The 57,671-nt window shown below is 67.4% G+C and carries 51 protein-coding genes, 3 tRNA genes and 3 pseudogenes; 29 read left to right on the plus strand and 28 right to left on the minus strand.

The window, feature by feature from the left end; all coding sequences use genetic code 11:
* Positions 1-245 precede the first annotated feature (245 nt).
* The 7 genes and pseudogenes from GOAMI_RS15290 to GOAMI_RS15320 form a co-directional block, all read right to left on the minus strand.
* Positions 246-1,151 (minus strand): alpha/beta hydrolase family protein, encoded by a 906-nt coding sequence (locus tag GOAMI_RS15290; RefSeq protein WP_051995430.1) that lies wholly within the window; start codon positions 1,149-1,151, stop codon positions 246-248.
* A gap of 263 nt (positions 1,152-1,414) precedes the next feature.
* Positions 1,415-2,986: a hypothetical protein gene (locus tag GOAMI_RS15295; RefSeq protein WP_006437450.1), complete on the minus strand. Its 1,572-nt coding sequence runs from the start codon at positions 2,984-2,986 to the stop codon at positions 1,415-1,417.
* Between the two features lie 100 nt (positions 2,987-3,086).
* Positions 3,087-3,921, minus strand: a pseudogene (locus tag GOAMI_RS23815) (HpcH/HpaI aldolase/citrate lyase family protein).
* Positions 3,918-5,081: an acyl-CoA dehydrogenase family protein gene (locus GOAMI_RS15305; protein ID WP_006437452.1), complete on the minus strand. Its 1,164-nt coding sequence runs from the start codon at positions 5,079-5,081 to the stop codon at positions 3,918-3,920. Before GOAMI_RS15305 ends, GOAMI_RS23815 begins: the two are co-directional and overlap by 4 nt.
* A 70-nt stretch (positions 5,082-5,151) precedes the next feature.
* Positions 5,152-6,531 (minus strand): MmgE/PrpD family protein, encoded by a 1,380-nt coding sequence (locus tag GOAMI_RS15310; RefSeq protein WP_006437453.1) that lies wholly within the window; start codon positions 6,529-6,531, stop codon positions 5,152-5,154.
* Positions 6,528-7,739, minus strand: a complete 1,212-nt coding sequence (locus tag GOAMI_RS15315) for a CaiB/BaiF CoA transferase family protein (RefSeq protein ID WP_006437454.1) — start codon at positions 7,737-7,739, stop codon at positions 6,528-6,530. The genes GOAMI_RS15310 and GOAMI_RS15315 overlap by 4 nt, the downstream gene beginning before the upstream one ends.
* A complete protein-coding gene (locus tag GOAMI_RS15320) occupies positions 7,736-8,296 on the minus strand; it encodes a MaoC family dehydratase (protein WP_006437455.1) in 561 nt (186 codons plus the stop codon). Before GOAMI_RS15320 ends, GOAMI_RS15315 begins: the two co-directional genes overlap by 4 nt.
* Positions 8,297-8,552: 256 nt before the next feature.
* Here GOAMI_RS15320 and GOAMI_RS23535 point away from each other — a divergent pair, with 256 nt between their 5' ends.
* The 6 genes and pseudogenes from GOAMI_RS23535 (at position 8,553) to GOAMI_RS15335 (ending at position 13,606) form a co-directional block, all read left to right on the plus strand.
* A complete protein-coding gene (locus GOAMI_RS23535) occupies positions 8,553-8,798 on the plus strand; it encodes a hydantoinase/oxoprolinase N-terminal domain-containing protein (RefSeq protein WP_255219198.1) in 246 nt (81 codons plus the stop codon).
* On the plus strand, positions 8,729-10,192 hold the full coding sequence (locus tag GOAMI_RS15325; RefSeq protein WP_255219199.1) for a hydantoinase/oxoprolinase family protein: 1,464 nt from the start codon (positions 8,729-8,731) through the stop codon (positions 10,190-10,192). The genes GOAMI_RS23535 and GOAMI_RS15325 overlap by 70 nt, the downstream gene beginning before the upstream one ends.
* On the plus strand, positions 10,126-10,479 hold the full coding sequence (locus GOAMI_RS23540) for a hypothetical protein (protein WP_006437457.1): 354 nt from the start codon (positions 10,126-10,128) through the stop codon (positions 10,477-10,479). The genes GOAMI_RS15325 and GOAMI_RS23540 overlap by 67 nt, the downstream gene beginning before the upstream one ends.
* 133 nt (positions 10,480-10,612) lie before the next feature.
* Positions 10,613-12,192, plus strand: a pseudogene (locus tag GOAMI_RS15330) (hydantoinase B/oxoprolinase family protein).
* Entirely contained in the window at positions 12,162-12,299 is a 138-nt protein-coding gene (locus GOAMI_RS23545) for a hypothetical protein (RefSeq protein WP_247603155.1), read from the plus strand. The pseudogene GOAMI_RS15330 and the gene GOAMI_RS23545 overlap by 31 nt, the downstream one beginning before the upstream one ends.
* 92 nt (positions 12,300-12,391) lie before the next feature.
* Positions 12,392-13,606 (plus strand): amidase, encoded by a 1,215-nt coding sequence (locus GOAMI_RS15335; RefSeq protein ID WP_040004896.1) that lies wholly within the window; start codon positions 12,392-12,394, stop codon positions 13,604-13,606.
* Here the strand turns inward: GOAMI_RS15335 and GOAMI_RS15340 are convergent.
* Entirely contained in the window at positions 13,590-14,315 is a 726-nt protein-coding gene (locus GOAMI_RS15340; protein WP_006437462.1) for a FadR/GntR family transcriptional regulator, read from the minus strand. The two genes, GOAMI_RS15335 and GOAMI_RS15340, sit on opposite strands and share 17 nt — an antisense overlap.
* A gap of 349 nt (positions 14,316-14,664) precedes the next feature.
* Between GOAMI_RS15340 and GOAMI_RS15345 the strand changes: the two genes are divergently transcribed.
* Positions 14,665-15,099: a CBS domain-containing protein gene (locus GOAMI_RS15345; RefSeq protein WP_006437463.1), complete on the plus strand. Its 435-nt coding sequence runs from the start codon at positions 14,665-14,667 to the stop codon at positions 15,097-15,099.
* Positions 15,100-15,264: 165 nt separating this feature from the next.
* Positions 15,265-15,678 (plus strand): phenylalanine--tRNA ligase subunit alpha, encoded by a 414-nt coding sequence (locus GOAMI_RS15350; RefSeq protein ID WP_006437464.1) that lies wholly within the window; start codon positions 15,265-15,267, stop codon positions 15,676-15,678.
* Positions 15,679-15,777: 99 nt separating this feature from the next.
* Here the strand turns inward: GOAMI_RS15350 and GOAMI_RS15355 are convergent, their stop codons facing one another.
* Positions 15,778-16,338, minus strand: a complete 561-nt coding sequence (locus GOAMI_RS15355; protein ID WP_006437465.1) for an Rv1733c family protein — start codon at positions 16,336-16,338, stop codon at positions 15,778-15,780.
* A gap of 398 nt (positions 16,339-16,736) precedes the next feature.
* Here GOAMI_RS15355 and GOAMI_RS15360 point away from each other — a divergent pair, with 398 nt between their 5' ends.
* Entirely contained in the window at positions 16,737-18,092 is a 1,356-nt protein-coding gene (locus GOAMI_RS15360) for an FAD/NAD(P)-binding protein (RefSeq protein ID WP_006437466.1), read from the plus strand.
* A 37-nt stretch (positions 18,093-18,129) separates the two neighbouring features.
* On the opposite strand, the gene GOAMI_RS15365 is transcribed toward GOAMI_RS15360, so the two are convergent.
* From GOAMI_RS15365 to GOAMI_RS15380, 4 genes are all read right to left on the minus strand, one after another.
* Complete coding sequence (locus GOAMI_RS15365) at positions 18,130-18,564, minus strand: hypothetical protein (RefSeq protein ID WP_006437467.1); 435 nt, start codon at positions 18,562-18,564, stop codon at positions 18,130-18,132.
* Positions 18,561-19,745 (minus strand): globin domain-containing protein, encoded by a 1,185-nt coding sequence (locus GOAMI_RS15370; RefSeq protein ID WP_006437468.1) that lies wholly within the window; start codon positions 19,743-19,745, stop codon positions 18,561-18,563. The genes GOAMI_RS15365 and GOAMI_RS15370 overlap by 4 nt, the downstream gene beginning before the upstream one ends.
* Before the next feature lie 14 nt (positions 19,746-19,759).
* On the minus strand, positions 19,760-20,266 hold the full coding sequence (locus GOAMI_RS15375; protein ID WP_006437469.1) for an RrF2 family transcriptional regulator: 507 nt from the start codon (positions 20,264-20,266) through the stop codon (positions 19,760-19,762).
* A 66-nt stretch (positions 20,267-20,332) separates the two neighbouring features.
* Positions 20,333-21,088 (minus strand): DUF72 domain-containing protein, encoded by a 756-nt coding sequence (locus GOAMI_RS15380; protein WP_006437470.1) that lies wholly within the window; start codon positions 21,086-21,088, stop codon positions 20,333-20,335.
* A gap of 368 nt (positions 21,089-21,456) precedes the next feature.
* Between GOAMI_RS15380 and GOAMI_RS15385 the strand changes: the two genes are divergently transcribed.
* Entirely contained in the window at positions 21,457-21,951 is a 495-nt protein-coding gene (locus GOAMI_RS15385) for an FBP domain-containing protein (protein ID WP_006437471.1), read from the plus strand.
* 38 nt (positions 21,952-21,989) lie between these two features.
* On the opposite strand, the gene GOAMI_RS15390 is transcribed toward GOAMI_RS15385, so the two are convergent.
* Positions 21,990-23,339 carry a lipase family protein gene (locus GOAMI_RS15390; protein ID WP_006437472.1) on the minus strand — a complete coding sequence of 450 codons (1,350 nt, stop codon included), beginning with the start codon at positions 23,337-23,339 and terminating at the stop codon, positions 21,990-21,992.
* Positions 23,340-23,483: 144 nt separating this feature from the next.
* Between GOAMI_RS15390 and GOAMI_RS15395 the strand changes: the two genes are divergently transcribed.
* Positions 23,484-25,148 carry a RecQ family ATP-dependent DNA helicase gene (locus tag GOAMI_RS15395; protein ID WP_006437473.1) on the plus strand — a complete coding sequence of 555 codons (1,665 nt, stop codon included), beginning with the start codon at positions 23,484-23,486 and terminating at the stop codon, positions 25,146-25,148.
* A gap of 89 nt (positions 25,149-25,237) precedes the next feature.
* Here the strand turns inward: GOAMI_RS15395 and GOAMI_RS15400 are convergent.
* Positions 25,238-25,323 (minus strand) — tRNA-Leu (locus GOAMI_RS15400).
* 276 nt (positions 25,324-25,599) lie between these two features.
* Here GOAMI_RS15400 and GOAMI_RS15405 point away from each other — a divergent pair.
* From GOAMI_RS15405 to pknB, 7 genes are all read left to right on the plus strand, one after another.
* Complete coding sequence (locus GOAMI_RS15405; RefSeq protein WP_006437474.1) at positions 25,600-26,964, plus strand: FHA domain-containing protein; 1,365 nt, start codon at positions 25,600-25,602, stop codon at positions 26,962-26,964.
* A gap of 251 nt (positions 26,965-27,215) precedes the next feature.
* Entirely contained in the window at positions 27,216-27,680 is a 465-nt protein-coding gene (locus GOAMI_RS15410; RefSeq protein ID WP_006437475.1) for an FHA domain-containing protein FhaB/FipA, read from the plus strand.
* On the plus strand, positions 27,677-29,173 hold the full coding sequence (locus GOAMI_RS15415; protein ID WP_006437476.1) for a PP2C family protein-serine/threonine phosphatase: 1,497 nt from the start codon (positions 27,677-27,679) through the stop codon (positions 29,171-29,173). Before GOAMI_RS15410 ends, GOAMI_RS15415 begins: the two co-directional genes overlap by 4 nt.
* Positions 29,170-30,603, plus strand: a complete 1,434-nt coding sequence (locus GOAMI_RS15420) for an FtsW/RodA/SpoVE family cell cycle protein (protein ID WP_006437477.1) — start codon at positions 29,170-29,172, stop codon at positions 30,601-30,603. Before GOAMI_RS15415 ends, GOAMI_RS15420 begins: the two co-directional genes overlap by 4 nt.
* A complete protein-coding gene (locus GOAMI_RS15425) occupies positions 30,600-32,099 on the plus strand; it encodes a peptidoglycan D,D-transpeptidase FtsI family protein (protein WP_006437478.1) in 1,500 nt (499 codons plus the stop codon). Before GOAMI_RS15420 ends, GOAMI_RS15425 begins: the two co-directional genes overlap by 4 nt.
* The gene (locus GOAMI_RS15430; protein ID WP_006437479.1) at positions 32,096-33,457 is read left to right on the plus strand and encodes a protein kinase domain-containing protein; all 1,362 of its coding nucleotides are present in this window, start codon (positions 32,096-32,098) and stop codon (positions 33,455-33,457) included. The genes GOAMI_RS15425 and GOAMI_RS15430 overlap by 4 nt, the downstream gene beginning before the upstream one ends.
* A 71-nt stretch (positions 33,458-33,528) precedes the next feature.
* Positions 33,529-35,478: a Stk1 family PASTA domain-containing Ser/Thr kinase gene (pknB, locus tag GOAMI_RS15435; RefSeq protein ID WP_006437480.1), complete on the plus strand. Its 1,950-nt coding sequence runs from the start codon at positions 33,529-33,531 to the stop codon at positions 35,476-35,478.
* A 35-nt stretch (positions 35,479-35,513) separates the two neighbouring features.
* Here the strand turns inward: pknB and GOAMI_RS15440 are convergent, their stop codons facing one another.
* The gene (locus tag GOAMI_RS15440; RefSeq protein WP_024497917.1) at positions 35,514-36,173 is read right to left on the minus strand and encodes an aminodeoxychorismate/anthranilate synthase component II; all 660 of its coding nucleotides are present in this window, start codon (positions 36,171-36,173) and stop codon (positions 35,514-35,516) included.
* A 161-nt stretch (positions 36,174-36,334) separates the two neighbouring features.
* Between GOAMI_RS15440 and crgA the strand changes: the two genes are divergently transcribed.
* Both crgA and GOAMI_RS15450 read left to right on the plus strand, forming a co-directional pair.
* On the plus strand, positions 36,335-36,625 hold the full coding sequence (gene crgA / locus GOAMI_RS15445; RefSeq protein ID WP_006437482.1) for a cell division protein CrgA: 291 nt from the start codon (positions 36,335-36,337) through the stop codon (positions 36,623-36,625).
* A gap of 118 nt (positions 36,626-36,743) precedes the next feature.
* Complete coding sequence (locus GOAMI_RS15450) at positions 36,744-37,256, plus strand: PH domain-containing protein (RefSeq protein ID WP_006437483.1); 513 nt, start codon at positions 36,744-36,746, stop codon at positions 37,254-37,256.
* Positions 37,257-37,266: 10 nt separating this feature from the next.
* Here the strand turns inward: GOAMI_RS15450 and GOAMI_RS15455 are convergent, their stop codons facing one another.
* Together GOAMI_RS15455 and GOAMI_RS15460 are read right to left on the minus strand one after the other, a co-directional pair.
* Positions 37,267-37,980: a rhomboid family intramembrane serine protease gene (locus GOAMI_RS15455; RefSeq protein WP_024497918.1), complete on the minus strand. Its 714-nt coding sequence runs from the start codon at positions 37,978-37,980 to the stop codon at positions 37,267-37,269.
* A 203-nt stretch (positions 37,981-38,183) separates the two neighbouring features.
* Positions 38,184-38,705, minus strand: a complete 522-nt coding sequence (locus tag GOAMI_RS15460) for a peptidylprolyl isomerase (protein ID WP_006437485.1) — start codon at positions 38,703-38,705, stop codon at positions 38,184-38,186.
* Between the two features lie 147 nt (positions 38,706-38,852).
* Between GOAMI_RS15460 and GOAMI_RS15465 the strand changes: the two genes are divergently transcribed.
* From GOAMI_RS15465 to GOAMI_RS15475, 3 genes are all read left to right on the plus strand, one after another.
* Positions 38,853-39,032: a hypothetical protein gene (locus GOAMI_RS15465; RefSeq protein ID WP_006437486.1), complete on the plus strand. Its 180-nt coding sequence runs from the start codon at positions 38,853-38,855 to the stop codon at positions 39,030-39,032.
* 843 nt (positions 39,033-39,875) lie between these two features.
* A complete protein-coding gene (locus tag GOAMI_RS15470; protein WP_006437488.1) occupies positions 39,876-40,172 on the plus strand; it encodes a DUF4190 domain-containing protein in 297 nt (98 codons plus the stop codon).
* Positions 40,173-40,467: 295 nt separating this feature from the next.
* A complete protein-coding gene (locus GOAMI_RS15475; protein WP_006437489.1) occupies positions 40,468-45,966 on the plus strand; it encodes an ATP-binding protein in 5,499 nt (1,832 codons plus the stop codon).
* Here GOAMI_RS15475 and rpsR read toward each other — a convergent pair.
* From rpsR to rpmB, 4 genes are read right to left on the minus strand one after another with little or no spacing between them, the layout of a single operon-like run.
* Positions 45,951-46,205 carry a 30S ribosomal protein S18 gene (gene rpsR, locus GOAMI_RS15480; RefSeq protein WP_006437490.1) on the minus strand — a complete coding sequence of 85 codons (255 nt, stop codon included), beginning with the start codon at positions 46,203-46,205 and terminating at the stop codon, positions 45,951-45,953. The two genes, GOAMI_RS15475 and rpsR, sit on opposite strands and share 16 nt — an antisense overlap.
* 22 nt (positions 46,206-46,227) lie before the next feature.
* Positions 46,228-46,533, minus strand: a complete 306-nt coding sequence (gene rpsN / locus GOAMI_RS15485) for a 30S ribosomal protein S14 (RefSeq protein ID WP_006437491.1) — start codon at positions 46,531-46,533, stop codon at positions 46,228-46,230.
* A complete protein-coding gene (rpmG, locus tag GOAMI_RS15490; protein ID WP_004020951.1) occupies positions 46,533-46,697 on the minus strand; it encodes a 50S ribosomal protein L33 in 165 nt (54 codons plus the stop codon). Before rpmG ends, rpsN begins: the two co-directional genes overlap by 1 nt.
* The gene (gene rpmB / locus GOAMI_RS15495; protein WP_006437492.1) at positions 46,697-46,933 is read right to left on the minus strand and encodes a 50S ribosomal protein L28; all 237 of its coding nucleotides are present in this window, start codon (positions 46,931-46,933) and stop codon (positions 46,697-46,699) included. Before rpmB ends, rpmG begins: the two co-directional genes overlap by 1 nt.
* Positions 46,934-47,063: 130 nt before the next feature.
* On the opposite strand from rpmB, the gene mrf reads away from it, so the two are divergent.
* Genes mrf through GOAMI_RS15520 form a run of 5 tightly spaced genes read left to right on the plus strand, consistent with a single transcriptional unit; the run spans position 47,064 to position 50,550 of the window.
* Positions 47,064-48,395 carry a ribosome hibernation factor-recruiting GTPase MRF gene (mrf, locus tag GOAMI_RS15500; protein ID WP_040004898.1) on the plus strand — a complete coding sequence of 444 codons (1,332 nt, stop codon included), beginning with the start codon at positions 47,064-47,066 and terminating at the stop codon, positions 48,393-48,395.
* A 53-nt stretch (positions 48,396-48,448) separates the two neighbouring features.
* On the plus strand, positions 48,449-48,700 hold the full coding sequence (locus GOAMI_RS15505) for a type B 50S ribosomal protein L31 (protein WP_006437494.1): 252 nt from the start codon (positions 48,449-48,451) through the stop codon (positions 48,698-48,700).
* Positions 48,701-48,731: 31 nt separating this feature from the next.
* Entirely contained in the window at positions 48,732-48,971 is a 240-nt protein-coding gene (locus tag GOAMI_RS15510; RefSeq protein ID WP_006437495.1) for a hypothetical protein, read from the plus strand.
* Positions 48,961-49,794, plus strand: coding sequence for an SDR family NAD(P)-dependent oxidoreductase (locus GOAMI_RS15515; protein ID WP_006437496.1), 834 nt, complete (start codon positions 48,961-48,963; stop codon positions 49,792-49,794). The genes GOAMI_RS15510 and GOAMI_RS15515 overlap by 11 nt, the downstream gene beginning before the upstream one ends.
* A 36-nt stretch (positions 49,795-49,830) precedes the next feature.
* Entirely contained in the window at positions 49,831-50,550 is a 720-nt protein-coding gene (locus tag GOAMI_RS15520; protein ID WP_006437497.1) for a type 1 glutamine amidotransferase domain-containing protein, read from the plus strand.
* A 6-nt stretch (positions 50,551-50,556) separates the two neighbouring features.
* Here the strand turns inward: GOAMI_RS15520 and GOAMI_RS15525 are convergent, their stop codons facing one another.
* Positions 50,557-51,126, minus strand: a complete 570-nt coding sequence (locus GOAMI_RS15525; RefSeq protein ID WP_006437498.1) for a TetR/AcrR family transcriptional regulator — start codon at positions 51,124-51,126, stop codon at positions 50,557-50,559.
* A gap of 75 nt (positions 51,127-51,201) precedes the next feature.
* Between GOAMI_RS15525 and GOAMI_RS15530 the strand changes: the two are divergent.
* Positions 51,202-51,516: pseudogene (locus GOAMI_RS15530) on the plus strand (dihydrofolate reductase family protein); the annotation flags it as partial.
* 129 nt (positions 51,517-51,645) lie between these two features.
* Here the strand turns inward: GOAMI_RS15530 and GOAMI_RS15535 are convergent.
* From GOAMI_RS15535 to gyrB, 5 genes are all read right to left on the minus strand, one after another.
* Positions 51,646-51,721 (minus strand) — tRNA-Ala (locus tag GOAMI_RS15535).
* Positions 51,722-51,782: 61 nt separating this feature from the next.
* Positions 51,783-51,856: transfer RNA gene (locus GOAMI_RS15540), tRNA-Ile, on the minus strand.
* Positions 51,857-51,923: 67 nt separating this feature from the next.
* The gene (locus tag GOAMI_RS15545; protein WP_006437500.1) at positions 51,924-52,865 is read right to left on the minus strand and encodes a DUF3566 domain-containing protein; all 942 of its coding nucleotides are present in this window, start codon (positions 52,863-52,865) and stop codon (positions 51,924-51,926) included.
* A gap of 103 nt (positions 52,866-52,968) precedes the next feature.
* Entirely contained in the window at positions 52,969-55,458 is a 2,490-nt protein-coding gene (gene gyrA / locus GOAMI_RS15550; protein WP_006437501.1) for a DNA gyrase subunit A, read from the minus strand.
* A gap of 44 nt (positions 55,459-55,502) precedes the next feature.
* On the minus strand, positions 55,503-57,566 hold the full coding sequence (gyrB, locus tag GOAMI_RS15555) for a DNA topoisomerase (ATP-hydrolyzing) subunit B (protein WP_006437502.1): 2,064 nt from the start codon (positions 57,564-57,566) through the stop codon (positions 55,503-55,505).
* Positions 57,567-57,671: the final 105 nt, after the last annotated feature.

A 57,671-nucleotide genomic window follows, 5' to 3' on the forward strand; every position in this document is an offset into this window, starting at 1 on the left:
CCTCCCTGGTCATTACAGCTAACGCTCCTCACACCTCAGGGAGCAAGTGGGCACTCACCGCTAACGCTCCTCACACCTCAGGGAGCAAGTGGGCACTCACCGCTAACGCTCCTCACACCTCAAGAGAGCAGATGGGCACTCACCGCCAACACTCCTCACACCTCAGAGAGCTAGGGTGGGCACCTCATAGAGCGAAAGTTCGTGCAACCGAGCCGAAGTCGAATCAGAGGTCCGTGGCCGCTGCATCAGTCGATCACGTCATCGACGTCATCGAGGTCGGCGTATGAGACTCCGGTGATGATGTCGAGAACCTGCGGGTATTCGGGCGCGGTCGAGGTCACCACCGAGCCGTGGTCACCGCCCGGGATCAGCACCGCCTCGGCCTGACCACCCTGCCTCACGACGGCGTCGACGTAGCGGCTCGAGTTGACCGGCGAGACCATGCGGTCCTTGGTGCCGTGTACGGCCACCACCGGTGTCGTCGGATCGATGTTCTGGATCGGGTCGACCATGGTGTAGCGCTTCGGCACCTGACGAGGCGAGCCGCCCAGGGCGGTCACGATCCGATCGTCGCCATGTGTTGCGGCATAGACCATGTCGAGAGGTCCGGCGAGCGACACCACCCGGGTCGGGCGGAACACCGGCCGCGCACCGACCTCGTCGTCCTCCAGCTTGTGCCGGGTGCCACCCCACACCGCGAGTTGTGCGCCGGCACTGTGTCCGACGACGAGTTCGTCATCCGTGGTGATCTGCGGGAACTGCTTGTCCACCACCGACACGTGGTCGAGCGCACTCGCCACGTCGCGGAAGGTCGTCGGCCAGCCGCCGCCCGAACCCACCCGCCGGTACTCGACGTTGTAGACCGCCATGCCGCGCTCGGCGAGATCACGAGCCAGCGGATCGAAGATGTCCGCGCCCAACGCACTCTGCCAGGCACCGCCGTGGATCAGGACGACGAGCGGGATCGAGTCGACCCGCTGCTCGCCCTTCGGGAGGTAAAACTCGGCCCAGTTCTGATCGCTGTCCGCCTCGCCGGGTGTCGGGTACTCGATCCGGTGGATGGTGACGTCGTCGAGGTACTGCACCTCCTCGGTCGCCTGGGTGTCGACCGGACCCGAGACCGCCGGGTCGTCGGCACTGCACGCCGTCAGTCCCAGTCCCGCGGCGAGTGCGACGCCCAGAAGTCGAAGTGGGACAGGCGACCAGCGGGATCGCCGGGAGTCGCTCAGGGTCAACGAAGGCAACAATTCAGTGCCTGCCTTTCCGGCCACGAGGCCATCACGCATTCTGTCGCAACCGGTCCCGAGTATCGGCACCACAATGTCGCCGGCTTCGCCGCCACCGCGCACGCGATCGACGTCGAATGCCCGGACGGATCTGTTCCTTCACTTCGCCGGCATCACTGCCGACGGGATCACTTCACCGACAGGGGCACGGCGGTGGTCGACCCACCGGCGTGGACCGTTGCGGTCAGCGGGGTCCACCCTGTCCAGAGGTCCACCGGCACATCGAGCTTCGCACCCGGCCGGAGTGTGACCGGAGTCTGTGTGACCGCGCTCTGGTCGGCGATGGTATCGCTGCGTTCGACCGCGACCCGGAATTTCTGCGCACGACCCTCGGTCTGCACGGTCACGCCGACGGGCGACGTGGCCCCCACCGAGACCGACGAACCCGGACCGATGGCGAGCTGCGAGGTCTGGGTCGAGACCGAACGCAGCGAATCCTCGGTCGCAACTTCGAACCGGGCTGTCGTCGGTGCCGACGAACTCACCCGGATCGCGTGACGAACGGGATCGACATCGAGCGCGGACGTCGCGCCGGCGGGAACCTCGAGATCCCCGACCGCCACCGCACCGCCGCTGCTCAAAACCGTCGTGCTGATGTCGGCGGTACGCCCGGCCTCGACACCGTCGACGACGACGCGGAAACGCTTGCCCGCGGGGACGATGAACCGCGCGGTGTTGTCGTTGTTGAACAGGATCTTCTGCTCCACACCGGGAATCGGCTTGCCGGACAGATCGGTGACACGGACGTCCCAGTCGACGTCACCGACGCCCTTGGCCGTTCCGTTGGTGTCGGTCACCGCGACGACGGTGTCGTCGGTGCGGAGGTCCGGGTCCTGATGACGCGCCAGGACCGTGGCCAGCGGGACCAGCATCATCTTGTTCTTCTGCGAGCCCTGGAACAGCATCGTCGGCTCGGACGGATTGGTCGCCGTCGAGTAGTACCAGGTGTCGGCGGCCGGATCCACGACCACCATCTTCTCCACACCCGGGAAGTTGTTGTCGTAGACCACGATACCGCGCTTGCCGTCGCCGAGATCCCGAATCGCCACCGGGTTGATCGCGTGTCCGGCCGTCTGCTCGTCGTCGGTGTAGATGGCGAGGATGTAATTGTCGTTGCGCGACCAGGCGTTCCGGAGCTTGGTCAGTGCCTGCGACACCGAGACCTCGGACATGGCGAGATCCGTGGGCGGGAAGCCCTGGGTGATGAACATCCGGGCGATCAGCTCGTCGAGAGGAGCCGACGCAGGCATGCTGTAGACCGTCTGCCAGGGCATCGCCAGCGGGAACGGGCTCAGGCGCTTCGTGTTGTACAGACCTGCCAGCGCCGCCATTCCGTAGCAGTGGCCTCCGGTCATCGACTCGTTGAACTCTTTCTGCACGAGTTCGGCGACGGTGGTCGGTGAGCAGACGCCGAGCACGATCCGGGCACATACCTCGTCGCCGAAGACCGCACGCATGCCGTCGATGGTGAGACCGCGCCGGTGCAGTGCGTCATCGTCTCCCCAGTTCTCGAAGGAGAAGCCGTCGCGTTTGACGTCGAATCCGGAGTGCGCGACCACCTTCCCGGCCTGAGGATTCACGACGGGTGCCGCCTCTGAGGCGCCGATCCCCACCACCGAGATCGTCGCCGAGACTGACACCGCGAGCGCCGCAACCAGCGGACGCGTCGACCATCGGGAATGGCCCTGACCTTTGCGCATTGCTAAACATTAGCGGACAAATCAGGCTCCCTGAGCACATCCTGAGAGGAATCAAGGCCCCTGTCGATGATCTGTCACGAAATCGTCGTCCGCGGGTGTGTCAGGCCCGGCGAGCGAGGGTCCTACGCGCGATCCGGGCGACCGCCTCGTCGATGAGCCGGCCCGCGCTGTCGGTCGCCGCCCCGTGCCCGGCGGCGTCGAAGGCCGCCAGCACGTCGACCGCGGTGTCGACTTCGGACGCGGTCGGTGCGAGACCGGCACGCGCGGGCCCGATCTGGCGCGGGTGGATGCACGCACGACCGAAGAAGCCGAGCCCGGTGAGCCGCCGAGTCTCCGTCTCGAATGACTCGGCATCGTCGATGACCGGCGATGCCGCCGCGAGGGGTGGCCGGATCCGTGCCGCTGCCGAGGCGGCCACGACTTGCGATCGTGCCCAGAGCAATTCGTCGCCGACGACCGGCGTGACCCCGAGGTCCGCGGCCAGGTCGACCTCGCCGATCTGCACGAACTCGACCCGGGGACCGCCGGCGATCGCCGCTGCGTTCCAGTGCGGCACCGGTCTCGATCAGCGGTGAGACCGGTGTCCGTGGACGGTCCTCCTGCGTCTCGAGATCGGTGAGCATCCGGTCCACGCGTTCCAGGGTCGCGCGATCATCGCATTTGGGCAGCCAGATGCCGTCGGCCCCGCACCGGACCGCCATGGTCAGGTCGTCGAGCAGCTCGGCACCCGGATTCACCCGTACCCACGCGGGCACACCGGACCGGTCGCGGTTCTCGAGCCAGGTGCCCACCGCGATACGCGCAGCGTCCTTGGCGGCCACCGGCACCGCGTCCTCGAGGTCGAGAACCACGGCATCGGTACCGGAGGCGGTCGCCTTGCCGAAACGTTCGGGCCGGTCGCCCGGTACGTACAGGTAGATCAGCGGCGAAGTCATCCGACGGTGACGGTCCCGTTGACCAGTGCCTTGGCGATGACGGTCCGCATGATGTCGTTGGTGCCCTCACCGATCGACATCAGCGGCGCGTCGCGGTAGTACCGCTCCACGTTGAACTCGGTCGAGTAGCCGTAGCCGCCATGGATCCGCATCGCCTCGAGGCTCGCGGTGATCGCGGTCTCCGAGGCGAAGTACTTCGCCATGCCGGCCTCGCCGTCGACGCGTGCACCCGAATCCGCCTTCGCGGCAGCCCAATACGTCATGAGACGGGCGGCCTGCAGCTGGGTCGCGATGTCGGCGAGTTTGAGCTGGATCGCCTGGAAGTCCGAGATCGGCTTGCCGAAGGCGGTGCGCTCCCGGGAGTAGTTGAGCGCCGCGTCGTACGACGCCTGCGCGATGCCGACGCTGCGGCCGGCGATGTTGAGGCGGCCGATCTCAAGTCCGGACAGGGCCTGCTGCATGCCGCGGCCCTCGACCCCGCCGAGCAGCGTCGACGCCGGCACCCGCACCTCGCCGAGGAAGATCTCGCACGATTCGGTGCCCTTGTAGCCGAGCTTCCCGAGGTCGCGCTGGACCTCGAATCCGGGAGTCGTGGTGTCGACGAGCAGGATGCTCATGCCCTTGTGCGCCGGCGAGGCGGACGGGTCCGTCTTGACCAGGACGGGGAGCACATTTGCGTGGCGTGCGTTGGTGATCCAGGTCTTGGTGCCGCGGATGACGTAGTCGTCGCCGTCGCGGGTGGCGGTGGTCTTGATGCCCTGCAGGTCGGTGCCCGCGCCCGGTTCGGTCAGTCCGATGCCGGTACGACATTCACCGCTCGCCAGCCGGGGCAGCCACTGCTGCTTCTGTTCTTCGGTACCGTGCCGCGCGATCATCCAGCACGCCAGGTTGTGACTGCCGAGAATGCCGGCGATACCCATCCAGCCGCGGGCGATCTCCTCGTACACGAGGGTGAAGGACACCATGTCGAGCTCGAGTCCGCCGTACTCCTCCGGGGTGGTGATCCCGAACAGACCCATGTCCCGCAACCGCGCGACGATCTCCGTGGGATAGCGACCCTCACGTTCCCACTCGTTGGCGACCGGGATGATCTCCTTGTCGACCAACTGGCGGAGCGCCGACCGCAAGTCGCGCTGTTCCTCGGTGAAACTGAAATCCATTGCGTGATCCTTGATCTGAGGTGTGGACGGAACTCCGGGCCCGGCCCGGAGTTTCGGCGATAACAGTCGGTCAGCCGATGAGGGCGGTCGCGAGCACCGGGATCTGTTCGACGGACGGGGCGTCGCACAAACCGAGGACCGCTTCGATGAGCGCATCCGCGTCGGCTCCGCCGCCGCTGTTGCCCCGGAACTTCTCGGCGACGGCGGCGTCGTCCATCGGCCGGCCGGAAGTGCCTCGGCTGCACGGAACCTCGCCGACGAGCCGTGTGGAGTCGTCGAGGGTGATGACCGCCCGGCCGGCGGCGTCGGCGGCCGGGCGGCCATCGGGTACGGGAACGACCTCGACGCGTCCGGCGGTGGCGGCCACGTCGGGTCGAACGATCGATTCCTCGGCGTAGGTGTCGACGGTGACGGCACCGTCGTGGACGAGTGCGGCGACGCTCCACGGCAGATCGAACTTCGCGTCATAGACGCTGCGTGGACTGCGGGTTCCGGTTCCCGGCCCGCAGACGATGTCCACGCTGTCGGGATGAACGTCGACGCTGATGGCGGCGACGCGCGACGCCGTCACCTGGGCACCCGCCTGCGCCGCATCGGCCAGGGCCTGCGCCACCGCATCGAGCGAGGCGTGCATGAGCTGACAGCTCGGGTACGGCTTGATACCGATACCGGCGCTCTCCCAACGAGTTCCGAGATCGGCGACGATCACGTCGGGATCGACGTCCCGGTCGGCGAGCGCCCGGTAGAGGCCGCGCCGGCCCTCCAGCACCGATTCGGGACCGGTGGCCCCGGCCAGGGCCAGGCGCGCGGCGAGGACACCGCTGAAACCCGCGTTCCCCGGATGCAGGACCTTGGTGTTGGCCCCGGTGTCGAGGAACTCGAGCAACCCACCCGACGACGACGCCGCGATGCCGATGGCATCGGTGAGACGGTCGGCGTCGGCGCCGTACAGCAGGCCGGCGGCGACGGCACCGGCGAGCGGGCCGACCACGGCAGTCGCATGGAGTCCGCGCGCGTGGAAGCCGTGCGGTGCGGCCACACCCAGTCGACAGGCGATCTCCAGGCCGGCCACCAGCGCGGTCACCGTCCGCGCACCGGTCGCGCCGACTTTCTCGGCGACGGCCAGGACGGCCGGTGCCACGACCGTCGTCGGATGCACGAGCGCTCCGGCATGCGTGTCGTCGAAGTCCAGGGCGTGCATCAGAACCCCGTTGGCGAAGGCCGCCGCGGGAGCGGAGATGGCCTCGGGGTCACCGAGCGGATGTGCCTGCGCCGGGCCGCCGAGCCCGCGGGCGACGGACAGTCCGGGGCCGCCCTGATCGAGTCGGCGGGCGCCGATCGCATTGCCGATCCCGTCGAGCAGGTGTCGCACCGCGGCCTGCCGGGTGACCTCGGGGATGTCCTCGATGTCGAGGCCCGCGGCCCAGCGCGCGAGCCGGCGGGCGGTCACGGCGTGGCCTGTGCGATCGATCCGAAGGCGCCGGCCTCGACGAGACCGCTGACGTCCTCTGCGCTGTAGCCGAGCAGTTCCATCACCTCGTCGAAGTTCTCGTTGCGGCGCGGTGCCCGACGATACTCCGCGGGCTCGTTGCCGAAGCGCACCGGTGAGGTGACCTGACGGACCTCGCCCCACACCTCGTGTTCGGTGGTGGCGATGAGCCCGCGCGCCAGGGTGTGCTCCTCGGTCAACGCCTGCTCGACGTCGTTGATCGGCCCCGTCGGCACACCGGCCTCCGTCAGCAACGACACCCAGTGATCGACCGTCGCCTCGGCGAATCGCTTCTCCAGCAAGGGCAGCAGTTCGTCCTTGTGCTGGCCGCGGGCGGCGAAGTCGGTGAACCGCGGGTCGTCGAGCAGCTCGGTGAGACCGATGGCCTCGGCCAGCCGCACCCAGAACTTCTCCTTGGCGCAGCCGACGACGAACCACCCGTCGGAGGCCTCGAAGGCCTGGAACGGCACCAGCGAGGGATGCGCGGAGTTCTTCGTACGGCCCGGACGGTAGCCGGCGTTGAGGTGCCAGGCGGCCGGGTAGGTGAGCATCGAGATGGCGGTGTCGTAGAGCGAGACGTCGCAGTCGCCGCCGACCCCATCCCGCCGGGCGGCGTGCAGACCCGCCATCAGGCTGAGCGCGGCAACGTAACCGCCACAGAAATCCACAAGGGAGAGACCGGATTTGGTGGGCGGACCGTCGGGATCGCCGGTGAGGTCCATCCACCCGGCCAGGCCCTGCAGGATGTAGTCGTAACCGGGTTGCTTGGCCCGCGGACCGGTCATGCCGAACCCGGTCAGGCTGCAGCAGACGATGGCCGGGTTGAGGTGCTTGAGGTCGTCGTAGGTGATCTTGATCTTCGCCGGGACGTCGCCGCGGAGATTCGAATAGACCGCGTCGCTGGTGCGGACCAGATCTTCGAACACCTTGCGCCCGCCGGGCGTCCCGAGGTCCAGCGACAGGCTGCGCTTGTTGCGGTTGAAGGTCTCGAAGAACAGGGAGTCCTCGCCCTTGTTGTAGGGCGGAACGTAGCGCCCGACGTCGCCGCCGGAGGTCGGCTCCTCGATCTTGAGCACGTCGGCACCGAGATCGGCCAGATGGACGCTGCCGAAGGGGCCGGCGCCGTACTGCTCGACGGCAATGATGCGGACGTCTTCGAGCGGCCTCATGAGCGCGCCTCCTCGGTCTGTGCGGCGGCGGTGAGCTCGGTCAGCGAGGGCGCCTTGACCTCGGGGAAGTAGTTCTGTCCGATGCCGCTCTCGCGGGTCGCGACCATCACCGAACGCTTCCAGGAGATCACGACCTCGCCGTCCTGGTTGACGCCCCGGGTGACCATCGACACGATGCCCGCGTAGGGACGAGACTTGGACTGGCGTAGGTCGGTGCAGATGCTCTCGGCGTAGATCGTGTCGCCGACGTAGACCGGATGCTGGAGTTTGACGTCGGTGAACTGGAGGTTGGCGACGGCGTTCTGACTCATGTCGATCACCGACAGTCCGAGCACCAACGCGATGGTCAGCCCCGAGTTCACGATCACCTTGCCGTCGGTGATGGGATTCGTCCGGGCGAGGTGCTCGTTGAAGTGGTTCTGATTGGTGTTCATCGACAGACAGGTGATCCACGCGTTGTCGGTGTCGGTGATCGTGCGGCCCATCGGGTGCTGATAGACGTCGCCCACGACGTAGTCCTCGAAGAAGCGTCCGAGTGTGGCGGGATGGGTGGTCAATGGTCCTCCTGAAGGGTGCGGCGTTGTCGTCGAGAAGCACACGCCGTGCCGCGGCCACCATAAACATCTGATCTTTAGGTCGTCAAGGCGTCACAAACCCTGGGTCGTCACCGAGAATCTGCTCATGGTTGCCGAACCATCCGATGTATTGCATCATTCTTCCGAGCGCAGCTATGGCTCAGATCACTCCCGTCACCGGATGGGGCGCACCGATCCGACGTCGGGGTGACGGCATGAGAAGAGGAAGCGAGTTTCGATGAAGCGAATCGGCGTGGATGTGGGCGGTACGTTCACCGACCTGGTCCTGTGGGACGACGACGGGACGGTGACGGTGCACAAGACGCCGTCGACCAACCACGATCCCTCGATCGGCACGATGGCGGGATCGAGGTGCTGGCGCAGCGTGCGGGCATCGACGTCGCCGACATCGAGATGTTCTTCCACGGGACCACCGTGGCCACCAACATCGTGCTCGAGCACAACGGCAGCGACGTCGGCATGATCACCACCGACGGGTTCCGCGACCTCCTGCACATCGCGCGTAAGAAGCGCCCCCTGAACTACTCCAACTACCAGGACCTGCCCTGGCAGAAGTGGCAGCTGGTCCCGCGCCGCAACCGGCGGACCGTCCCCGAGCGGATCGACGCCGCCGGCAACGTGCTGACCCCGCTCGACGAGGACGCCGTCCGCCGCGAGGTCGCACTTCTCCGCGAACGCGGGGTCGAGGCGATCGCCGTCGCCTTCCTGCACGCCTACCGCAACCCGACCCACGAGCAGCGGGTCCGCGAGATCATCGCCGAGGAGTACCCCGGCGTCTTCGTGTCGCTGTCCAGCGACGTCGCCAGCCAGTACCGCGAGTACGAGCGCTTCTCGACCACCGCCCTCAACGCCTTCGTGGGACCCAAGACCTCCCGCTACATCGAGAACCTGGCCGGCAAGGCGAAGGCCGCGCAGGTCGGCGAGGACGTCCACCTGATGACCTCGGCCGGCGGTCTGGTGACCTCGCGCAGCGCCAGCGAGGTCCCCGTGTCGCTGCTGACCAGCGGCGTCGTCGCCGGCCTGCTCGGCGGCTGCTTCATCGGCCGGGCCTCGGGATACCCGAGCGTCATCACCCTCGACGTGGGCGGCATGTTCCGCGTCGGACCACGCAGCGCGGGCGCCATGCCCGGACCCGCCTGCTACAACCGCGGCGGCACCGAACCCACCTCGACCGACGCCATGGTCGTCATGGGCTGGCTGGGCGCCGACAGTTTCTTGTCGGGAACCATGGAGGTCAAGCCGGAGCTGGCGACCGAGGCGGTCAAGACCCACATCGCCGACAAGCTCGGCGCCGATCTCGAGCATGCCGCAATGGGCATCTTCCAGATCCTCGCCCACTCGATGACCGAGGCCATCTCCCTGCACTCGGTGCGCAAAGGCTATGACCCACGCGAGTTCTCGCTGGTCGCCGAGGGCGGCGCCGGACCGCTGTACGCGTGGCAGATCGCCGAACACCTGGGCATCCCGCGGGTCATCGTCCCCGGCCATCCGGGCATCACGTCCGTCGGCGGTCGGCCTGCTGACCACCGACGTGCGCTACGAGGTCCCGACGACCGTGTGGACGTCGTCGGCCGAACCCGACCTCGACTTGCTGCGCCGAGAGATGGACCGGCTCTCCGAGCAGGCCGTCGCCCAGCTGCGTGCCGACGGCATCTCCGAAGCCGACATCACCCTCGAGCGCAGCGTCGACTGCCGTTATGTCGGACAGGGTTACGAGCTTCGTGTGCCCGCACCCGCCGGCGAGATCACCGCCGAATGGGTCGAGCCAGACCGCGGCCACCTTCCACGAGGTGCACGGTCGTACCTACTCGCAGCGTTTCGACGACAAGCCGGTACAGCTGGTCAACATCCGCGTGACCGGTGTCGGCGCGGTCGAGCACATCCGCATCGCCGAGATCGAGAAGGGCGGCGCCGACGCGTCGGGCGCCATCAAGTCGACCACCCAGGCGCTGTTCTGGAAGAACGACTCCGCCGACCCCGAATGGGTCGAGACCCCCGTCTACGACCGCGCACTGTTCAAGGCGGGCAACACCTTCGAGGGCCCGGCCATCGTCCAGCAGTTCGACTCGACGACCATCGTCGGCATCGGACAGAAGGCCACGGTCGACGCCGTGGGCCACATCATCATCGAGAGGAGCGCCTGAGATGGCGAAGACCCTGATGCCCACCGACGGCGTTTCCCTTGCCGCCGAGGCCAATCGGACCTGGAACACCGTCGAGGTCGATCCGATCACCCTGCGCGTCATCGGTGGCGCGCTGAACTCGATGGCCAAGGAGATGGCCCAGGTCCTCTACCGCATGGCCTACTCGAGCCTGATCCGCGAGTCCGAGGACCTCGGCGCCGGCATCTTCGACGTCAACGGTCGCGAACTGTGCGAGTCGGATTCGACTCCGATGCACTGTGGTTCGATCCCGGCCTACATCCGCGGCGTCAACCGCAAGCTCGCCGGAACCTACAAGCCGGGTGACGTGATCCTGCACAATCACCCGTACCACGGCGCGGCGCACTCCCCCGACTACGCGTGATCATCCCGATCTTCTGGGAGGGCGAGCACATCGGGTTCGCCGGGTGTACCGGTCACGTCTCCGACATCGGCGGCAACTTCCCCGGCCTGTGCATGGACGTCGTCGACGTCTGGGCCGAGGGCAAGCTGATGGACTCCATGAAGATCTACGACGGCGGCGTCCGCAACGACATGCTGATCCAGCACATCCTGGACAACGTGCGCACACCGGAGCAGAACCGCGGCGATCTCGAGGCCCTGATCGCCTGCTCCCGCATCGGCGAGAAGCGGTTCGTCGAACTGCTCGAGAAGTACGGTCTCGACGTCGTGATGAGCGCCGCCGACCGGTGGATGGACTACTCGGAGGAGATGCTGCGCAGCCGCATCCGGGCGATCCCCAACGGCAGCTACGAAGCACCGATCGGCTACCTCGACGACGACGGCAAGAATCGCGGTGTCCCGCTGAAGGTCGCGGTCCGCGTGCAGGTGGAGGACGAGGAAGTCCTCATCGACCTCACCGGCTCGAACGATCAGGTGCCCACGGCGTTCAACGTGCCCTTCGAGGGTTCGGTGCTCCCCGTCGCGGTGAGCGCGATCCGCACTATCCTCCTCGATGAGTACCTCGCCGAGGAGTTCGTCCCGCAGAACGACGGGTGCTTCCGTCCGGTGCGTGCCTACGCACCCGAGGGAACGATCTTCAACCCGGATTTCCCGGCGTCGTGTTTTGCCCGGTTCTCTCAGGTCAACCGGATCTTCGACTCGATCAACCTGGCGCTCGCACCGGTGCTGCCCGAGCGGGCCATCGCCGGTTCGTCGGCGGCGCTGTGTGCCATCGCCTACTCGGGTCTGGCCGAGGACGGCGAGTCGTACTGGGTCTACATCGAGATCAACGAGGGTTCCTACGGTGCGCGCAACGGCAAGGACGGCATGGACGCCGTCGACGCCCTGATGGCCAACACCCGCAACAACCCGATCGAGGAACTCGAGCTCAATCACGCCATGCGCGCCGAGCGTTACGAACTGCGCGACGAGTCGCCGGCTCCCGGCCAGTGGCGCGGAGGCATCGGCAGTGTGCGCACCTGGTACATGGAGACCGACACCTTCCTCGGCTCGGAGGCCGACAACCGCACCGACCCGCCCGCGGGTGCGCTCGGCGGCGGCGACGGCGCCTCCGGATCGTTCATCCGCAATCCCGGCACACCGGAAGAAGAGGTGCTCTTCTCGAAGGTCACCAGGAGGTCATCCACGCGGGTGACCGCCTGGAGATCCGGATGCCGTCGGGTGGAGGTTTCGGCGACCCGTTCCGGCGCGACCCGTTCTCCGTGCTGTCCGACGTGTGGGACGAGTACCTGACCGCCGAGGAGGCGCGCCAGGACTACGGTGTGGTCGTGAACACCGACAACTGGACCGTCGACGAGGCTGCCACCGAGGCCCTGCGCTCGTCGCGGGTGGCGTCCTGACCAGTGATCTCGGAGGGGCCGGCGATTCTGTCGCCGGCCCCTCCGGCATCTCCGGGAGTCCCTCTGCCGAAGCGGTTTCCGTCGCCGAGCGCTTGAACACGGTCATCAGCTGGGTGCCCGGCGAGCTGGGCGTCGATCCATCGGGGGCCCGGAGTCCCCTGGCGGGTGTCCGCGTGGGCGTGAAGGACAACATCGAGGTCGGTGGGGTGCGATCCACCTGTGGATCGGAGTTCTTCGCCGACCGCGTGGCGGCGGACGACGCGGCATGTGTCGACGCCCTGAAACGTGCCGGGGCGGTGATCACCTCCACGCTGAACCTCGCCGAGTTCGCCGTCGGCGTCACGAGCCAGAACTCGGCATCGGGCGGTCCGGTGAATCCCTGGGACGCCCGCCGTGTGCCCGGTGGCTCGAGCGGCGGGTCAGGTGTCGCCGTCGCCGCAGGGGTCGTCGACGTGGCACTCGGCACCGACACCGGCGGTTCGATCCGGTTGCCCGCCGCATGCTGCGGGGTGACCGGTCTGCGCCCGTCCGTCGGCCTGCTGGACATGTCCGGGATCTTCCCCGTGAGTGCGGACTTCGACACCGTCGGACCGCTGGCCCGCACGGCCACCCGGGTGCGCGAGACGTTCGCGGTGCTCGCCGGTTCGGACCCGACACCCCCGGACACCGGTCCCCTCAGAGTTGCGGTCCCGTGGCCGTTCGTCACCGGCGACGTCGATCCCGCCATCACCGACGCCGTCACCGAGGCCGTCGAACTCCTCCGGCAACTGGGTCACCGCGTCGTGGAATGTCCGGTGCCGCACAGTGAGTCGGCGCAGGACGTGGTCTACACCCTGATCTATTCGGACCTGGCACGCATCCACGCCGAACGATTGCGCGACGAGCCGTCCCGTTTCCAGCCGGCGACCCGCGAACGAATCTCCCTCGGACTGGACATCTCCGACGAACAGCGGGCGGCCGCGGTGCGACAGCGGGACGTCTTCCGGTCGGCGATGGCCGACATGTTCCGGGACGTGGACGTCGTGCTCACCCCGGCGATGCCGGTGGACGTACCGGAGCTCGGCGTCGGGGAGGCGGTGGTGGCACAGGCCCGCCGGATGGGACAGCTGACGTATCCGTGGTCGTTGCACGACGGCCCGACACTGGCGCTGCCGATCGGCGTGCATCCGTCCGGAATGCCCATCGGTGCACAGCTGACGGCCGCGCGTCTGCGTGAGGGGACCCTCCTCGCGCTGGCCGAGCAGGTGCAGGAACACAGCGACTGGCATCTCCGGCTCCCGCCCGTCCGTGTCAGTTCTGGCGTCTGAGCAGGTCCATCTGCTTGTAGACGTCACCGAGGTGGTCGAGGTGCCGGCGCATGAGGGTCATCGCCGTCATCGAGTCCCGGCGCTCGACCGCCTCGAGGATCGCACGGTGATCCTCGTCGACGCATCGCCAGAAACCCTCCGGTGCGGCGTCACGACTGAAGCGGCTGCCGATGACCCGGAACACCGGGACGGTGATGAGATCGAGGAGCGGGTTGTCCGCCGCGCGCAGCAGGATGCGGTGAAACTCCTGGTTGTTGGCGTAGACCTCGGGACCGATGCCGGAGGATGGGTCGAAGATGGTGTCGCGCAACTCTTCCAGGTGAGCGTCGGTGTGCCGGTAGGCGGCGACGCCGGCCGCGGGGACCTCGGTGAGCTGACGAACCTCCATGAGTTGGTCGACGGTCACCCCCTCGGCGGCGGCGAGCAGGGTGACCCCGGCTTCGAGATGAGCACTGAGCTGGCCGATGTCGGGGGTGGCGACGAACGTCCCGCCGGTGACCCCGCGCGTGGTGTGGACCAGGTTCTCGCTCGCGAGCGTCCGGATGGCCTCGCGTACGGTGCTCTGACCCACGCCGAACTCGGCCCGGAGTTCGGTGTCCGGTGGGAGACGGGTGCCCGGGGTCAGTTCGCCGGCGAGGATCCGTACGCGCAGCGCGTCGGCGACGACCTCGTACGCGGGACGCTTGCCGGACTTATTCGCCTCTGTCACAACATGTTCCGATCTCAGTAGGTTTGTCTCAAACTACCAGATCATCCACACATCGACGCCTACCGACAGACCCGACTTCGCGCTGCGCAGTCTCTGCAGGACCTCGTCGAAGTGAGGTTCGCGGCATCGCGTAAAGGTGTGGACGATTCCATCGACGCACCACCCCGGAATGATTCGCTGCTCTACCCCAGGGCACGACGACACGGCTGAATCAGTCACGTCGACTACCTTTGTCACTTCGTCGCGGTCCGACCGACTCTAGGCATCAGCTGCACGAAGGGGTGGCATGGAGACGGAGGGATCCATGCACCGACCCCCCGACCGAGTGCCTACACAGAGGAGTGCACACATGACGACGACTGCCCAACAGATCATGCACGAAGGCGCCGAGTGCATCGAGGCTCACGCCACGCTGGCTCAGGCGGCCGGGCTGATGGCCGAGCTCGACATCGGGGCGCTCCCGGTCCTCGACGCGCAGGACCGCCTCACCGGGATCGTCACCGATCGCGACATTGTGACGAAGTGCGTTGCGGCCGGCCATGATCCCGGAACGATGCTCGTCGGCGATCTCGTCGGGCCAGAGGTGTTCAAGGTCGACACCGATGCGGACGTGGATGAGATTCTGCGACTGATGGAGACCCACCAGGTGCGGCGCCTTCCGGTGCTCGACGACGGCCACCCGGTCGGCATGATCAGTGAAGCCGATATCGCGCGGAATCTGCCCGAGTACACAGTGGGACACCTGGTTGAAGCCGTGTGCGCCCCCAGAGCTCTCTCGGTCTGAGACGAAACCCGCACTGGGCCGAGCAGAAGACGAGTCGTGACCACATCTACAGGCCATCGGTCGATCGCTCGGTGACCGAGCGCCGGAGCGTCGACGGTGGCCTGTCTTTCTGCGACGACGACCCCGGCGGACACGGCCTGGCGTGTGAAACGAAAAGGATGAGTGATGACAGCGATCGAACACGCCGCAATTCGTGTGCACATCTTGGGAATCACATTGCAATCGGACGTGTCCGAGCATCGGCTCCTGGAGGAACTGCGTCGCCGCGGTTACCGCGTGCAGCCAAGCGATCTACGCCTGGCGCTCGACGACATCGTCAAACGGGGCCTGATCGAGCGGCACGACACAATGCGGAGATGCCGAAATCGTCGCACCTACGAGGCGACACCGGCCGGTCGCATGGCGTGGGCCGACGAGTGCCGTGCCTTGAGCAAATTCGCCCACGAAGTGTTCGGGGCCCAGCTTCCGCCGCTGCCGGCGCAAGTCGGTCTCGACGACTCGCAGGCGTGGTTATCCGCACCCCGTCGACAGAACGGTGAGACAAAGACCTCTCGGGCGACCGGTCGACGTGCGTTCTAGGCTCTGTCCGGCGCTGAGTTCGCTGTCCCGCGCGACCTGGTCAGCCCGTTGGCCTGCGGATCGACCTCTGACGTAACCCGAACTCTCGCTTTCCTGCGTTCAGTGGTGGCTGTCGATGTCGAACCGGCACCACTCAGCTTCCCATCGCTGCGCCCGATACCGATCTGTTATGGCCCGGACGAGCCAGGTCAGTAGCCACCACCCCAGCGCTGTGACGATGACAGCTCTTCCGCCAGTCGCGAAGGCGTGCAACATGGCGTCTGCAGTAGTGGCGGGCCGGTCGACCACCTCACCGTCCGGAGCCAGCCAGATCTTTCGTGTTCCACCGACGCGGTCCTGACGCTCACGCCCAACTGCTGCCGTGATCTGGCGACCGTCGCGTTCTGACCACACGACGAATGATGTGTCGTTGTCCTGCTTCGGAGTGCCGACCACCTTCGCGATCACCGCGTGCCGTGGAGGCTGGTTCTCAACGACAACCTTGTTTCGGGCGTAGGCGTCACTACCCATGGTCAGTGCGACCAACACTCCCAGCAGACCCATCAACGAGAGGACGGCCAGCAGCACGCTTTCAAGACGGTCGGCCGAACGCACCAGCTCGTTCGATGACACATGCATGACCCGCCAGCTGTGCAACTCGCGAGACAAGAACCGCAACATGGCTCGCCTCCAAACCGGGAGTTCTGACTACGGTGCCCGACCCACTCACAATCAGGCCTCCCCTCGAGTCAACATGGCGGCGCGAACCGAGAAAAGGGACTTACGTAGTACGAGAAGGGCATTAAGGATGACGGTGCCCCCCGCACGTCACCGTCTGCTACCACATGCCCGACAGGCGGTAGCCGCTCGAGGCCTCGGGGGTCCGGAGGGCGACGCATCAGCGCGCTGTCTCGGGCGGTGGGGTCACCGGCCCGCAGCCAGTGACTGCCGACGCTGCCGCTGCGCCTCGTTCAACCGGGCGGGACCGGTCTGCTGTAAGAAGTACCGGTGCCAGAAATGCGTCCCCGTCCACGAGCCGGATCCGCCTGTTCGGGCTTCGTCGGCGCAGGTGTCGGCTGATGCGCGTCATCGTGGTCGGGGCCGGCGCCGCCGGCTCGCTCGTCGTATTCCACCTGGCTCGACTGCTGGCCGCGGACGAACGGACAGACGCACTCGAGGTCGTGGTCATCGACCCGGTCGACCAGGTCGCCGGGCCGGCCTTCGGCACCACAGATCCTGCCCACCTCCTGAACGTCCCCGCATCGGGGATGTCGGTGGACCCGGACGAGCGGTTCGACTTCGTGGACTGGTGCCGGTCGGAGGGGCTGGTCGCCGGCGAACAGGCGCACTACTTCTTCGCCCCGCGGACGCAGTGGGCCCGCTACCTCCGAGCCCGGCTGGCGGAGGCCTGCGAACGCGCCGGAGACCGGCTGAGTGTCCGGCACCTGCGTGACGACGCCACCACCGTCACCGCCGTGGGTGACGGCGTTCGCGTGGAGACGGCGGGCGGGACAGTCGTCGACGGGGACCGCCTGGTGCTCGCGACCGGACTTCCCGGCGTGGGCGACGACTGGGCGCCGTGCGACCTGAGTGAACAACCTCGATACATCGCCGACCCGTGGCTGCCCGACGCCCTCGAACCGGTGCTGGCCGACGACGGGGACGTCCTGGTGGTCGGTACGGGCCTCACCATGGTCGACGTGGCGATCAGCCTGCTGAAGTCCGGCGACGACCGACGCGTGGAAGCCATCTCGCGCGGGGGTCGATTGCCTCGACGTCATGCCGACACGTATCTCGGCGAGGTCGTCCCCGACACCTCGACGTGGGGCGACAACCTGGACGAGATCCGGGCTGCGGTCGCCACCCATGTCGCGAGAATCGAACGCCTGCTGGGGAACTGGCGACCCGGCGTCGACGGTGTGCGCTACCGGATCGCCGAATTGTGGAGGCGGCTCGACGAGACAGACCGCCGCGCCTTCGTCCGCGACCTCGCCGGGGACTGGGGTGTGCGTCGTCATCGGATGCCGCCGTCGAGCGGTGCGCTGATCGACGAGGCCCGGCGGACGGGTCGTCTCGTCGTGCGCTCGGGGCGGATCACCCGAGTCGACGCGGTCCCGGGCGGTCTGGTCGTCGCGACCGGCGCGGATGAGCGCACCTATGCCTGGATCGTGAACTGCACCGGCCCGCAGACGGATCTGCGGCGACTCGGCAATCCCGTCCTCGACTCGATGTTCGACGCCGGACTGGCGACGACCGACCCGCTCGGTCTGGGTCTGGTCACCGACGACGGTCGTGTCCTCGACGCCGCCGGCCGTCCGGGCCCGATCTGGACACTGGGATCGCTGCGCCGCGGTGAACTCTGGGAGTCCACCGCCATACCCGAGATCCGCACGCAAGCAGAGGAATTGGCCGCGTCGCTCATCGGTGACACCTGAGGTCACCGATGAGCGACGGGTTGCTCGGGTCAGCTCGTCAGGTCGCGCTGACGAGTACCGCCGTGCCGAGCCAGATCAGCGCGGCCACCTTGATCACCTCGACGCCGACATAGACGAGATGCGCTGAGCTACGCGGACCGTCGTGTCCGGCCAGCACGGCGTCGGACCGCTTGGTGAGGGCCGGCCGGACGGCGATGAGCTGGACGACCAACGCCGCGACCGCAACCCCGGTGGCAGTCGGTATGGCCGCCCCCGGCCACGAACCGAGTACGACGGCGACCAGGATGGCGACCGCCCAGACGAGCTCCGCGGCGTTGAGAGCACGGAAGACCAGCCGGCCGATCCCGAGACCGATGGGCAGGGTCACGCCCGGCGCCCGGAACTTCAGCGGCGCCTCCAGAAAAGAGATCGCGACGGCCATGCCGAGCCACACGAAGGTGAGCGCGGTGACCACCGCCGCGGCGGTGCTCATCGGGCACCCGATCGCAGGAGTTCCGGACCGAAGGTCTCGTAGTGGATTCGGCTCTCCGCGATGTCGCGGCCGAGGAACTCCTCACGCATCGAGGACAGGAATCCGGTGGGGCCACAGAGCATCACATTCGACTCGGGGTGCACCTCGACGTTGTCCAGCGACATCTGCCCGACCCGGACCGAGTCGGAGACGATGTGCGGCGAGGTGTTCTCATACCACTGGATGAGTCGACCGGTCGGCAGCGAGTCCACCAGTGCGGCAAGCATTCCGCGATGCGGCTGACGGTCGCGGGAACGATCGGCGTGCAGGACAGTCACCGGACGCGCGTCGCCCTTCTCCGACAGTGCGGTCAGCAGGCCGATCACCGGCGTGCACCCGATCCCGGCCGAGGCCAGCAGCAACGGGGCGTCGTCGTCGGGCAGGACGAGATCGCCGAAGGGAGTGCTGACCCGCAGGGTGTCGCCTTCGAAGACGTTCTCGTGCAGGTGGGCCGAGACCTCGCCGGCGAGTTTGACGCTGAAGCGCCACTGCGCGTCGACGGGAGACCCCGTCAGGCTGTACTGGCGGATCTGCTGGGCGCCGTCACTCAGCGGGACCTGCACCGAGATGTACTGTCCGGGCCGGAACCCCGGGAGGTCGCCGCCGTCGACGGCGGCGACCGTGAGAGCGATCGTGTCGGGCGAGACCTGGACGCGGTCGGTGACCCGGACCTCGCGCCACACCTGACCGGGCTCGACACCCGCAGCGGCATAGAGGTCGGATTCGGAGGCGATGAGCAGATCGGCCATGTCCCAGTACAACTGGTCCCAAGCGTCGGCCACCTCCGGCGTGACGGCATCGCCGAGGACCTCGACGATGGCCGCGAACAGGTGCTGGTGGACGACCTTGTACTGATCGGCGGTCACACCCAGCGAGGCGTGCTTGTGCGCGATCCGGTCCAGGATGAACCGCTGGCGTCGAACATCGGGTTCGAGCTGGAGACGCGCGAAGGCGGCGACCGAACCGGCGAGGGCCTGCGGCTGTTCACCGCTCTTCTGGTGGGTGCGGTTGAACAGGTTGTCCAGCAGGTTCGGATGTGCGTCGAACAGCCCGCGATAGAACCGCGGGGTGATCTCGGTGAGAGCCCCCTCGACTGCGGGCAGGGTCGCTGCGAGAGTGGCGCGTTGGGTGTCGGACAGCATGAGAACTCCTCTGTTCACTTGCTCACTGGGTGAGAGTCTCCGGCCTCCGGCCGGAAGTCGTTGTCACCGTTGGGTGGCCGCGTCGACAACGACAGCAGCACCGCGGTGGTCGGCTCGCCGGCGAGATCGGCGACGGTTTCGGAATCGAGGCTGTCGTAGAACGCGGCGGCCGCCCGGGCGAGCGCACCCCGGAGATGGCACCCGCGGCGCAGCGGGCACGGCTGCGGACCTTCGCAATCGACGACCTCCCCGTCACCTTCGAGGGATCGCGCGAGCCAGCCCACGCGTGCTTCGCGACCGAGGTCGGTGATCGTCAGACCACCGGCCCGGCCACGGCGCGCATGGACGACACCCATCTCCGACAGCCTGCCGACGACCTTCGCGACATGCGTGTACGGGACGGCGAGCTCCGCCGCGAGATCCTTCGTGGTGAGAGATGGTGCAGCCGAGGACTGTTCGCCGGCGACGGCGAGTCGCATCACGACCCGGAGGCCGATGTCGGTGAAGCGTGTCAGCTGCATGCGGCAAGTGAAACATAAATTGGCATCATCGATACGAATTTATGGGACGTGTACTCTGTCACTCGGCTATCGCGGTGCGACCGTCCTCACAGGTATCCCCAGGGTCTGTGCGCGCCGAATCATGGTGCGCGCATTGTCGATCGCGGCGCAGCCGGGGTCGTTGTTGAAGTACACGTAGACGTCGCACTCAGCGTCGAAGCTGTCGCGCAAGCGGCGCAGCCAGGTGTCGATAGCGCGGACGCCGTAACTCATCGGCCGTCTGGCGGTGCCGTCGTGCATGCGCAGGTATCCGAAGTCGGCGGTCCGCCACAGCGGGGTGAGGATCCGACTACGGCGATCGGCCCAGCACAGCGCGGCGTTGTGCCGTTCGAGGACCTCACGTACCTCGTCGGTCCACCAGGACTCGTGACGCGGCTCGACCGCGAGCTGAACACTGTCCGGGAACAGCTTCAGGGTGTCGGCGAGGGCGTCAGGCTCTGCCCGGAGGTTGGGCGGGAGCTGCAACAGCACAGGTCCCAGCTTCGTCCCGAGGCCGGCGGCACGGTCGAGAAAGCGTTCGACCGGTTCGGCCGGCTCCTTCAGCCGCTTCACATGCGTGAGATAGCGGCTCATCTTCGCCGCCATCCGGAAGTCTGCGGGAACCGCGTCCGCCCAGTGCTCGAACGCCGTCTTCTCGGGCAGCCGGTAGAAGGTGTTGTTCACCTCCGCCGTCGTGAACCGTTCCGCGTAATAGTTCAGCCACAGCCGCTGCGGGAGCTTCTCGGGATAGAACGCGCCGCGCCAGTCCTTGTACTGCCAGCCGGAGGTACCGATGTGGAGCATGCTGCTCACCTCGGGCCGCGTGCCGACACGGCCGGCTCGACACGCTCGTCCGGATTTCGCACGCCCGTCGTGGGAATCACCACGGTCGGGTACCCGCGTTCGGCATGTGCCAATCGCCGCCGGTGAGGCACCGGCGGCAGAGTGCGTTCCTCGATCGTGGTTATTTCCGTTGACAGAGTCGCATCGGGACGCGAGCATCTGGTTCATGCATCTGTTCGTGTCGTCGCCCGCTGGGCGTGAGGAGGTCGTCGGCGTCGCGCGCGCCGACGGTTGAGTGACCTGCCCCGACCGGCGCGATTACCGCATCCGCGGACCGCACCGGTCGACGCATGCCCTCATTCCTTCCCGACACCCGAGGTGTTTTCTTCATGCATGCTCTGACCGAGTCCGAGATCCGCTCTTCCCTCGTCAATGCGACCGTCCGCGAACGCAAATCACTCATCCTGCCGCCCGATTTCGAGGAAACGAATTGGGAGCGGACGGATTTCGTCGGCTGGCGAGATCCGAAGCAGCCGGTGGTCGGCTACGTCGTCATCCCGACCGACGTCGAGCCGGTCGGCATCATGCTCCGGCTGGGCGGACGCCAGCCGCGCAAACGCCCCCTGTGTTCGTTCTGCGAGGACGTCCTCCTGCCCAACGACGTCGCCTTTTTCAGCGCCAAGCTCGCCGGTGCCGCCGGACGCAAGGGCGACACCATCGGCACCTTGATCTGCTCGAACTTCGAGTGCTCGAAGAACGTCCGGATGAAGCCGCCGCCGACGTTCGGCGGCCATGACCCGGAAGCCGTCCGGCAGCAGCGAATCGAGTCGCTGCGAACACGCCTCGCCGGCTTCGCCGGGCGCGTGCTCGGCACGTCCACGTGAACGGCGAGCCGAGCCCACCGCCGAGCTTCAGCGAGTGATCACGCGGTCTGTTCCGACGGCGGGACCGGCATCGTCACGTCCGTGGTCAAGTCGGTTCCCTCGGTCGACGCGACGAGGTCGCCCCGCCGCTCGGCCACCGAGCCGCGCAGCCGTCGGGTCACCTGTCGCAGCGCCCACGCGGGCGACGGCTGTCCGGCGAGCGTCGTCACCGTGCGATCGGTCGCCGGACGACCGGCGAGCCGGTTCGCGAGCCAGGACACGGCCATCGGGCCGGACAGCGGTAGGAGCGAGATGTGCTCGCTGAGCTGATCCCGGACATATGTGACGGGCACCCCCTGCTCGCGGTAGCGGGCGACCTGCCGGTCGACGTCGGCGACAGCGATGATCGGATCGCGCACCGCCTGCACGACGAGCAACGGGATGTCGGGACGATGGGTGCCGAGCTGCACGTCGCTCATCATCTCGACGATCTCGCGCTGGGCCAGGACGTCGGCGAGCGGGATGTCGAGGTATCGGTCGATGTCGTGGTTGCGGAACCGGCGCACCGCGTGCAGCGTCGGCATCTCGGCGATCTCGTCGAGATGCCGAAGCCCGGACGGGGTCGCGTGCTGCAGGATCACCTGGTCGAGCTGTGGATACACCCGGCGCAGACCGGCGATCACCATGACGGGCAGACCGGCATGCAGGCTCCCGTTGAGTCGCAGGAGCGCCGAGGCCATGTCACCGACCGGTGATCCGAGGACGGCGCCGACCAGCCGCAGTTCCGGTGCATACTCCGGCGCCATCTCCGCAGCCCACGACGTCGCCATACCGCCACCGGAGTAACCCCACAATCCGACGGGGGTGTCGTGTGAGAGTTCGTGATGGGTGAAGGCCAGCGCCGCGCGGATACCGTCGAGGGTGCGATATCCGGGCTCTCGCGGAGCGCCCCAGGCGCCGAGCATGCCCTCGTGGTCGGGGATGGAGACCGCCCAGCCCTTCGCAAGTGCGCGACGCACCACGAGGAATTCGAAGGGTGCGATGGTGTGCCCCGACCGGGCACCCTTTCGCAGCGCGTACGACGGGAAACTCTGCGAGGTGACGGCATCGATCGCGCACTGGAACGACAGCAGCTGGAATTGCCCCTCGCCGGCCCGTCGCCGCGGCAGCACGACCGTGGTGGCAGCCACCCCGGCGACGCCACGAAGGTCCGTCGACCGATACAGCAGTTGCCAGGCATCGGTGCGGTGCTGGGAAGCCCAGTAGTCCTTGAGCTCGACCTGCCGGCACCGGATGATGTCTCCCGGGGCCAGGGCGGCCACATCGGCCGGCTCGTCGTAGAACGGATCGTGCACAGGAAGCAGCACGTCGGCAGGCTCGTGCTCTCCTCGATGAACACCGGTGGTCATCGTCAAACCTCATCTCCGGGACGCCTCCGCGCTCTGTACCGGATACTCAACGGATTCCGCGTTCACGGCATTCCGGGCGACGTTCTCTCGACGATGGCACGTCGTGGTCTTCCCGTGGTTCGTCTGGAAGGAGAAGCTGCGAGGATGACCGAATCGATCGACGAACGCCGTCGTGCGGAGCTGCGGCGGATCGCCCGCGAGGACTTCGGCTGGACCATGCTGCGACCCGGGCTGATCGAGGCGATGGAGCCGCTCCTCGACGGCCGCGACGTGCTTGCGGCGATGCGCACCGGATACGGGAAGTCGGCGATCTATCAGGTGGCCGGCGCCATGCTCGACGGGATCACCCTCGTCATCTCCCCGTTGATCGCGCTGCAGCACGACCAGGTGGCCGGGATCTCCGCCGCCGACGACGCACCGATCGCCGTCGCCCTCAACTCCGCGCTCGGTCCGCGGGCGCTGACCCGTGCGTGGGACCTCGTGACCGCCGGGGGCGCCGAGTACGTGTTCGTCGCACCCGAACAGCTGGCGAAGACCCAGGTGGTCGACCGTCTCCGCGACGCGGGCGTCTCGCTGGTCGTGGTCGACGAGGCACACTGCATCGCCGCGTGGGGCCACGACTTCCGCCCCGATTATCTGCGTCTGGGTGCAACGATCGCCGGCCTGGCGGCGCCGAGGTCGCCTCGTCCGCCGGTCCTGGCCCTGACCGCAACCGCGTCGCCACCGGTCCGCGACGAGATCATCACCGAACTGCGCATGCGGGAACCAATCGTCGTCGCGACCGGGTTCGACCGTCCGAACATCCGGCTCGAGGTACGACGATCCGCCCACGCCACGGACAAGCGGCGCGCACTGATCGCTCGTGTCACCGACCTCGACGGATGCGGCCTGGTCTATGTCTCCACTCACCGGGCGGCGATCGAGTACGCGTCGGCATTGCGGGGGCGCGGGATCCGCGCCGCCGGATACCACGGAGGCCTGCGCGCGGTCGACCGGTCGCAGGTGCATGGCGACTTCCGTGCCGGCGAGGTCGACGTGGTGGTGGCGACGTCGGCGTTCGGGATGGGAATCGACAAACACGACATCCGGTTCGTCGTCCACGAGTCGGTGCCCGATTCGCTGGACGACTACTACCAGGAGATCGGGCGGGCGGGCCGCGACGGCGACCCGGCCCTGGCACTACTGTTCTATCGGCCCGAGGATCTGGCCCTGCGGCGGTTCTTCGCCGGTCGGCATCCCGTGGAGAACGTACTCCGCCGCGTGTTCGCGGCGCTCCGCCCGCACGGTGAGCCGATCCCGTTGCGTGACCTGGGTCGGCGACTCGACCTCCGGACACGCACCCTGATCAACTCCCTGAACCTTCTCGAGCAGGCCGGCGCGGTGCTGTCCGGACCCGACGGATACCGAGCCGGCCAGACGACGGCGGATGACGCGGTCGCCGGAGCGGTGCACGCCGCCGACGTCGGGGCCCGGATGGACACGTCCCGCGTGGAGATGATGCGCGGCTACGCCGAGACCGCCGACTGCCGACGCCGCTTCCTGCTCGGCTACTTCGGCGAACACCGTGTGGGTGCCTGCGGCAACTGCGACAACTGCCTGACGGGAGCGGCCCCACCCTCGGCGATCCTCGACGCCGACGTACCGTTCCCACTCAATCACCGTGTGCGGCACGAAGACTGGGGAGAGGGCGAGGTGGTCCGCGTCGAACCGGATCGAGTGACCGTGCTCTTCGGCGAGCAGGGTTACCGCACGCTGTCGCTCGACGCCGTGCAGCGGTCGCAGGTGTTACGTGTCGTCGGAGAGCAGTGAGCGGGAACCGCGATACCGCCGGCCCGAAACAAGAAGGCCAGACCGCGTTTTCGCAGTCTGGCATCTGACACCGTGTGAGCTTCCGCTCGTGGTGGGCGAAGGGGGACTTGAACCCCCACGTCCCGAAGGACACTGGCACCTGAAGCCAGCGCGTCTGCCATTCCGCCACTCGCCCGTGGCCGCCGGAGTTCCGGCGGGCATGTCGTCGAACTGGGTTCGTCCGGCGACTGGACGACGATAGCAGCACCGCGCCCCTACTACAAAACCCGGGTCTCCGCGGGCATTCGCAGCGTCGGTGACCTGCGGCACCGGTGACTGGCCAGACACCTGGGGCAGGTGTTACACACGATGCACCAGTTGTCGCGGTGGCACAGTTGTCCGTTCTTGTCGCTATCATCAAACAAGGCCATATGCACGGCGACACGCTCGAATGCCGCGAAAGGAGGTCTCGGTGGGGATCCTGCAACGAATTGAACGCAAGCTCGAAGGTGCTGTTGACGACGGCTTTGCGCGAGTTTTCGGTGGTCAGGTGGCCCCGCAGGAGATCGAGAACGGCCTGGCGCGCGAAGCCGAGGAGTCGCTGGAGAACCTCGGCGACGGTACCGTCCTTGCGGCGAACAGCTACACATTGCTGTTGAGTCCGACCGATCACGAGCACATCGCGGCGGAATACGAACTGAACCGCAAGACTTTCTCGAAGCATTTGGAACACTTCATCCATGACAACGGGTGGCAGACCTACGGCAAGGTCGTCGTAGAGTTCGAGCAATCGCCATCCCTGCACACCGGGATCTTCCGTGCGCGCGGCACGGTGAACCCGGACGCACGGCCCCGACCGGTGCCGCCGCGTTCGGAGCAACCACACGGCGCACCACCACCGAAGGCCCCTCGCCCACCGGCCAGTCCCCCGGCCCCGAATCCTCGCCCGGCCGCACAAGCCTTTCCCGCCGACGCCCTCGACCAAGGAGCCCCCAAGATGACTCAGAACCCCGGATACGACCAGCGCAGGGGCGCCGATCCCGCTTACGACCAGCAGGCCTACGAGCAGCAGGGCTACGACCAGCAGGGGTACGACCAGCAGGGCTACGGACAGCAGGGCTACGAGCAGTACGGTCAGCAGCCCGGCTACGAGCAGGGGTACGACCAGCAGGGCTACGGTCAGCAGCCGGCCGGCTATGAACAGCAGGGTTACGGACAGCAGCCCGGCTACGGCCAGCAGGGCTACGGACAGCAGCCCGCCGGCTATGAACAGCAGGGTTACGGCCAGCAGCCCGGCTACGGCCAGGGCTATGAGCAGCAGGGCTACCAGCAGCCCGCCGGCTACGAGCAGCAGGGTTACGGCCAGCAGCCCGGCTACGGCCAGCCCGGATACGAACAGCAGGGCTACGGACAGCAGCCCGGCTACGACCAGGGTTACGGCCAGCAGGGCTATTCGCAGCAGGGCTACGGTCAGCAGCCGGCCGCCTACGACTACCAGGGTGGCTACGACCAGGGTTACGGCGCGGGACGTCCCGCCGCCGGCTACGCCCCGACGTCGATCACCCTGCTCCTCGAGGACGGCAGCAACCGCACCTTCCAGCTGCACGAGGGTTCCAACGTGATCGGTCGCGGCCAGGACGCGCAGTTCCGTCTGCCCGACACCGGTGTGTCGCGTCGCCACGTGGAGATCCGCTGGGACGGCACCACCGCGATGCTCACCGACCTCAACTCGACCAACGGCACCACCGTCAACGATCTGCAGGTCAACACCTGGGAACTCGCCGACGGCGACCGCATCCGCGTGGGTCACTCCGACATCACCGTCCGGTTCCAGTAGGCCCGGCAACCGCCGACGAACGCCCCGTGGAACACGGGCGGCGATCGTCGCTGATCGAGGCGATCCGGCGACTGTGCGCGGGCGGTTGATACTGAACTGTCATATGTGAATGAACGGGTTCGGCGGAACTGCCCATAAGATGCACACGGGGTCCGCCGGTTGCGATCGGCAGTCGAGATCGACACCCGCCGGTACGGCTTGCCGAGTACGACTGAACCGAGATGTGACGGCGCTGGAGGTGAACACACGAGATGCAGGGCTTGGTGCTGCAATTGACCCGTATCGGGTTCCTGCTGTTGCTGTGGTTGTTCGTCTTCGCCGTGATCCGGACTCTTCGTGCCGATATCGCCTCGGCCGGCGGCATGCGCATCCCGCGCTACTCGGGTGGCGCCGACAAGCGTCGACGCAGCGGTGGGGTACGCGGCGCGGCCCGCTACCTCGTCGTCACGCACGGCGCCCTGGCCAACACCCGCATCAGCCTCGGCCAGCAGCCGGTGCTGCTCGGCCGTGCCGACGACTCGACCCTCGTCCTCACCGACGACTACGCCTCGGAACGTCACGCACGCCTCTCCAGACGGGGTGACGACTGGTATGTCGAAGACCTCGGTTCCACCAACGGCACCTATCTCGACCGGTCCAAGGTGACGACTGCCGCCAAGGTCCCGCTGAACACGCCGATCCGCATCGGCAAGACCGTGATCGAGTTGCGCCCGTGACACTTGTGTTGCGCTACATCGCGCGCAGCGACCGCGGTCTCGTCCGGTCCAACAACGAGGACTCCTTCTACGCCGGTCCGCGCCTGCTCGCGCTCGCCGACGGCATGGGCGGACACGCGGCCGGCGAGGTCGCCAGTCAGCTCGTCATCCGTGCCCTGTCCGAACTCGACGAGGACGAGCCCGGCGGCGATCTGCTGAGCCAGCTCGACCGCGCCACACGCGCGGGCAACGAGGCCATCGCCGCACAGGTCCACGAGGCGCCCGAGCTCGACGGCATGGGCACCACGCTCACCGCCATCCTCTTCGCCGGCAGCCGAATCGGACTGTGCCACATCGGCGATTCACGCGGCTACATGTACCGCGACGGTGTACTCAACCAGATCACCCGCGACGACACCTTCGTGCAGACACTCGTCGACGAAGGCCGGATCACCGCCGAGCAGGCACACACGCACCCGCAACGGTCGCTGATCATGCGGGCGCTGACCGGCAGCGAGGTCGAACCCACACTCACCATGCGCGAGGCCCGCGCCGGCGACCGGTACATGCTCTGCAGCGACGGGCTGTCCGACGTCGTGAGCGAGGAGACCCTCGCCGAAACCCTCGGCTCGATCGCGGATCCGAAGGAATGCGCCGACCGCTTGATCGAACTCGCCCTGCGCGGTGGCGGCCCGGACAACGTGACCGTCGTCCTCGCCGACGTCGTCGACACCGAGTACGGCGACTCTCGCCCGATCGTCGGCGGAGCCGCCGGCGGCCACGAGGAGCACTACATCCCCGATCCCGCGACCGCTGCCGGGCGCGCCGCCGCGCTGCGTCCGCCGGCCGCCCAGCCGCAGCGCCCGACGGTCCTGACCGAGGACGACGCGCCGCCGAAGCACAAGAGCACGTGGCGTCGGTGGCTTGCCGTCGGTGTCGCGGTCGCGGTCGTCGTCGCACTGGTCGCCGGATTCTTCGCCGTCCGCCCGGTCGTGCAGAGAAACTACTACGTGGCCGCCGACTCCGGCGGGGACGTCGTGATCCATCAGGGTTCGCCGGCCGACTTCCTCTTCGTGTCGATGAGCGAACCCGTGACACGGGTATGCGTCGAGAATCTCGACCAGGAGAAACCCACCTACACCTTCATCCCGTACGACGACACCTGCAAGATCTCGCTCAACGTCGACGATCTCGTGTCCGGACCGGCTCAATCGGTGAAGAACGTGATGATCCGCGACCGCAGCGCCGAGGAGATCGAGGGCGTGGTGACCAAGGAGCTCACCTTCCGCTGCGACAATGCTCCGTCGTCGACTCCTCCGCCTCCGCCGTCCACGCCGACCCCGCCCCCGGCCTCGAGCGCACCGCCCGCTCCCCGTGCCTCCGCGAACCCGTCCGGCATCCCCCAGCGAGGTGCCACCGAGTCGGTGGCTCCGCCCGCACCGGGCGCTGCACCCGCCGAGAAGCCCGCACCTCCACAGGACGCCGGTACCAGCTGCCGGCAGCAGGTGAGATGACTCAAGCCGCGCCCACCCCGCATGCCCCGCCTCGCGAGCCCGCGACGAGTACCGGCCGAAACGCCGAGCTACTCCTGCTGGTGTTCGCCATCGGTCTCGTGACGGTGGCCCTTCTCGTCGTCCAAGCCGCCCAGGGCCAGAACCTGACGTGGGACATCGTCAAGTACGTCGCCGCGTACACGGCGCTGTTCGGGATCGCCCACCTGGTCGTACGACGCTACGCGCCGCACGCCGACCCGATCCTGCTCCCCGTCGTCGCCGTGCTCAACGGGCTGGGTCTGGTGCTGATCCACCGCCTCGACCTCGGGTCCGGCAACACCGGCGAGTCGATCAACCCGACCGAGTCGACCAACAACGCCGACCAGCAGTTGCTGTGGGCCGGTCTGGGCATCATCGCGTTCTCGGCGGTGCTGATCCTCATCCGGGATCACCGCACCCTGTCGCGGTACGCCTACACCCTCGGCCTCGGCGGACTGATCTTCCTGATCATCCCGGCGATCCTGCCGAGCGCGTTCTCGGAGATCAACGGCTCCAAGAACTGGATCATCACGCCGTTCTTCTCGATCCAGCCGAGCGAGTTCTCGAAGATCCTGATCATCATCTTCGCCGCGGCGGTCCTGGTGTCGAAGCGCGACCTGTTCATCACCGCGGGCCCGCACGTCCTCGGCGTCGACCTCCCCCGCGCCCGCGACCTCGGTCCCTTGATCGCCGCCTGGGCCATCGCCATCGCGGTGATGGTGGTCCAGAAGGACCTCGGCACGTCGCTGCTGATCTTCGCGACCATCCTGACGATGCTCTACGTGGCCACGTCCCGGGTCGAATGGCTGGTCCTCGGCATCGGTCTGTTCGCCATCGGCGCCGTGCTGGCGTGGTCGATCTTCTCCCATCTGCAGACGCGTGTCTCGGTGTGGCTCAACCCCTTCGAGGACTTCGACGGCTCGGGCTACCAGATCGGTCAGAGCCTGTTCGGCTTGGCCACGGGCGGTCTGTTCGGCACCGGCCTCGGTTCCGGACGACCCAACATCGTGCCGTTCGCCAACACCGACTTCATCATCTCGACCATCGGTGAGGAACTCGGGCTCGCCGGGCTCACCGCGATCCTGCTGCTCTACATGGTGTTCATCCATCGCGGCCTGCGCACCGGCATCGCCGTCCGGGACAGCTTCGGCAAGCTTCTCGCCACGGGCCTGGCGTTCACCATCGCCATGCAGATCTTCGTCGTGGTCGGTGGCGTCACCAAGCTCATCCCGCTGACCGGTCTGACGACGCCGTTCCTGTCCTACGGCGGATCGTCGCTGCTGGCCAACTACATCCTCGTCGCGCTGCTCATCCGGATCTCCAACGCCGCCCGCGAACCCGATCCGGTGAAGAAACGTCCGGCGGCCAAGCCGGTTGAAGCGCTGCCCACCCAGGTGGTGAAGCGCCGATGAACAAGCCGATCCGAAACGTGTCGATCGCGGTGATCGTGATGATCGTCGCGCTGCTGGCCAACGCCACCTACGTCCAGGTGTTCAAGGCCGACGCCCTGAAGACCGACCCGCGCAACAACCGGGTCCTGCTCGACGAGTACTCGCGCCAGCGCGGCCTGATCACCACCGCCGACGGCACGGTGATCGCCCTGTCGGTGCCCATCGACAGCCGCCTGAAGTTCCTGCGTCAGTACCCGCGGGAAGGCGCCGAGGCATTCGCGCCGGTCACCGGCTACTACTCGTTCCAGTACCTGGCGAGCCAGATCGAGCACTACGAGAACTCCATCCTCAACGGATCCGACGACCGCCTTTTCGGCCAGCGGTTCATGGACATGTTCTCCGGCCGCGACCCGCGTGGCGGCAATGTCGTCACGACGATCAACCCGAAGGTCCAGCAAGCTGCGTACCGCGCCATGCTCAACGGGCCGTGCGACGGACCGTGCCGCGGCGCGGTGGTGGCGCTCCAGCCCAACACCGGCAAGATCCTGGCGATGGTCTCGACCCCGAGCTACGACCCCAACAAGCTCGCCAGCCACGACCAGGAAGTTCGTGAGAGCAGCTGGGAGGCGTGGAACCGTCCCGGCGACACCGCACAGCCGATGCTCAATCGCGCGATCAGCCAGCTGTACCCGCCGGGGTCGACCTTCAAGGTCGTCACCTCGGCGGCCGCGCTCCGCGACAACATCACCCCGGGCATCCGCCTCACCGCGTCACCGAGTTTCCCGCTGCCGGGCACCAACGTGTCCCTGCCGAACTACGGCGGACAGGCCTGTCCGGGGTCCTCGGGCGGAACCGTGTCGCTGGAGACGGCGTTCAAGTACTCGTGCAACACCGCGTTCGCCGAACTCGTGACAGAGAAGATGTCGGACGCGATCCCCAAGTTCACCGAGACCGCGAGCCTGTTCGGCCTCGATCAGCCCGGCCCGGACATCCCGATCCCCGTCGCCGACTCGACCGTGGGTCAGATCCCGTCTCTCGACGTTCTCGCACAGGCATCCATCGGACAGCGGGATGTACGGCTCACGCCGCTACAGAACGCCATGATCGCGGCGACCGTCGCCAACGGAGGGGTGCGTATGCAGCCGTACCTGGTCGATAAGCTCCAATCGGCGGATCTGCGAACCTTGCAGACCACACCGCCGACCACCGCCAACAAACCGATCACACCGGAGCAGGCGGCCGAGCTGACATCGATGATGATCGAGTCCGAGCGCTCCACCGCGGGAGCCGGCGGACCGGTGTCGATCGCGTCGAAGACCGGCACCGCCGAGAGCGGTTCGAGCACCGAGACCCCGTACGCCTGGTACATCGCGTTCGGACCGTCGTCGAATGCACAGATTGCCGTGGCCGTCGTGGTGGAGAATGGACAATTCGGTGCGGACTCGGTCGGCGGGACCGTCGCCGCACCGATCGGACGAGAAGTGATCAACTCACTGGTGGGAGGTGGCAGTCGATGACCCTGCAGAACGGCACCACCATCGGTGATCGTTACCGGCTCATCCGTCTGATCGCGACGGGCGGCATGGGCCAGGTGTGGGAAGCCCTCGACACACGCCTGAACCGTCGTGTCGCGGTGAAGGTCCTCAAGGCCGAGTACACGAGCGACCCGGAGTTCATCGCGCGGTTCCGCGCGGAGGCGCAGACGACCGCGAAACTCAACAACCCGGGCATCGCCAACGTCTTCGATTACGGCGAGACGCCGGATTACAACGGTGGCCACCCGCTGGCCTATCTGGTGATGGAACTGGTCGACGGTGAGCCGCTGAACTCGGTGATCTCGCGTCTCGGCCGGCTGTCGCTGACCAACACGCTCGACATGCTCGAACAGACCGGCCGGGCCCTGCAGGCCGCGCACAGTCAGGGTCTGGTGCATCGCGACGTCAAGCCGGGCAACATCCTGATCACTCCCACCGGCCAGGTGAAGATCACCGACTTCGGTATCGCCAAGGCCGTCGACTCCGCGCCGGTCACCAAGACCGGAATGGTCATGGGCACCGCGCAGTACATCTCTCCCGAGCAGGCCACCGGCGACGAGGCGACTGCCGCGTCCGACGTGTACTCGCTCGGCGTCGTCGGCTACGAGGCCCTCACCGGCCGGCGCCCGTTCCTCGGCGACGGTGCGATCACCGTGGCGATGAAACACATCCGCGAATCACCGCCGCCACTGCCGTCCAACCTGCCCTCGGGTGTCCGTGAGCTCATCGAGATCACGATGGCCAAGGATCCACGCCAGCGTTACGCCAGCGGTGGCGAGTTCGCCGACGCGGTGGCCGCCGTCCGCGCGGGTCGCCGACCCCCGCGACCGGGGGCCATCGCCGGTGCCGCAGCGGGCGCTGCCGGGGCCGCGGCGCTGGGCAACACCGTCGCAACCCGCGCCGCGACGTCGCCGGGCACCGCTTCGCGTCCCGTCACACCGCGTCCGACGTCCCGGACGGCGGTCGCGCCGCCACCGGACAACAGCTGGACGACCGGCCAGAAGGTCCTCGCCGGTGTGGCCGCCGCGTTGCTGGTCGGTGCGATCGGCCTGATCGGCTTCTACCTGGTCAGCAGCGGTGGCAGCGATGCCGCACCGCCGGCCCCGTCCACCTCCTCGACAGTCACCCAGACCACCACTGTGGCCCCGACCGAGGAACCGACGGAGACCACGACCACGCGACGCCCGACCCGCACCACCACGCGGGAGGAGACGACCACCAGCGAACAGACGACGGAGACGACGACACCGGCTCCGCCGACGACCACCGAGGACACGACGGACACCGGTGCCGCCACCGGTACCCCGTGCTTCCCCGGCGTGCCGTTCCCGCTGTGCTAGACCCCCGCGCCATGCTGATATCACGTCCGACCACCACACCGAGCTGAGATCCGAGGCTGACCCCGAGGCAGATGACGACACCACACCACCTCTCCGACCGCTACGAACTCGGCGAAACGCTGGGTTTCGGTGGCATGTCCGAGGTGCACTATGCCCGGGATCTGGTGTTGCACCGGGATGTGGCGATCAAGGTGCTGCGCGCCGACCTCGCGCGTGATCCGTCGTTCTATCTCCGGTTCCGGCGGGAAGCCCAGAACGCGGCGAAGCTGAATCACCCGACGATCGTCCAGGTCTTCGACACCGGTGAGGCCGAGACCGAGGACGGTCCGCTGCCGTTCATCGTGATGGAGTACGTCGACGGCGACACCCTGCGAGACGTGTTGCGCGCCAACGGTCCGATCGCACCGCGGCAGGCGATGACGTGGATGGCCGACGTCGCGGCCGCGATGGACTTCTCACACCGCAACGGCATCGTGCACCGCGACATGAAGCCGGCGAACGTGATGATCGACAAGTCCGGCGCGGTGAAGGTGATGGACTTCGGCATCGCCCGCGCGATGAGCGACTCGACGTCGACCATGACGCAGACGTCCGCGGTGATGGGCACCGCCCAGTACCTGTCGCCGGAGCAGGCCCGCGGCATCAAGGTCGACCCGCGCAGCGACATCTACTCGATGGGTTGTGTGCTCTTCGAGTTGCTCACCGGAGAACCGCCGTTCACCGGTGACTCACCCGTCGCGGTCGCCCACCAGCACGTGCACGAGGACCCGCCGTGGCCGTCGCACGTGCGCCCCGACATCCCGCGTGAGCTCGACTCCGTCGTACTCAAGGCGATGAGCAAGAACAAGGAGAACCGGTATCAGTCGGCCGCTGATCTGCGCGCTGACCTGATCCGGGTGCTCGCCGGCGGCAAGCCGTCGGCGCCGATGCTGCTCACCGACGAGGAGCGCACCGAGTTCATCGACACCGGGCCGCGACGCCCCACCCGGTCGGAGACGACCGGGCCCCGTCGCGCCGTCCCCGCGCGGACCGGCGGCAACCATCGACGAGACGACGCATACCGGGACGACGCCGACGACGAGCCGCCACGCCGAAGGTCACGCCGACTGATGGCCGGCGCAATGGCCGCAGTGGTGCTGCTCGTCGGAACGCTGTTCCTCTGGTCCCCGTGGAGTTCGGGGTCCGATCCCGAAGTCACCGTGCCCGCGGTCAGCGGGCTGAGTTCCGACGACGCCCGGTCCTCCCTCGAACGCGCCGGTTTCGAGGTGCGGGTCCTCGAGGAACCCAGCCTCGACGTCGGGCCCGGACTGGCCACGAGGTCGACGCCGGGCGAAGGGGTCCTGGCGGCCGAGGGATCCGAGGTCGCGCTGTACATCTCGACCGGCCCACAACGGCACCGGATACCGTCTGACCTGGTCGGGAAGACCCCTTCGGAGGCGCAGGACGCCCTCAAGGTGCTCGGGTTCACCAATGTCAGGACCGAACGTGTCGACTCCCCGATCGACATGAAGGACAAGGTCGTCTCGACCGCACCGAAGATCGGCACCGAGGTGCCGGTGAACGGCGCGGTGGTCCTCAACGTGGGCAACGGCCCCAAGGAGATCACCGTCCGCGACGTCGTCGGCATGCCGGCGGACCGCGCCCGCGCGGTCCTCGAAGAGCTCGGTATGACGGTCGAGGTGATCGCGGTCGACTCGGAACAGCCCGCGGGCGAGGTCATCTCCACCTCTCCCGGGCCCGGTTCGACGGCCGAGCAGGGCAGCACGGTGCAGCTCTCGGTGTCCCGGGGCAACCTGTTCACCGTCCCGAACCTGCGGGGCAAGACCCCCGTCGAGGCCCAGGCATCCCTCGAGCAGGCGGGGTGGGAACGGTCGACGCTGACGCGTCAGACGCGCAACGTGCCGCTGAACAGTCCCGACAGCGGACGGGTCATCGGGCAGGACCCCCCGGCGGGTTCGAAGGCGCGCAAGAGCGGCGCGATCACCATCGTCGTCGGTCAGGCCAGCCTGCTGCCGAACTGACACCCTCGCTCCCTTTTAGTGCGAGTGGGGCGGCGTCAGCCGACCGCGCTGGCCATCTCAGCTTCGAGCGCCGCGACACGTGCCTCGTCAACCTCGATCCCGCAGATCTTGAGCCAGTTGGCGAGCATTCGGTGCCCGCCCTGGGTGAGAACGCTCTCGGGGTGGAATTGCACCCCGTGGATCGGCAGCTCGCGGTGGGCCATCGCCATCACGATGCCGGACTCGGTGCGTCCGGTGACGACGAGCTCGTCGGGGATCGTCTCGGGCAAGACGGTCAGCGAGTGGTAGCGGGTGGCGGTGAACGGATCCGGCAGGCCGGCGAGCACACCCTTGTCGTCGTGGAAGACCAGCGAGGTCTTTCCGTGCAGCAGTTCCGGGGCTCGGTCGACGGTCCCGCCGAAGGCAGCGCCGATCGCCTGGTGCCCCAAGCACACACCCAGCAGGGGGAGTTCCTCGGCAGCGGCCACCTCGACCATCGGCATCGTCGCACCGGCACGCTGCGGGGTGCCCGGTCCCGGGCTCAGCAGCACTCCGTCGAATCCGGCGACCGCCTCACGCAGATGTTCGGCGTCGAACGGGGTCAGACGCGGGTCGTCGTTGCGCCACACGACGGCCTCGACACCGAGCTGACCCAGGTATTGGACCAGGTTGTAGACGAAGCTGTCGTAGTTGTCGATGACCAGGATGCGGCTCACGGACAAAAGGCTACCGCCGAAAGCGGGTACCGCCGTCAGCGACCTGGTGAGATACCGTAGAAGCCGAGTGTTTCCGACCCCGGACCGCTCGTCGCCACGACGTTCGGGACGCCAGGGCACGCGTACGACCGCTGCCGCGGTACAGCACAACAGAGGATGTCATGCCGAAGTCAAAAGTCCGGAAGAAGACCGACTACACGATCAACACCGCGAGCAGGACGCCGGTCAAGGTCAAGGCCGGCGCCTCGAGCACCATCTACGTGAGCGTGATGCTCGGCCTGATGCTCTTGGGGCTGGCCTGGCTCGTCGTCTACTACCTCGCCGCCACCCCCACCGCGTACGGCGGCGAGGGTCAGGTCCTCTACTGGATGGCGCAGCTCAACTCCTGGAACTTCCTCATCGGGTTCTCGCTCATGGTGGCCGGCCTGTTGATGACCATGCGGTGGCGCTGATCGCATTGCCGCTCATGTCCCGGACGAATCACTCTGAACTGCGGAAACACATGTGTGTAAGTTGTCCACAGTGTGGAAATAACATGTGTGTAAGTTCTCCCCACTGTGAGTAACTCCTGTGGATAACTCTGGCGACTCATCCACACACGCATGGTCGACGCCCGTCGGCGCGGGAGTCGCGGGCTGCCTCGGGGGAGTGATCCTGCTCGGCGGCGCGGTTCTGGTGTCCAACGACCCGGGGGGCTCCGTGCTCATGGGAATCGCCGGCATCCTGCTGGTCGGCCTGGGTGTCTACACGCTGGTCGTCCGGCCGCGCCTCGAACTCGCCGCCGGATACCCCGCCACGCTGACCGTCCGCGGTCTGACCGGGCGGCGCAGCTACACGCCCGACCGCGTCGAACGCATCCGGCTGCTGTCGATGCGCCGCGTCGGGCGTCGGGTGGGACAGCTCGAGATCGACGTCCTCGACGACGACGCCGAACCCGTCCGCCCGAATGACGGAACCGGGAAGGACGGACCCCGGGACGACACCCGGTTGCTGGTCTTCAGTCGATGGGATCTCGGCACCGACCTCATCTCGGTCGTCGACGAACTCCGCGCTGCGGGATTCCACGTCGACGACGACAGATGACGTGTGAACGTCAGCGGATGTAGGTCAGCCCGTCGTAGGTGACGCCCCCGGCGATCCCCAGGCCGAGCGCGACGACGAAGAGCACGCCGAGCGCGATCCAGCCGACCCGGCCGGTCGCCTGCGAGGTCCGGCGCCCCTCGGGCAGAACCAGTCCCGGGAGATAGACGACGGCTGCGGTGGCCGCGGCACCGAAGGCGAGACCGCCGAGGTGCCCCAGGACGGAGATCCCGGGCAGCGAGAACGACAGGACCACGTTGAACCCGATGATCAACAGCACCGGCACCGGTGAGACCCGCGCCTTGAGGATGATCACCAGCATCGCGCCCATGAGGCCGTAGATGGCGCCCGAGGCGCCCGCGGTCAGGGCGCGATCGTTCTCGAAGAGCATGACGGCGGCGCTGCCGCCCAACAGGGCGATCAGATACACCGCGAGGTAGCGGGCCATGCCGAGCGCGAGCTCGAGGTCACGGCCCAGGATGTAGAGCGAGAGCATGTTGACGGCCACATGCATCACACTGAAATGCAGGAAGCCGGACGTCAGCAGTCGCCAGTACTCGCCGGCGGCGACGTCGCTCTTGAGTAGATCTCCGGAGCTGAAGATCGTGGCGGCCCCGGGGTCGCCGAAGCCTGCCTGTGCCACGCACAGGAGGAAGACCAGGATGTTGATCCCGATCAGGGTGTAGGTGACGTACGGCTTGCCTTCGGACAACCGGGTCCTGGCCATCCTCCGGATCCCGCGGTCGCCGAAGGCCGGCGTCTGCTGAACACCGTCATCTCGAAGACACTCGAGACAATGCTGGCCGACCGACGCAGGTCGAAGACACTCCGGACACGCCGGCCGCCCACACCGGCTGCAGGACAGGCCGGTGGGACGGTCGGGATGCCGGTAGCACACCGCCCGCTGGGGGGCGGTGTGTTCCGGAGTGGTCAGTTGACCTCGATCTTCTCGATGACGACGGCGTCGAGCGGACGATCCTGACGATCGGTCGACGTCGTCGCGATCGCGTCGACGACCTGCTGCGACGCGGGGTCGGTGACCTCACCGAAGATGCTGTGGCGACGGTTGAGGTGCGGGGTCGGGCCGACGGTGATGAAGAACTGCGAGCCGTTGGTGCCCGGCCCGGCGTTGGCCATGGCGAGCAGGTACGGACGATCGAACTGCAGCTCGGGATGGAACTCGTCACCGAACTGGTAGCCGGGGCCGCCCATGCCGGTGCCGGTCGGGTCGCCGCCCTGGATCATGAAGCCGGCGATCACACGGTGGAAGACCGAGCCGTCGTAGAACGGTCCGGAGTTGCCGCCGGACGCATTCGGCTTGCTGTACTCCTTGCTGCCGTCGGCGAGGCCGACGAAGTTCTCGACCGTCTTCGGCGCATGGTTCGGGAACAGGTCGACCTTGATGTCGCCGCGGTTGGTGTGGATGACTGCGGAGGTTTTCTGAGTGGTCACCCCACCATCCAACCACTTGTCTCCTACCGGATGGTCGGGAGATGGCTCCCAGATGCATGGATCCGATTCCGTGGACGTGGTCTGCGCGCGCAGGGTCACACGATCCGAGGTGGCATCGGCGGCTGCCCGGCTGGCACTCTGGTCGACATGCCGAAGAACTACCTCGTCGTCGTACTGACCGTGCTCGCAGCGGCGGTCACCGCAGGTGCCGGCGCGGTCGTCCTGCGTCGAACACGCCAGGATCCGCCGCCGGTCTCCCCGACCGTTCCCCGCATCGAGGAGGTCCGTCAGGCCCTCGTGGAGAGCACGGAATCACAGGCCTCGTGACGACACCGCCGACGGTCGATCCGGGCGTCGGCGGCGTCCACGGGTAATTTGAAACACGTGACCTCAGACGACGAGCGCTCTACGACCACGCCCGCCTCCCCCGGTGGCGCGTCCGAGCGGGCACGCGAGCTGTGGTCGATGTCCGACGACGCGAGGCCTCGCGACCCGGAACCGACCCGTTCCGGTCCGAGCGGCGCCGGCCCGGCGCCCACCGGCGGATCCCACGGCACCGCCCCCTGGGAGCGTGTTCCGAGCGCACCCATCAGTGCACCCTCCCCGCCCCGCGGTCGTGACGTGCCCGAACCGAACCGTCCCGGGCCCGGCGGATCCTTCCCACCCGTATCGGGTGGCCCGACGCTCGGTGGTCCCACATCTGCCCAGCGTCCCGGTCCGCCCCCCGGCAGTCCCCGTCCCTCGGACGGACCCGGCGGACCCGGCGGTCCGCGTCCGCAACCGCCCGGCCCGAACGGTCCCCGCCCCGGCGGTGATCCGGGTCGTCCCCCACGGCCGGCCGGCGCGTACACGACCGGGCCCCGTCCGCGGCCGGTTCCGGGTGATCCGCAGGGCAATCCCCGTCCGATGCCCCCTGGCGCCCCGCCCCCGGCCGGACACCGCCCGTCGCCCGGAGCCCCCCTCCAGTCGCCTATTCCTGGTGCGTCGCAAGGTAATTCGTCGCAAGGTGATCCCTCGCAACGCGCCGGTGCACCACGTCCGGATGCGCTCGGTGCCCGTCCCGGACCGCCACCGTCTCGTCCGGAACCATCTCGTCCGGAACCGCCTCGTCCGCGCCCGGATCTCGACGGCCAGACGCCCGACTCAGACGACCGCACGGTCTTCGCGCCGGTGTCCCAGGCCTACTCAGCAAACAATCCAGCACTCGAGGACGATCCGGAGGACACCGTGGCTCCCCAGTCCGGCCAACGCCTCAATCGCACGGCCGTGTGGGCCCTGGTCCTCTCCGGGCTGGGCATCACCTTCGTGATCGGTCTCGTACTCGGCTACCGCGCGCGGGCCCAGATCCGTCGCACCCGGGAGGCCGGACTGCCGTTCGCGAACGTCGCGATCTGGCTGGGCTGGGCCTACCTCGGCGTGCTGGTGTTCGGTCTGCTCGTCTACGGCTGGATCCTGTTCGTCGCCTGATGCGATCCTGCGCGGCTCTATGACATCGGTCTCAGCGGAAACGGGCGAATCGCCTTCCTCGAGATCGCCGATCGGCACCGAATTGTGCCCCGTTTCGGTAGGAAGATCTGATAGCGGAAAAGAGGCTCCATCCAGCGCGTTCCCGGTCACGGCGAGCCACGGGGTCGAGCCGGGGAGATTCCGGCGCGCGTGAACGTACTCGCGCGTAATGGCTTCGGTCCGCAACTATCGATCTGTTGAACCACCTCGCGTGTGCCGAAAACACCCTCGGCACGACGAACCGAAGGAGTCGGTGATGTTCTCCCGAATTGCCATCGTCAACCGTGGCGAGGCCGCAATGCGCCTCATCCATGCCGTCCGTGGCCTGTCCGCCGAGACCGGGCAGCCGATCGAGGTCATCGCGCTGCACACCGATGTCGACGCCGCCGCCACCTTCGTGCGCGAAGCCGACGTCGCCTACGACCTCGGTCCCGCCGCGTCGCGCCCGTACCTCAACATGAAGGTGCTCGAGCGCGCCCTGCTGGAGACCGGCGCCGACGCGGCGTGGGTCGGCTGGGGCTTCGTCGCCGAGGACCCGGTGTTCGCCGAACTCTGTGAGCGGATCGGCGTGACCTTCGTCGGTCCGTCGCCCGACGCGATGCGCAAGCTGGGCGACAAGATCGGCGCGAAGCTGATCGCCGAGGAAGTCGGTGTGCCGGTCGCACCGTGGAGCCGCGGTGCCGTCGACTCCATCGACGAGGCCCTGACCGCGGCCGCCGACATCGGCTACCCGCTGATGCTGAAGGCCACCGCCGGCGGCGGCGGGCGCGGCATCCGCGTCATCAACAACGACGACGAGCTGCGCGACGCCTACGAGCGCACCCGCGACGAGGCCGCCCGCGCCTTCGGCAGCGGCGTCGTCTTCCTGGAGCGCCTGGTCACCGGTGCGCGCCACGTCGAGGTCCAGGTCATCGCCGACGGTAAGGGCACCGCCTGGGCGCTCGGCGTCCGCGACTGCTCGGTCCAGCGTCGTAACCAGAAGGTCGTCGAGGAATCGGCATCGCCCGTCCTCTCCGAGGACCAGGTCGCCGAGCTCAAGGCCTCCGCCGAGCGGCTCGCCGTCGCCGTCGGCTACCGCGGCGCCGCCACCGTCGAGTTCCTGTACCACCCCGGCGAGAAGCTCTTCGCCTTCCTCGAGGTCAACACCCGACTCCAGGTCGAGCACCCGATCACCGAGATCACCAACGGCTTCGACCTCGTCCGTGCCCAGCTGCACGTCGCGTCCGGCGGCAAGCTCGACGGCGAACCGCCGCGCGAGCGCGGACACGCCATCGAGGCGCGTCTCAACGCCGAGGATCCGGACCGCGACTTCGCACCGGCCCCCGGTCGCATCAACCTCCTCGAACTGCCGGCCGGCCCGGGTATCCGCGTCGACACCGGCGTGAGCGAGGGCGACACCATCCCCGCCGACTTCGACTCGATGATCGCCAAGATCATCGCCTACGGACGTGACCGCGACGAAGCGCTCGGCCGCCTGCGCCGGGCGATGCGCGAGACCCGCGTGATCATCGCCGGTGGCGCCACCAACAAGTCCTTCGTGCTCGAGCTGCTCGACCAGCCCGAGGTGATCGACGGCAGCGCCGACACCGGCTGGATCGACCGCGTCCGCGCCGAGGGGCGCCTGGTCGCGAACCAGCATTCGGCGATCGCACTGATCGCCGCCGCGATCGACGCCTACGAGGAGCAGGAGCAGGTCGAACAGCAGCGTCTGATGTCGACCGCCTCGGGCGGCCGTCCGCAGGTCCAGCACGACAGCGGTCGTCCGCTCGATCTCAAGCTGCGCGGCGCCACATACCGGGTCCGCGTCGCGCGGATCGGCGCGCATCGCTTCCGCGTGAGCATCGAGGCAGGTACCGACGCCCGCACCGTCGACGTCGAGCTCGAGCGCTTCGACGACCATGCCGCCCAGCTCGTGGTCAACCGCGAACGCTTCCGGCTCGTCACCGACACGCACGGTCCCGTCCACCTCGTCGACGTCGACGGGATCACCCACCGCGTCAGCCGCGACGAAGGCGGCATCGTCCGCTCGCCGGCACCCGCGCTGGTCGTCGCGACTCCGCTGCAGGTCGGCGACGAGGTCGAGGCCGGCGCCCCGGTGTTGGTCCTGGAGGCCATGAAGATGGAGACCGTGTTGCGCGCTCCGGTCCGCTCACGTCTCAAGGAATGTGCGGTATCCGTGGGCGCGCAGGTGGAGACCGGAGCGACGCTGCTGCGGCTCGAACCGCTCGCCGACGAGGACGAAGAAACTCCGGAGGAAGTCGCGGGCGTCGACATCGAGCTGCCCGTCGAACCCGAGGTCGAGGCCGACGAGCGCACCACCCGGTCGCAGGAGGACCTGCGCGCCCAGCTCCTCGGCTACGACGTCGACCCGCACGACCGCACCCGTCTCCTCGACGAGTACCTCGCGGTGCGGCGCGCCGCGATGGTCAGCGGTCGCCGGCCTCTCGCCGACGAGCTCGAACTCATCACCGTGTTCGCCGACATCGCCGAGCTGAGCCAGAACCGGCCGTCCAGTGACGAGCTCGGCGTCGAGCACGTCCACAGTGCGCGCGAGAACTTCCACACCTACCTGCAGAGCCTCGACGTGGAGCGGGACGGCCTGCGCGCCGCCTTCCACGACCAGCTCAGCCGGGCGCTGCGGCACTACGGGGTCACCGAGCTCGACCGGACCCCGGAGCTCGAGGCCGCGGTCTTCCGCATCTTCCTGGCGCTGCAGAACCCGACCGGGTCCGTCACCGTCATCAGCACCCTGCTGCGTGAGTGGCTGCAGGAGCCGACGCCCCGCGACGAGCTGCGCGACGACGTGGGCCCCGCCCTCGACCGCCTGATCGCCGCGACCCAGATGCGCTACCCCGCCATCGCCGACCTCGCCCGTGGCGTCGTCTACGCGTGGTACGGCCAGCCGCTGCTGCTCCGCGATCGTGCCCGCGTCTACAGCAACGTGCGCAAGCAACTCCGCTACCTCGACGAGAACCCGAACGCCGCGGACCGCGACGAGCGCATCGACAACATGGTGCGCAGCACCGAGCCGCTGGTCCGTCTCCTCGGCCAGCGCATCGAGCGGGGTAGCACCGACAACCGGGTGATGCTCGAGGTCCTGACCCGCCGCTACTACGGCAACAAGGGGCTCTCGGACATCCGCAACCACGAGGCCGGTGGCACGACCTTCGTCGTCGCCGACCGCGAGGGCGGCAGCCTGATGTCCGCGGCCGTCGGTTTCGCGGCGCTGCCGTCGGTGCTGGAGGGTCTCGGCAAACTCGCCCGGGGCGCGGCCGCGGTCGACTCGGACATCTACCTCAGCTGGGAGCAGCAGCCGAACGACTTCGACGTGCTGGCCGAGACGCTGCACGAGATCGTCTCCAACGCCTCACTCCCCCCGCAGGTCCACCGCGTCACGATCACCGTGGCCGGCAGCGGCGATGCGCGGATGCACCACCACGTCACCTTCCGGCCGTCCGCGACCGGCATGGCGGAGGAACGACTCATCCGCGGTCTGCACCCGCACATCGCGCAGCGGATGCGGATGGAGCGCCTCCGCAAGTTCGACCTCACCCGGCTCTCCTCGGCCGACGACGAAGAGGTGTACCTCTTCCGTTGTGTCGCAAGGGAGAACCCGTCCGACGAGCGGCTCATCGCCTTCGCCCAGGTGCGTGACCTCACGGCGGTCCGCGAACCCGGCGGACGTCTGCTGACGCTGCCCACCGCGGAGGCGACGCTCGCCTCGTGTGCGGACTCGATCCGCCGCGCCCAGCGCGGAGCGGCCCGCCCGTCGAGCACCAACCGGATCATCCTCTACGTGTGGCCGCCCATCGACGACGACGCGTCGATCCTCGACATGATCGCCGGTCACATCCGCGGTGTCACACAGGGAATCGGCCTCGAAGAGGTCCAGGTGATCGCTCGTCGACGCAATCCCGAGACCGGGGACCTCACCAAGGTGTCGATTCACTTCTCGCTCACCGCGACCGGCGAATTCGACGTCAAGGTCGGGGAACCGTCCGAGACCCCGATCGAGCCCGTCGACGAGTACCGACAGAAGGTCAAGCGCGCCGCGGCACGCAACACCGTCTATCCGTACGAGTTGGCCGAGATCCTCGGTGAATTCACCGAATACGACCTCGACGCCGAGCATCGTCTCGTCCCGGTCGACCGGCCCAAGGGCCGCAACACCGCGGCGATGGTCGCCGGTCTGGTCACCACCCCGACCGAGAAGTTCCCCGAGGGCGTCACCCGCGTGGTCCTGCTCGGCGATCCCACCAAATCGCTTGGCGCGCTGTCGGAACCGGAGTGCAGCCGGGTCATCGCCGCACTCGATCTCGCCGAACAGATGCAGGTGCCGCTCGAGTGGTACGCGCTGTCCTCGGGCGCCCGGATCTCGATGGACTCCGGCACCGAGAACATGGACTGGGTCGCCCGCGCGCTGAAGCGTGTCGTCGAGTACACCCAGGCGGGTGGCGAGATCAACATCGTCGTGGCGGGCATCAATGTCGGTGCGCAGCCGTACTGGAACGCCGAGGCGACGATGCTCATGCACACCAAGGGCATCCTGGTCATGACCCCGGATTCGGCGATGGTCCTCACCGGCAAGCAGTCGCTGGACTTCTCCGGCGGTGTCTCGGCCGAGGACAACTTCGGCATCGGTGGTTACGACCGCGTGATGGGCCCGAACGGCCAGGCGCAGTACTGGGCACCGAATCTCGGTGCGGCACGCGATGTCCTCATGTCCCACTACGAGCACACCTACGTGCTTCCGGGCGAGCGCACCCCGCGTCGTGCGATCACGACCGATCCGTCGGACCGGGACGTCTCCGATTACCCGCACGTGCTCGCCGGCAGCGACTTCACCACGGTGGGTCAGGTCTTCTCGCGGGAACACAACCCGGATCGCAAGAAGCCCTTCGACATCCGCACCGTGATGCGCGCCGTCGCCGACCAGGATCACGTCGTCCTCGAACGTTGGGCCGGCATGGCCGACGCCGAGACGGCCGTCGTGTGTGACGTCCACCTGGGCGGCATCCCGGTGTGCATGCTGGGCATCGAGTCGCGTGAGGTCGCGCGTCGTGGCTACAAGCCGACCGACGGACCCGACACGTACACCGCGGGCACGCTGTTCCCGCAGTCGTCGAAGAAGGCCGCCCGCGCGATCAACGTGGCCAGCGGCAACCGTCCGCTCGTCGTGCTCGCGAACCTGTCGGGCTTCGACGGTTCGCCGGAGTCGATGCGCAAGCTGCAACTCGAGTACGGCGCCGAGATCGGCCGGGCGATCGTCAACTTCCGCGGCCCGATCGTGTTCTGCGTGATCTCGCGCTATCACGGCGGTGCGTTCGTGGTGTTCTCGAAGGCGCTGAACCCGAACATGACCGTGCTGGCCATCGACGGTTCGTTCGCGTCGGTGCTCGGCGGTGCGCCCGCGGCCGCGGTGGTGTTCGCCGGTGAGGTCGCCAAGCGCGTCGCCGCCGATCCTCGCGTCCGCGAGCTCGAGGCGAGCGTCGCCGAATCGTCCGGTACCGATCGCTCGAGCCTGAACGCGGAACTCGCCGACATCCGGCAGTCGGTTCGTGCCGAGAAGATCAGCGAGATCGCCGCCGAGTTCGACAAGGTGCACAGCATCCAGCGTGCCGTCGAGGTCGGTTCGGTCGACGCGGTCATCAGTGCCGAGGAGCTGCGTCCGCGGATCATCGGGGCGATCGAGAACTCCCCGGCGTGGGGCAAGACGGACTCGCATGTCGTATGTGTGCGTCAGCGAGAGTCGTAGGGCAGCAACGCCATCTCCCGTGCGTTGCGGATCGCGGTCGCGACCTGGCGCTGTTGCTGCGGCGTCAGGCCGGTGAGCCGACGGCTGCGGATCCGCCCCTTGTCACTGAGGAACTGTCGGAGGAGCGCAACGTCCTTGTAGTCGACCGGGTTCCGTCCGTCGGCCTGGACGCCGAGGGTGATCAGATGGTTCTTCTTGCGGGCCGGACGTTCGTCCTCCCGGCGTGTTCTGCGTGCCATGGGTGTCTCCTGAGGTCGTGGTTCACCAACTGGACTTGTGGATACCGGGCAACTCTCCGCGATGAGCGAGTTCGCGGAACCGCACGCGGGAGAGACCGGCCTTCCCGATGTATCCGCGCGGTCGGCCGTCGACCGCGTCGCGGTTCCGGAGGCGGGTCGGGCTGGCATCGCGGGGCAGAGCGTGAAGCCGACGCTGGGCCTCGGCACGCTCGGCGCCGGTCGACGCGGGCGCGGCGATGATCCGCTTGAGCTCCGCGCGGAGGTCGGCGTATCGCGCCACCACCTCGCGGCGCTGTTCGTTTCGCACGATCTTGGACTTCTTCGCCATCAGCGGTCCTCCTTGAAATCGACGTGGGCGCGGGCGATCGGGTCGTACTTGCGAAGCACCATGCGGTCCGGGTCGTTACGACGGTTCTTCCGGGTCACGTAGGTGTATCCGGTACCGGCCGTGGAGCGGAGCTTGACGATGGGCCGGATCTCGTTGCGCGCCATCAGATCTTCTCTCCTCGTGCGCGCATCGTGCGCAGCACGGACTCGATGCCGTACCTGTCGATGGTCGAGATCCCCTTCGTACTCACCCGGAGCGTGATGTACCGGCCCTCACTGGGGACGAAATACCGCTTGCGCTGGATGTTCGGGTCCCAGCGACGCGACGTACGCCGATGGGAGTGCGAGACCTGTTTGCCGAAGCCCGGTTCACGGCCGGTGACCTGGCACCGTCGAGACATGACGTCCTCCTTATTGACAATGATTGGCATTAGTGTCGCGGCCACGGTACCGTCGACCTCGCGTAAATGGAAATGATTCTCATTAGTCAGGAGTGTTGCCGTGTTCGAGCCCGACGCCGCCGACGGTCAGATGCACCACCTGCCGGCCGACCCCCGGACGCCGGTCGTCCTGGTGACCGGCCTCGACCGGTCCGCCCTCTCGCGGATCGGCGACGCGCTGGAGGCGGACGCCGGAACAGTGCAGGTCCATCACGATCTGCGACACGTCGGCGAAGGCCGGGTGGTGCGAACACTGAGCTGGCGGGAGGCCGACGGTCGGCGGTGCGACCGGGTCACCGTGATCGAACTCGCCCACGGCTGTGTGTCGTGCACGCTGCGGGAGGACCTGCTTCCCCTGCTTCGGCGTCTTCATCGGCGATCGTCGGTGCGGCGCATCGTGCTCACGCTCGACCCGATTCTGGAGCCCGAACGGGTGGCCTGGTCCATCGAGCACGTCATCGTCGACGGCATGTCCGGTATCCCGGCGGCACCAGCAGCACTGGACGTACGGGTCGATTCCACGATCACCGCTGTGGCAGAACAGGATTGGCTGGATTCCGCGACGGGTGACCGCATCCTCGGCGAAGAATTGCCCGTCCCGCGCGACGACGAGCGCACGCTGGCACAGGTCGCGGTCGGTCAAGTCACCTTCGCGGATGCCCTCGTCATCGCCGGAACGGATCCCAGCACTCGGGACGCCTGGGAGTCCGCTCGTCTCATGGCCGTCCTCAAGCGGCTGGCACCGAAGGCGCCGATGATGTTCGAGCTGCCGGAACGCCCGGTCAGTCCCCTGCTGATGGAGCAGCTGGTCACCGCGATCCCGCGATCTTCGCGCCGGGGGCGCATCGACGGACCACACGATCCGCTCCTCACCGATCAGCCCTCCCTCGACCCTGATTGCGGTGTCACCTGGATGGAGTTCACTGCCGACCGGCCACTCCATCCCGGTCGCCTGCACGACGCGAGCGATTCCCTTCTCGACGGCGTGGTCTGCGCCCGTGGGCGGCTGTGGCTCGCCACCCAACCCGACGAGGCGTTGTGGCTGGAGTCGGCCGGCGGCGGTCTGCGCGTCGCACCCGGAGGACGCTGGCTGGCCGCGATGGACGACGACGAACTCACACGGGTCACACCTGAGCGGCGCGCACTCGGCGCGCTGCGCTGGGACGACGACCACGGCGATCGCCATTCGTCGCTGGTCGTGCTCGTCCACCGCGCCGACCCGGACGACATCGCCGAGGCACTACGGACCGCGTGCCTGAACGACGTCGAACTCGCTGCGGGACAAGAGTTCTGGGCTACCTTCGACGATCCGTTCGGACGGTTCCACACGGATCCCTGCGACGACGTCGACGACATCGGGGTCCCGATGGCCGACCGTCCCGCGACCGGCGATCCCGCCGACCCCCGGCGCGACGACCACTGACCGACTCCGGCACAGACACAGACACAGACACAGACACAGACAGGACGATCAGCATGAAGAAGAACATCCATCCCGACTACCACCCGGTCGTCATCCAGGACGCGTCCACGGGTACGCGGTTCGTCACCAGATCGACCGCCACGTCGTCGACCACGACCACGTGGACCGACGGAAATGTGTACCCGCTCATCGTCATCGACGTCACCAGCGACTCACATCCCTTCTACACCGGGGTGTCCACCATCCCCGACCGGGCGGGGCGGGTCGAGAAGTTCCGGCGCCGCTATCCACATCTGGACCGGTGACGTATCGCCGATCCTCAGGCATGGTGGAGAGATGGCGGACAACGAGCAGCCCGACTGGACGACCACCGAAGCCGACCTGAAGGCCGACCCCGACATGCCCGACGAGCGAGGCGGGCCGCATTCGGTGCTCCCGACGGCGGACGACTCCCCCATCGGTGAGACGAAGCGCATCGAAGAGGAGAAGGCCGCATACGCCGCGGCACCGGCGGACACCGACGCCCCGAAGAACCACGCGGTCGGCGGATCCGAGGGGACTGCCGATGGCCAGTGAACGACGCACCATCGTGCTGACGGGTGCCAGCGACGGGATCGGTGCCGTCGCGGCCCGCGCGCTGGCCGGGCCCTCGACGAATCTGGTCCTCGTCGGACGGTCCCCACGGAAACTCGCGCCGATCGCCGCCGAAACCGGTGCGACTCCGTTCACCGCCGACTACGCCAACCTCTCCGAGGTGCGTGAGCTGGCCACTCAGATCGCCGGCACCGTCGACTCCATCGACGTCCTGATGAACAACGCCGGTGGGACGTTCTCGCCGTCGATGCGGACCGCAGACGGACACGAGCCGAACTTCCAGATCAATCACCTCGCGCCGTTCCTGCTGACCAATCTGCTGCGCGACCGACTGGCCGCCGGCGGTCCGTCGCTGGTCCTGAACACCTCGAGCGTCGGCAATCTCGCCGGGAGTGTGGATCTCGACGACCTGGACTTCGAGCGACGCAGGGCATTCGGCGGACGAACCTACGGCACCGCGAAGCTGATGAACATCCTGTTCACCCGCGGCATCGCGCAGCGCTGGACTGATGACAAGATCTATTCCGCCGCTGTGCATCCCGGCCCGGCAGCGACCAGTTTCGGTCGGGATTCGCGACTCGTCGGCCTGGCCTACCGATCCCCGCTCGCCAAGCTGGTGACCATCACACCGGAGCAGGGCGCCGCACCACTCATCGCACTCGCCGAGCGCGGCGCGGAACCGTCGGTCAACGGCGTCTATTTCAGCCGCCACAAGCCGAACGGACTCGAGAACCGTCAGGCACACGACCAGAGGCTCATCGACGGCCTGTGGGAGAAGTCGGCGGAACTGACCGGGCTCACCTGACCCGCTGACGGGTCATCCCAACCGAAGGAGAGCAAGATGACACACAACATTCTCTTCGTCATGACCGGCGCCGATGCGTGGACGCTGAACGACGGATCGAGTCACAAGACCGGATTCTGGGCCGAGGAGGCGGCGGCGCCCCTCGAGGTCTTCCGCAAGGCCGGCTACTCGGTGACCGTCGCAACGCCGGGCGGCGTGCGTCCACCGGTCGACGAGGGCAGCCTCAGTCCCGACGCGGTCGGCTCCGCGGAACGCGCCGACGAGATCCGGAATGTGGTCGAGACCGCTCCCGAACTCCAGAAACCCATCGCGCTGTCCGACGTGAAGATCGCCGATTACGACGCTGTATTCGTGCCCGGCGGCCACGGACCGATGGAGGATCTCGCGGTGGACGCCGATGCCGGCGCGCTCCTCATCGCCGCCGACCAGGCCAAGAAGACGATCGGCATCGTCTGTCACGGACCCGCGGTCCTGCTGGCCGCCAAGGGTGAGGACGGCGTGAACGTCTTCTCCGGGCGCACCGTCACATGCTTCGGCAATGCCGAGGAGCAGCAGGCCGGGTTGGCCGACAAGGCACCCTGGCTGCTCGAGGACCGACTCACGCACGAGGGCTTCAAGGTCACCCTCGGACTGCCGTGGACCGTGCACACCCAGGCCGACGGCAACCTGCTGACCGGGCAGAACCCGGCGTCGTCGGAGAAGCTGGCGCACGAGATCGTGCACCGGGTGAAGAAGATGGCCGAGGAGTCGGCGTAGCGCCGGTCAGGCCGGTAACAGCCCCTTGACGAGCGCATCGACGATGTCGTCGATGCGCTCGTCGGGCAAGAGCGGTCCGGTGAGCTGATCGAGGATCAGGCCATCCACCGCGAAGTGGAAGAGCGCGATCTCCCGCGCCGATCCGGGCAGGCCGGCCTGCTCGTTGAAGGCCACGTCACCGGCGAACCCGGTACGACGCCACGTGCCGATGATCTCGGCGACCTCGGGTCGTCGGATGCCCTCGAGCCGTAGTTCGATCAGCGCGATCGTCACCTCGCGATTGGCGAGGAGCCGTTCGACGATGTTGCGCAGGTACTCGGCGAAGAGCTTCTCACTCGGCGGCCGGCCGGCGCGCTCGGCGATGAATTCGTCACTGGGTGCGAGACGCTCACCGATGCGCTCGACCAGCCCGTGGAGGAGCGCCGCCCGGTTCCGGAAGTAGTTCGTCGTCGTGCCCTGCGGAACGCCCGCCTCCCGATCCACCGCACGGTGCGTGAGTCCCCGTGCGCCCGCTGTCGCGAGCACCGTCAGTCCGGCGTCGGCGAGTGCGCGGCGTCGTTCGTCGTTTCGGGCCATGGCGAAAACGATAGCGCGAACCACTACAACTGTTGTACATTCCCAACCACTACATTTGAAGTGATTGGAGTGAGCATGCGAGAACTCGTGTACTACGTGGCGGTGAGCCTCGACGGGTACATCGCGGGGCCGGACGGACAGTTCGACGCCTTCCTCGTCGAGGGCGACCACATGACCGGCATCAACGAGCGCTTCCCCGACACGATCCCCACCGACTACGCATCGGCCCTCGGCATCGACCAGAGCGGCGGTGGCTTCGACACCGTCCTCATGCGAGCCAACACCTACGCCGTCGGACTGCCGGAAGCTCCGAGTCCGTACCGGCATCTCGACCAGTACGTGTTCACCCATCACCCGATGCAACCGGTCGACGGGGTGACGTTCACGGAGTACGTCCGCGCGTGACCCGCTCACATTCTCCGTTCCCGCTCACCCGATTCCGGTGAGCGGGAACGGAAAGAGTGAGCGCAAAGCAAAACGCACCACCGGGGTTCCGGTGGTGCGTTGCGGTTCTTTCAGTGGTGGAGCCTAGGAGATTCGAACTCCTGACATCCGCCTTGCAAAGGCGGCGCTCTACCAACTGAGCTAAGGCCCCGTGCCGACCGAGAACGGGTCGACGGGTGCGAATCGGAAGTCCGAAAACTTCGGTGTCGCAGTGGGCCTAGGAGGACTTGAACCTCCGACCTCTTCGTTATCAGCGAAGCGCTCTAACCGCCTGAGCTATAGGCCCTTGAACCGAGGAGTGAGATTACCCGACGGATCCCCAACCAACCAAAACGGCTGGTCAGGGGCTCGACTCAGTCGAGGTCCGCGAGGGTCACCTCGGCGCCGCCGACAAGGTCGGCACAGATGTTGTAGATGTAACTGCCGACCGTCGCGATGGCCGTCAGCAGGATGGCGTTGATGGCCCCCAGGAGGGCCGCCACGCCGAAAACGGTGCCGGCTCCGATGACATCCCCGGCGGAGCTCGATTCGTCCGCCACGAGCGTTCCGAAGCTGTTGTTGACCTGATCCCAGATACCCATGCCGTCGAAGATCAGGTAGAGCACGGCGATGGCGATCATCCAGATGAAGAACCCGACGAACGACAGCACCGCGGCGATCTTGAAGGTCGCCCACGGATCGATCCGGCGCAACTGCACCGCTGCGCGCAGTGCCGTGCCCGCTCCGACCTGACGCGGTGCCGACCGCGGAGGAACCTTCGCCGGCGGCGCCTCCGGCGGACGCTTCAGATCGGCCGTGTGGTGGATCTGATCGAGATCGGGCAGATCCTGTCCGGGCAGGTTCTCCCGGTCGATCGTGCTCGTCGGCGACTCGACGAAACCGGGCTCCTCGGTCGCGATGGCCGAACCCGGTCGCCGTGGACTGTCGAGTTTGGTGACGGGAGCCTGCTGGCCACTCATGCTGGCGGCGGCGGTGCCGCTGTTGGTCACGATGCCACGCGGCGGCGGGCCGCCACGGTGGTCCTGCGGCGGGCCGCCACGGTGCTCTTGCGGCGGGCCGCCACGGTGCTCTTGCGGCGGGCCGCTCCGATTCTCCTGCGGCCGGCCGTCGCGATTGTCCTGTGCGTTCGGGCGCGAGTCGTCGTCACGCCCGAACGCCTCGGTCGGCGCGGAGCCCGACGAATCCTCGACCGGTCCACGCTGCCACGGCGGCACCAGCCCACCGGTCGGTGTGCCCGAACCGGGACCGGACGGACGTCCGTTCTGTTCCTGGTTCGGCTCGTTCGGTGTGCTCACAGGCAATCCCTCACTCTGGCGTCACTGCCGATGGACATCGACGCGTCGGGTCACTTTCTACCGTCACCGACTGGTCGGCTGCACGTGTTCTCAACCCTAACGCCTACTCCGAGGCGTCCGTCTCCTCCGGCTCGTCGGCGTTGCGGGCGATCGCGATGACGGTGGTGCCCTCGTCGAGGTTCATCAGGCGCACACCCTTGGTCTGGCGTCCCGCCTTGCGGACCTGCTTGGCCGCGGTGCGGATGACACCGCCGCCCGAGGTGATCGCGTACAGCTCCGAGTCGTCGTCGACGATGAGCGCGCCGATGAGTTCACCGCGCCGGCGGTCGTGGGCGATGGTGAGCACACCCTTGCCGCCACGGCCCTGGACGGGGTAGTCGTCCATACCGGTGCGCTTGGCGTAACCACCCGACGTCGCGACGAGCAGGTAGGTGTCCTCGCGAACCACGTTGAGCGACAACAGGGTGTCGTCGGTGTTGAACCGCATGCCCTGGACACCCGACGTCTGCCGGCCCATCGGACGCAAGGCCTCGTCGTCGGCGTGGAAGCGGATCGACTGACCCTTCTGCGACACCAGCAGCAGATCGTCGTCGGCACTGCACAACTGGGCGCCGACCAGTTCGTCCTCACCGCGCAGGTTGATCGCGGCGATGCCGCCGGAGCGGTTGGAGTCGAAGTCGACGAGCTTGGACTTCTTCACCAGACCGTTGCGGGTGGCGAGCACCAGGTACGGCGCGTCCTCGTAGGTCTTGAGCTGGATGACCTGCGCGATGCGTTCCTCCGGCTGGAAGGCCAGCAGGTTGGCGACGTGCTGGCCGCGTGCGGTGCGGTTGGCCTCGGGCAGCTCGTAGGCCTTCGCCCGGTAGACCCGACCCTTGGTGGTGAAGAACAGGATCCAGTCGTGGGTCGAGCAGACGAAGAAGTGCTTGACGATGTCGTCCTGCTTGAGACCGGCACCCTGCACGCCCTTGCCGCCGCGGCGCTGGCTGCGGTAGAGGTCGGTCTTGGTGCGCTTGGCGTAGCCGGTCTCGGTGATCGTGACGACGACGTCCTCGCGGGCGATCAGATCCTCGTCGCTGACGTCACCGTCGGCGGCGATGATCTTGGTGCGGCGCTCGTCGCCGTACTTGTCCACGACTTCCTTGAGCTCGTCGCGCACGATGGCGCGCTGACGCTCCGGCTTGTCGAGGATGTCCTTGTAATCGGCGATCTCCAGCTCGATCTCGGCGAGCTCGTCGACGATCTTCTGACGTTCCAACGCCGACAGGCGACGCAGCTGCATCGCCAGGATGGCGTCGGCCTGGATCTCGTCGATGTCCAGCAGCTCGATGAGGCCGGTGCGCGCGGTGTCGGTGTTGGCCGACCGGCGGATCAAGGCGATCACTTCGTCAAGCGCGTCGAGGGCTTTCACCAGACCACGCAGGATGTGTGCGCGTTCCTCGGCCTTGCGCAACCGGTACCGCGTGCGCCGCACGATGACGTCGATCTGATGCGCCACGTAGTAGCGGATCATCTGGTCGAGACGCAGGGTGCGCGGCACGCCGTCGACGATGGACAGCATGTTGGCGCCGAAGCTGGTCTGCAGCTGGCTGTGCTTGTACAGGTTGTTCAGCACTACCTTGGCCACCGCGTCACGACGCAGCGTGACCACGATGCGCATGCCGACGCGGTCCGAGGACTGGTCCTCGATCCGGCTGATGCCCTTGAGCTTTCCTTCGTTGACCTGCTCGGCGATCGACTGGATGAGGTTGTCCGGGTTGACCTGGTAGGGCAACTCGGTGACCACCAGCGTGGTGGTGCCCTTGTTCTCCTCGATGTCGACGACGCTGCGCATGCGGATGCTGCCGCGGCCGGTGGTGTAGGCGTCCTTGATTCCCTGGCTGCCGACAATCAGTCCGGCCGTGGGGAAATCGGGTCCCTTGATGCATTCCATGCAGGCGGCGAGGGTGGTCTCGTCGTCGGCGTCGTGGTTCTCGAGAGCCCAGAACACCGCGTCGGCAACCTCATTGAGGTTGTGCGGCGGCATGTTGGTGGCCATACCGACGGCGATACCGCCGGATCCGTTGATCAACAGGTTGGGTATCCGCGCGGGCAGGACCGTCGGCTCATTGGTCTTGCCGTCGTAGTTCGGCGTGAAATCGACTGTCTCCTCGGTGATGTCACGCAACATCTCCATGGCGAGGGGGGTCAGGCGGGCCTCGGTGTAACGCATGGCGGCCGCGCCGTCGTTGCCGCGGGAACCGAAGTTGCCCTGGCCGTCGATGAGCGGATACCGCATCGACCACGGCTGGGCGAGACGTACCAGGGCGTCATAGATCGCCGTGTCACCGTGGGGGTGGTAGTTACCCATCGTCTCCGCAACGGGTTTCGCCGACTTCACGTAGCTGCGGTCGGGTCGGAAACCGGCGTCGAAGGATGCATACAGGAGTCGGCGATGCACCGGCTTCAGGCCGTCGCGCACCTCGGGGAGCGCGCGGCCCACGATCACGCTCATCGCGTAGTCGATGTAGCTCTTCTGCATCTCCTGGCCGAGATCGACAGGTTCGATGCGGTCGCCTTCACCGCCGGCGGGCGGCAGGGTGGTGTCAGTCATTGTGGTTTCTTTCTCCGATCACTGCGAACTCATTCGATCCGTGATCAGACATCAAGGAAACGAACGTCTTTCGCGTTACGGGCGATGAAGCTTCGACGTGCGGCGACATCCTCACCCATGAGGATGGAGAACAGTTCGTCGGCGGCAGCGGCGTCGTCGAGCGTCACCTGGCGGAGGACGCGGACCGCCGGATCCATGGTGGTCTCCCACAGTTCCTTGGCATTCATCTCGCCGAGACCCTTGTAGCGCTGGATGCCGTCGTCGCTGTTGATCTTCTTTCCCGCCGCACGGCCCGCCTCGAGCAGGCCGTCGCGCTCGCGGTCGGAGTAGGCGAACTCCGGAGCCGACTTCTGCCACTTGAGCTTGTACAGCGGCGGCTGTGCCAGGAACACGTGACCGTGCTCGATGAGCGGACGCATGAAACGGAACAGCAGCGTCAGCAGCAGCGTCGAGATGTGCTGGCCGTCCACGTCGGCGTCGGCCATCAGCACGATCTTGTGATAGCGCAGCTTGGAGATGTCGAACTCGTCGTGGATGCCGGTGCCGAAGGCGGTGATGATCGACTGGACCTCGGCGTTCTTGAGGACGCGGTCGATACGGGCCTTCTCGACGTTGATGATCTTGCCGCGCAGCGGGAGGATCGCCTGGTACATCGAATCGCGACCGGACTTGGCGCTACCGCCGGCCGAGTCGCCCTCCACGATGTAGACCTCGCACTTGGTCGGGTCGTTGCTGCGGCAGTCGGCGAGCTTGCCGGGGAGACCGCCGATGTCGGTTGCGGTCTTGCGGCGCACCATCTCTCGCGCACGACGCGCGGCCATGCGGGCCTGGGCGGAGTCGGCGGCCTTCTTGATGATGATCTTGGCCTCGGCGGGATTCGCCTCGAACCAGTGACCGAGGTGCTCATTGCAGGTGCGCTGGACGAAGCCCTTGATCTCGGTGTTGCCGAGCTTGGTCTTCGTCTGGCCCTCGAACTGCGGATCGGAGACCTTCGCCGAGATCACGGCGGCGAGACCCTCGCGGATGTCGTCGCCGGTGAGCTTGCCGTCCTTCTCCTTGATGAGCTTCTTCTCGAGGGCGTACTTGTTGACCGTGCTGGTCAGCGCGGCGCGGAAACCCTCTTCATGGGTGCCGCCCTCATGGGTGTTGATCGTGTTGGCGAAGGTGTGCACCGACTCCGAGTAGCCCGCGTTCCACTGCATCGCGATCTCGACCTCGTGTCCCTCGCCCTTGGCGCTGAACCCGATGACGGTGTTGTGGATCGACTGCTTCGTGCGGTTGAGGTGCTTGATGTAGTCGACGAGACCGTCCGGGTAGTGGTAGGTCCGGGTCTTCGGCTTGGCCGCGGCCTGGGCCTTCTCGGTCTCCGTCAGCACGACCTCGGCGACATCGGTCGCGGGTGCGTCCTCGTCGCCGTTCGCATCACCCGGAGCTTCGACGGCCTGCGGGCGCTGATCGGTCAGCGTGATGGTCAGACCCTTGTTGAGGAAGGCCATCTCCTGCAGACGACGCGCCACCGTCTCGGCGTTGAACCGGGTGGTCTCGGTGAAGATCTGCGGATCCGGCCAGAACCGCACCGTGGTACCGGTCTTGCGCGTGGCGTCGCCCTGCTCGAGGGCGCCGGGCTTGGCATAGGAGTAGGTCTGCGCCCAGTTGTGACCGTCGCGCGCGATCTCCAGCTCGACCTTGGTCGACAGGGCGTTGACGACCGAGATGCCGACGCCGTGCAGACCGCCCGACACCGCGTAGGAGTCCGAGTCGAACTTGCCACCTGCGTGCAGCTGGGTCATGACGACCTCGACGGTCGGCACGCCCGTACGGTGCTTCTCGACCGGGATGCCACGACCGTCGTCGACGACCTGGACGCCGCCGTCCTCGAGGAGCGTGACGTCGACGCGGCTTGCGAAGCCGGCCATCGCCTCGTCGACCGAGTTGTCGACGACCTCCCAGATCAGATGGTGCAGGCCGCGTTCACCGGTGGAACCGATGTACATGCCGGGCCGTTTGCGGACGGCTTCCAAACCTTCGAGGATGTTGATCGAGTCGGCGCCGTACTCTGACGGCTTCTTCTTGCTCTTCTTGGGTCCGGTGTCGTTGGTGTCGGCCACGAGGTGCGTCCACTCCTGTTCTGCTCATCGGCGGATCCCAGGTACCCGGTATCCGTCGTCGATCTACTCGACCAGGGGGGCAGGGCGATGCGCACACAGGAATGC

Origin of the sequence: Gordonia amicalis NBRC 100051 = JCM 11271, assembly GCF_000332995.1 — a bacterium.
Taxonomy (GTDB): Bacteria; Actinomycetota; Actinomycetes; order Mycobacteriales; family Mycobacteriaceae; genus Gordonia; species Gordonia amicalis.

Bases quoted from the DNA above. Each gene is read 5' to 3' on its own strand.
- GOAMI_RS15295 (WP_006437450.1), bottom strand. From the start codon at position 2,986: ATGCGCAAAGGTCAGGGCCATTCCCGATGGTCGACGCGTCCGCTGGTT.
- GOAMI_RS15305 (WP_006437452.1), bottom strand. From the start codon at position 5,081: ATGGATTTCAGTTTCACCGAGGAACAGCGCGACTTGCGGTCGGCGCTC.
- GOAMI_RS15315 (WP_006437454.1), bottom strand. From the start codon at position 7,739: ATGAGGCCGCTCGAAGACGTCCGCATCATTGCCGTCGAGCAGTACGGC.
- GOAMI_RS23535 (WP_255219198.1), top strand. From the start codon at position 8,553: ATGAAGCGAATCGGCGTGGATGTGGGCGGTACGTTCACCGACCTGGTC.
- GOAMI_RS15325 (WP_255219199.1), top strand. From the start codon at position 8,729: ATGTTCTTCCACGGGACCACCGTGGCCACCAACATCGTGCTCGAGCAC.
- GOAMI_RS15345 (WP_006437463.1), top strand. From the start codon at position 14,665: ATGACGACGACTGCCCAACAGATCATGCACGAAGGCGCCGAGTGCATC.
- GOAMI_RS15350 (WP_006437464.1), top strand. From the start codon at position 15,265: ATGACAGCGATCGAACACGCCGCAATTCGTGTGCACATCTTGGGAATC.
- GOAMI_RS15355 (WP_006437465.1), bottom strand. From the start codon at position 16,338: ATGTTGCGGTTCTTGTCTCGCGAGTTGCACAGCTGGCGGGTCATGCAT.
- GOAMI_RS15360 (WP_006437466.1), top strand. From the start codon at position 16,737: ATGCGCGTCATCGTGGTCGGGGCCGGCGCCGCCGGCTCGCTCGTCGTA.
- GOAMI_RS15365 (WP_006437467.1), bottom strand. From the start codon at position 18,564: ATGAGCACCGCCGCGGCGGTGGTCACCGCGCTCACCTTCGTGTGGCTC.
- GOAMI_RS15370 (WP_006437468.1), bottom strand. From the start codon at position 19,745: ATGCTGTCCGACACCCAACGCGCCACTCTCGCAGCGACCCTGCCCGCA.
- GOAMI_RS15375 (WP_006437469.1), bottom strand. From the start codon at position 20,266: ATGCAGCTGACACGCTTCACCGACATCGGCCTCCGGGTCGTGATGCGA.
- GOAMI_RS15380 (WP_006437470.1), bottom strand. From the start codon at position 21,088: ATGCTCCACATCGGTACCTCCGGCTGGCAGTACAAGGACTGGCGCGGC.
- GOAMI_RS15385 (WP_006437471.1), top strand. From the start codon at position 21,457: ATGCATGCTCTGACCGAGTCCGAGATCCGCTCTTCCCTCGTCAATGCG.
- GOAMI_RS15390 (WP_006437472.1), bottom strand. From the start codon at position 23,339: ATGACCACCGGTGTTCATCGAGGAGAGCACGAGCCTGCCGACGTGCTG.
- GOAMI_RS15395 (WP_006437473.1), top strand. From the start codon at position 23,484: ATGACCGAATCGATCGACGAACGCCGTCGTGCGGAGCTGCGGCGGATC.
- GOAMI_RS15410 (WP_006437475.1), top strand. From the start codon at position 27,216: ATGCAGGGCTTGGTGCTGCAATTGACCCGTATCGGGTTCCTGCTGTTG.
- GOAMI_RS15420 (WP_006437477.1), top strand. From the start codon at position 29,170: ATGACTCAAGCCGCGCCCACCCCGCATGCCCCGCCTCGCGAGCCCGCG.
- GOAMI_RS15425 (WP_006437478.1), top strand. From the start codon at position 30,600: ATGAACAAGCCGATCCGAAACGTGTCGATCGCGGTGATCGTGATGATC.
- GOAMI_RS15430 (WP_006437479.1), top strand. From the start codon at position 32,096: ATGACCCTGCAGAACGGCACCACCATCGGTGATCGTTACCGGCTCATC.
- pknB (WP_006437480.1), top strand. From the start codon at position 33,529: ATGACGACACCACACCACCTCTCCGACCGCTACGAACTCGGCGAAACG.
- crgA (WP_006437482.1), top strand. From the start codon at position 36,335: ATGCCGAAGTCAAAAGTCCGGAAGAAGACCGACTACACGATCAACACC.
- GOAMI_RS15455 (WP_024497918.1), bottom strand. From the start codon at position 37,980: ATGGCCAGGACCCGGTTGTCCGAAGGCAAGCCGTACGTCACCTACACC.
- GOAMI_RS15465 (WP_006437486.1), top strand. From the start codon at position 38,853: ATGCCGAAGAACTACCTCGTCGTCGTACTGACCGTGCTCGCAGCGGCG.
- GOAMI_RS15475 (WP_006437489.1), top strand. From the start codon at position 40,468: ATGTTCTCCCGAATTGCCATCGTCAACCGTGGCGAGGCCGCAATGCGC.
- rpsR (WP_006437490.1), bottom strand. From the start codon at position 46,205: ATGGCACGCAGAACACGCCGGGAGGACGAACGTCCGGCCCGCAAGAAG.
- rpsN (WP_006437491.1), bottom strand. From the start codon at position 46,533: ATGGCGAAGAAGTCCAAGATCGTGCGAAACGAACAGCGCCGCGAGGTG.
- rpmG (WP_004020951.1), bottom strand. From the start codon at position 46,697: ATGGCGCGCAACGAGATCCGGCCCATCGTCAAGCTCCGCTCCACGGCC.
- rpmB (WP_006437492.1), bottom strand. From the start codon at position 46,933: ATGTCTCGACGGTGCCAGGTCACCGGCCGTGAACCGGGCTTCGGCAAA.
- mrf (WP_040004898.1), top strand. From the start codon at position 47,064: ATGCACCACCTGCCGGCCGACCCCCGGACGCCGGTCGTCCTGGTGACC.
- GOAMI_RS15505 (WP_006437494.1), top strand. From the start codon at position 48,449: ATGAAGAAGAACATCCATCCCGACTACCACCCGGTCGTCATCCAGGAC.
- GOAMI_RS15510 (WP_006437495.1), top strand. From the start codon at position 48,732: ATGGCGGACAACGAGCAGCCCGACTGGACGACCACCGAAGCCGACCTG.
- GOAMI_RS15515 (WP_006437496.1), top strand. From the start codon at position 48,961: ATGGCCAGTGAACGACGCACCATCGTGCTGACGGGTGCCAGCGACGGG.
- GOAMI_RS15520 (WP_006437497.1), top strand. From the start codon at position 49,831: ATGACACACAACATTCTCTTCGTCATGACCGGCGCCGATGCGTGGACG.
- GOAMI_RS15525 (WP_006437498.1), bottom strand. From the start codon at position 51,126: ATGGCCCGAAACGACGAACGACGCCGCGCACTCGCCGACGCCGGACTG.
- gyrA (WP_006437501.1), bottom strand. From the start codon at position 55,458: ATGACTGACACCACCCTGCCGCCCGCCGGCGGTGAAGGCGACCGCATC.